Genomic DNA, 55,911 nt, shown 5'->3' with positions numbered 1-55,911 from the left:
GGCAACGCCTCGACGTCGCGCAGCTTGCGGTTCATGGCGCGCGTGCGCGTTTCCGCCGCTTCGATCGATCGCGTGACGGTTTCCAGTTGCGCTTTCGTCTTCGCCAGCACATCGCCGAATTTGCCGAATTCCGTTTTGACCGCGCCGAGCACTTGCCACACCTCACTCGAACGCTTTTCGATTGCGAGCGTGCGAAAACCCATCTGCAAGCTGTTGAGCAAAGCGGTCAAGGTAGTCGGACCTGCAATCGTCACCCGATAGTCCCGTTGCAGCAGGTCCGTCAAACCGGGCCGGCGCAGGACTTCCGCATACAGGCCTTCGGTCGGCAGGAACAGCAGCGCGAAGTCGGTGGTGTACGGCGGCGAAACGTACTTTTCGGCGATGGTGCGGGCCTCGGCTCGAATTCGCGTCTCCAGTGCGCGCGACGCGTCTTCCACCGCGACCGGATCAGCGCGCTCCTGGGCTTCGATCAAACGTTCGTAGTCTTCGCGCGGGAATTTGGCGTCGATCGGCAGCCAGACCGGCGTCGCCGGTCCACCCTGCTCGGCGCGGCCGGGCAACTTGATGGCGAACTCGACGCGCTCCGTGCTCTTCGGCACCGTCGCGATATTCTTCGCGTATTGGTCGGTAGTGAGGATCTGCTCGAGCAAAGCTTCGAGTTGCACTTCGCCCCACGTACCGCGCGTCTTCACATTGGTGAGCACTTTTTTCAGATCGCCGACGCCCGCCGCCAGCGTCTGCATCTCGCCCAGGCCTCGATGCACCTGCTCGAGCCGGTCGGAGACCAGTTTGAACGACTCTCCCAGACGTTGTTCGAGCGTAGCGTGCAGTTTTTCGTCGACGGTGCGACGCATTTCCTCGAGCTTGAGCGAGTTGTTCGCCTCGATATCCTTCAGCCGTTGCTCGATGGTCGTGCGCACCTCGGCGAAGCGGCGATCGTTCGCCTCGGTCAATTGCCCGAGTTGCAAACTCAGCGTCTCGCCAAAATGTTTGAGCGAACGGCCTTGCTCGTCGCGCGCCTGCTGGGCCTGCACCTGCAAGCTTTGACGCACGGCATCGAGTTGCTGCGCGAAACCGTCGATCTTGCCGCCCTGCACCGTCGTCATGCTGCTGAACTGTGCGGCCAGCGTCTGCTGGAAATGCGCGAAACCGCTGCTCTGCTCGCTACGCGACACGCGCGCGGTCTCGGTGATGTCGTTGCGCAATTGCCGTTCGAGCCGCTCGTAGGCATGCGCCTGCGTATCGGCCGCGGTGTCCATGCGCTCGTTGAGCAATTCGAACTGCTCGCTTTCCTCCGCGCGACTGGGGCCGCGTAGCAATAACGCCAATGCGATGACCAACGCGACCGCCAGCACCGCGACGGCCGCCTCCAGAATCATGGTCATGAACGCGCCTTGCCGATGACCTCGGGGTTGATCGGATTCGGCGGCTGTCCCGCGCGCGGACCTTCGCCGAGCGCGGCGATCAGATTGTCGGCGGCGAGATTCGCCATGGCGCGTCGCGTCGCTTCGGTCGCGCTGGCAATGTGCGGCGTCAGCACGATATTCGGCACGCTCAACAGATCGGGATTCAGATCGGGCTCGCCTTCGAACACGTCGAGGCCGGCTGCCGCGATTGTCTTCGAACGCAGTGCTTCGACGAGCGCCGCGTCGTCGACGATGCCGCCGCGCGCGATGTTGGTCAACGTGGCGGTCGGCTTCATCATGGCGAGTTCGGCCGCGCCGATCGTGTGATGATTTTCCTTCGTGTACGGCAGTACGAGCACGACATGGTCGGCGCGCCGCAACAGATCCTGCTTCGACACGTACTGCGCATTCAGGTCGGCCTCGATCTCCGGCGCGACGCGCGACCGGTTGTGATAGATCACCTGCATATTGAAGCCCTTCGCGCGACGCGCGAGCGCCTGACCGATCCGCCCCATGCCGATCACGCCGAGCGTCGAGCCGTGCAGATCGCTGCCGAGAAAGCCGTCATAAGTCCACTTCTGCCATTGGCCCGCACGCAGCCAGTGCTCGGATTCGGCGATGCGACGCGCCGCAGCCATCATCAGCGCCCAGCCGAAGTCCGCGGTCGATTCGTTGAGCACGTCCGGCGTGTTGGTGCCGAGCACGTTCGACGCGTTGAACGCGGCCATGTCGAAGTTGTTGTAGCCCACCGCCATATTCGACACCACACGCAGACGCGGCGCGGCGGCGAGCACAGCCGCGCCGATCGGATCGCCCGCGGTCAGCGCACCGTCCTTGTCCGCGATGCGACGGGTGAGTTCGTCAGCCGGCAATACGTCGCCCTGATTCCAGTCGACGTCGAAATATTGTTTGAGCCGTTCGATCACATCGGGAAAGATCGGACGGGCGACGAGGATCTTCTGCATTGCAATTCTCCGTATAGCGCGTCGAGTTCGATTGCCTCGGCGCTCAAAAAAATCGGCGTCAGAAAAAGAGCCAGCCGGTCACGAGGAACAGCGGCAACAACACCGCGCCGGACCAGGCCATGTAGGCGAAAAAGCTCGGCATGCGAACGCCGCGTGATTCCGCGATCGCCTTCACCATGAAGTTCGGCGCATTGCCGATATACGTGTTCGCGCCCATGAACACGGCGCCGGCGGAGATCGCAGCGAGCGTGGTCGCGCCCGTGGTCATCAGGGTCTGCGCGTCGCCGCCGGCCAGATTGAAAAACACGAGGTAGGTCGGCGCGTTGTCGAGAAACGACGATAGCAAGCCCGTTGCCCAGAAATACATGATGTCGTGCGGCTGGCCCGCCGAATCGTTGACCAGATGGACGATGCCGGCGAACGCACCCGCCTGCCCGGCACGCAGAATCGTGATGACCGGCGCGATCGTGATGAAGATCCCGGCGAACAGCTTGGCGACCTCTTCGATCGGCGCCCAGTTGAAGTCGTTGCCCGCCCGCGCCGCGCGCGGCGTCAACGCCAGCGAGAGCAAGGTCACGCCGATCAGCGCAACGTCGCGCACCGCGTTCTGCAGGGCGACGTGCGTGCCGAACACGTCGAACGACACTTGTGGTTTCCACAGGCCGCTCATCAGCACCAGCGCGATGACCACGAGCAGAAGCAGAAAATTGACCTTGCCGTCGATGCCGAACGGTGCGGAGTCAGGCGTCGGATCGAGAAAGTCCGAACGCGTTTCCTCACGCCGTTGAAAGTAAAACGAGTCGAGCGCATAGAAACCGGCCAGCAGCACGCCGCAGACGAACAGCATCGGCCACGCGAGATGCGTGGTCGTCCAGAAAAAGCCCACGCCCTGCAGGAAACCGAGAAAGAGCGGCGGGTCGCCCAACGGCGACAGCGAGCCCCCGGCGTTCGCCACCAGAAAGATGAAGAACACGACCACATGCACCACGTGCTTGCGGTTGTCGTTGGCGCGCAGCAACGGACGGATCAGCAGCATGGCCGCGCCCGTCGTGCCCATGAAACTCGCGAGCAAGGTGCCGAGCGCGAGGATCGCCGTGTTCAAACGCGGCGTGCCATGCAGGTTGCCGCGCACGCAAATGCCGCCGGCCACGGTATAGAGCGCCGTCAGCAACACGATGAAGGGAATGTATTCTTCGAGCAGCGCGTGCACGAGCGTGCCGAAGGCCACGCCCGTTCCGAAGCTGAGCGCAAACGGCACGAGGAAAACACACGCCCAGGCGGCTGCAATCTTGCCGAAGTGGTGATGCCAGAAAGCCGGCGCGATCAGCGGAAACGCGGCGATCGAAAGCAGTACACCGGCGAACGGCAGGCACCACAGCGCGGATAGCGTCGCGCCGTCGAGCGTGGCGGCGGACGCCAGTTGCGGCCAGCCGGCCAATGTCAATGCGGCGGCGAGCGCCATGCCGGTCCACACGACACGTCCTTTCATAGTTCTGCGATCCTTGTTATGGCGGGCGGCGAAACGCGCCCTGAGAGGTAACCGCGACCGCGGCTCACACAAGCTCACGCACCTTGCACGACGATCACATGCACCCGATAAGGTCCATGCGCGCCCAGCACGATGGTCTGTTCGATGTCGCCGGTACGCGACGGTCCGGAAACGAAGTTAACCGCGCGCGGCAGCTCGCCGCGTTCACTGCGAATCAGCGCGAATGCTTCTTCATGACCCGAGACGATGCGCGAAGCCGGCACGATCGCGATATGCGTTTCCGGCAGCAGCCCCGCCGACGCGTACGTTTCCGGTCCCGACAGCAGCACGAGCGTGCCGGTCTCGGCGGTCGCGCAGAAACAGCCCGTCAGGCCGACTACGTCGCCGTCGAGCGGCTTGCGAAATTCAACGGAGAGGCCTGCTTCGGTCCAACGCAGATCCTGCAGGGTTTGCCATGCAATCGCCTGCAACGGCAATGCGTGTTGTGTGAGATAACGATGCGCCTCTGAAGGCACCTCACTCAGCGACTGGACCGTCTCGACGGTGGTCGACATTTTCTGCGCTTCTTCGATGAAGCGCGCGGTCAGGTCCGCCGGCATCTCCGGGCGCGGACCAGCAGGATGGCGCGCCACATAATCTGCGGCCGCCTCGCGTTCGGCTGCAGACGGCTCGGGCTCGCGCCCTTGCGCTGCGCGGATGCGAGCCAGGATATTGCGGCGAGCAATCGATGTGTCCATATGGGAAATCCTCGTGTCGAAAGCCGTGCGAAGTGACGAGGATTATACCGGCCGCCCTGTGCGCGAACACCCTGGCCGAACGGCCTATTGCCGCGCGTCGGGCAGACGGGCAAACTTGAATCGACTCAAGCCCGATGAACGAACTGCCCTACTTCGCTGGCGCTTCCTCGGGCTGTGTAATGCCGAATACCTGGCGCAGATACGCGAGATAAGCCTTGTCCTCGCACATGTTCTTGCCCGGCGAATCCGACAGCTTGGCCACCGGCTGACCGTTGCAGCGAACCATCTTGATCACGATCTGCAGCGGGTTGTAACCGAGGTCGTTGGTCAGGTTGGTGCCCACGCCGAACGCCAGTTTGCAGCGGCCGCGAAAACGTTCGTACAGCTGGAGCACTTTCGGAATGTCGAGCGCGTCGGAGAACACGAGAATCTTGGTGCGCGGATCGCAGCGGTTCGCCTCGTAGTGCTTGAGCAGGCGCTCGCCCCAGTCGAACGGATCGCCAGAATCGTGACGCGCACCGTCGAAGAGCTTGCAGAAGTACATGTCGAAGTCGCGCAGGAAAGCTTCCATGCCGTACACATCGGAGAGCGCGATGCCGAGGTCGCCGCGATATTCCTTGGCCCACATTTCGAAGCCGTAGATCTGCGAGTCGCGCAGTCGCGGGCCGAGTGCCTGGCAAGCCTGCAGGTATTCGTGCGCCATCGTGCCGAGCGGGGTGAGGCTGTGCTTCATCGCGTAGAAGACGTTGCTGGTGCCGGCGAACTGCTCGCCAAGGCCGTCTTTGAGCGTGAGGATCACCTCTTCGTGCCATTGCTTCGAGAAGCGGCGGCGGGTGCCGTAGTCGGCGATCTTGCAGTCGGCGAATTCGGGGCGCGCGCCCAGCAACTGGATCTTTTCCACGAGCCGGCCGCGCCCTTCGCTGTAGTCGGGCGTTTGCTGGGTATTGCGGAAATAGACCTCGTTGACGATCGCGAGCATCGGGATCTCGAACAGGATCGTGTGCAACCACGGTCCTTTGATCTCGATGTCGATTTCGCCATTGCCCTTCGGCGACGGTTCAATCGATATGTATTTCTCGTTCAGATGGAACAGCGCGAGAAATTCGATGAAGTCGCCCTTGATGAAGCGCATGCGACGCAGGTAGTCGAGTTCCTCGTCGGTGAAGCGCAGATCGCAGAGCTTGCGCACTTCGTCGCGAATCTCGGCGATATAAGGCACGAGATCCACATTGGGCGTCCGGCAGCGGAAGCGATATTCCACGTTCGCTGCGGGAAAGTGATGCAACACCACTTGCATCATCGTGAACTTGTACAGATCGGTGTCGAGCAGCGAAGTAATAATCATGATGGTGCGAACTGGACTGCAGTAAAACGGAAGGCCTGACACGAAAGGCCCGACTCACCCATATGCATGGCGCGCCCCGTGCGCGTCAGCTTGATGCATGTTACCCGAATGCGTCCTGCTTCAGCGTGCCGCCGGGCGCCCCTACCGCACGGCCTGACGAAAGCCCTGCCGGCCGACCTTATAAACTAATCACGAAAACATATAAAAGCCGTTGCGCGATGCTTCATACGCCTCTTGACGTTACGTTACAATAGCGCTTTTGGCGTTTTCGCCTCCCCTGATTCTGCATGCAGGAGCTGCCTGAATGACTCACGTTGTGACCGAAAGCTGCATCAAGTGCCGCTATACCGACTGTGTCGATGTGTGCCCGGTGGACTGCTTTCGCGAAGGTCCCAACTTCCTCGCGATCGACCCCGATGAATGCATCGACTGCGCTGTGTGCGTGGCCGAGTGCCCGGTAAATGCCATTTATGCCGAAGAAGACGTGCCGGGCGACCAGCAAAACTTCATCGAGCTGAATGCCGATCTGGCGAAAGCCTGGCCGAGCATCACCAAGACGAAGGCGCCGCTGCCGGAAGCCGACGAGTTCAAGGACATCAAGGAAAAGCTCGACCTGCTCGTACGCTGAGCGTCGCGGCGCCTGTCAGATGCCCCGCTTCATTCGAATGAAAACGAGATGAACAGGGTATTGACAGGGGCTTAAGCTGCTTCTACAATTTCGCTTCTCTGCTGTTTGTTGTTCTGTTCCTCGATAGCTCAGTTGGTAGAGCGCCGGACTGTTAATCCGTAGGTCCCTGGTTCGAGCCCAGGTCGAGGAGCCAAGAATTGCAAAAGCCCGTTAACCATGACGGGCTTTTTTATGTAGATCAAGTTGTACTGCTGTTCCTCGATAGCTCAGTTGGTAGAGCGCCGGACTGTTAATCCGTAGGTCCCTGGTTCGAGCCCAGGTCGAGGAGCCAAAAAATTTGAAAGGCCTGCATTCGTGCGGGCCTTTTTGTTTTTGCGGCGCTGGTTTAGCTCCGCCCAACCCACGCACAGCGTTTTACATGTCGAGTGCGACGATCCCGTGTCGGCCCTCTCATGCGCACGCCGTTATACGATGGCGGTTGCCCGGCGCGTGTCGCGCGCCCAACCCAGACGCTTATTTTCGGCCCTCCCATGAAATCCACTTCATCGCGCATCGCACTCGTCGTTGCCTCCGCCCTGCTGCTGCCGTCGGCGCACAGCGAAGAAGTCGGCAGCGTCAATACCAACTTCCGCATCACCGGTTCGGATCGCGTGGTGGTCGAGGCCTACGACGACCCGCAGGTTCAGGGCGTCACCTGTTATGTCTCGCGCGCGCGTACCGGCGGTGTCAAGGGCACGCTCGGCATCGCGGAAGATCCGACCGAGGCGTCGATCGCCTGCCGCCAGGTCGGCGAGATTCATTTCACGGGTCCGGTTAAACAGCAAGCCGATGTGTTCTCCGTGAGCATGTCGCTCATCTTCAAGTCGCTTCATGTGGTGCGGGTGGTCGACGCGAAGCGCAACACGCTGGTGTATCTGACCTACAGCGACCGGGTGGTCAGCGGCAGCGCGAAAAATAGCGTGAGCGCCGTGCCGATGCCGGCCGGCACCAAGATCCCGGTGAAATGAACACCCGCTCTTTACGGTAAAACGCACCCGTCTCAGCGGCCGGTCCATGCAGTCGCGGCAAGCACAACGCGCTACACTGATCGACCCTGCCGGACCTTCGTCATGACCGCCGTCCATCGTTTTCAGAACTCCGCCCGTTATTGGCGCACGCCGCTTTTGCCCGGCGCGGATCTGCTCACGGCCGAATATCACGACCACGAGTTCACCCCGCATTGGCACGACGCGTACACGATTCCGGTGATCGTCGCGGGGGCGGAGGGTTATCGATATCGCGGGGCCGACTACGTCGCCGAAGCCGGTGGCGTGCCGATCATCAATCCCGGTGAGCTGCATACCGGCTCGAAGGCGGTCGAGGCAGGCTGGCGTTATCGCGTGATGTACGCGCCGGTCGATTTCATCCACGAACTGGCGAGCGAGATCGCTGGCAAACCGCAGGATTTGCCGTGGTTCGCGCCGGGCGTGATCCGCGATCCCGATCTCGCCGTGCGTCTGGCACGCGCGCATCGTCTGCTCGAAGCGGGTGACGACGTGCTTGCCGCCGAAGCCGCCATGCTCGATGCGCTGTCCACCCTGCTCGTCCGTTATTCGCAAGCTCAGACCGAAGCGCCCCGTTTCGCCACGGACGACGTCCGCGTGGCCATCATGAAAGAGCGCCTGACCGCGGATCTCGTCGAGCCCGTCACGCTCGCCGACGTGGCCCAGACGGCGGGACTCTCGGCATTCCACGCGGCGCGGCTTTTCACCCAGACAACCGGCTTGCCGCCCCACGCATGGCGCAACCAGGTGCGCCTGCAACGCTCGCTCGGGCCGTTGCGAGCCGGCACCTCAGTAACCGATGTGGCCGCCGCCAGCGGCTTCACGGATCAGAGCCATTTCACGCGACACTTCCGGCGCATGTTTGGCGTGCCGCCTGGCCGCTGGCAAGGGATCTGAGGCCGCGGGGCGTTTCGCGCGGGCTCGGCTACATGGTGTGCGGTTGCCGCTCCGGGATCACCGTGCCACGGCTCGCGGCCGGTGGCTACGGGCCAGCGTCTTCCACTCGCCACTCTCCGCTCTCCGCCTTCCGCCTTCCGCCTTCCGCCTTCCGCATTCCACTTTCCACTTTCCACTTTCCACCCTCCGCCCTCCGCCCTCCGCCGCAAGAACGTACAAGCCTCCCGCACCCGCCCCCGCTATGCTCCCCGAACCAAGGAGGCAAGATTGACCCAAACCCTATCCGGCCAGCCCACTAGCTCCGGCCACTTTAAAGAATTCACCGCCGGCGCCCGCGACATCATCCCGATGATGGTCGGCGCGGTGCCATTCGGCGTCATTTTCGGCACGCTCGTCGCGTCCGGCCCGCTGCATCTATGGCATGGCCAGTTGATGTCGTTAGTCGTATTCGCCGGTTCAGCACAGTTCATCGCGCTCGGCCTGATCGCCGGACATGCGAGTTTCGCCGTGGTCTGGGCGACCACCCTCGTCGTCAATCTGCGTCACGTGCTGTATAGCGCGACCCTCGCGCCACACGTCGCGCATCTGTCGGCACGCTGGCGCTGGGCGCTCGGCGCGCTACTCACCGACGAAGTCTTCGCAGTCGCCTGGGAGCACTACCGTCATCGCGAACCTGGCACGGTCGGCCCGCACTATTTCTTCGGCGCGGGCTTGGCGATGTATCTGAACTGGCAACTCTGGACCGTCGCCGGTCTGCTGTTCGGCGCGGCTTTCCCCGGCCTGCAATCGCTCGGCCTCGATTTCGCGATGGTCGCCACCTTCATCGCCATCGTCGTGCCGCAACTGGTCGCGCTGCGCTTTCTGGCTGCCGCCGTGACCGCCGGCGCCCTGGCCTTCTTCTGGCAGGCATGGCCGTACAAGCTCGGCCTGCTCGGCGCCGTGTTCGCGGGCGTCGCGATCGGCGTGCTGCTGTCGAGCCCGCGACTCCATCGGCCAGGTACGCCGAAAACCGCGGAGGCATCGCAATGAACTATGTCGTGTTGATTCTGGGCATGGCGCTCATCACCTGGGTGATCCGCGCCGCCGTTTTCATGCTGGGCGACCGCCTCGTGTTCCCGCCGCTCGTGCGCACCGCCCTCGGTTTCGTGCCGGTGACCGTGTTGACGGCGATCATCGTGCCGATGGCGGTTTCGCCGCACGGCGTCGAGGCGGAACTGACCTGGCGCAACCCGCAACTGGTCGGCGCGCTGGCCGCCATCCTCGTGAGCGCGCTGACGCGGCGACCGCTACTGACCATTGCGGTCGGCCTGACGGTGTTTTTCGTCTGGCAATGTGTCGTGCTTAAATAAGCGTAAAGCAGCCCGACCCAGGCGACGCCTTCCTCTAAAGCGGGCGCGCTCGCCCCGCCCGCCCTTAAGTTTCCCCCGGATCCGCCGTTATGAAGTCGAGGTCCGCGCATCGGAACGCACCCCGATGGTTAGGCGGCAACAGGCAGGAAACAACCGCGCCGGCATCTGGCGTCGCGTCCTTCGGGGTCCGCGTGCGGCCGAGGGACGAGACGAAGCCGCGCGGCAGGACCAAACGGGATAACACATGGGTCAAATCACCCTCACGCTCAAAGACGAGACCATTGCGTCACTGCGCAAGGATTTCGATGCGTTTCTGCGGGTATCGCTGAAGCTCGATCCGCAGTTCGCCACGCCGTCTTTTGAAGATTTTTTGCGCGCCAAGCTGCTCGACAACATGGTGCCGCTGACCGAACACGCCGTGCAGCGAATGTTGCAGGGAGGTCAATACGCCTGGGCCAAACGCACGCTGGACAAGGAATTCCCGGATGTCGTCGCGATTCTGATGCGGCAGGCGGGCGAGTTCGGTTTCGGTTTCGCCGCGCGCTCGGAATGGACGCCGGAAGAGTTGGCCAAGCAGTGCCACGACTGGGCTGCAGCGATCGTCAAGGAAGCGGAAGGCGACGCCACGCTGGTCGATCCGCTCGCGGCGCAGATCAAGAGCGCCGCGCAGGACATCCAGGCATTGGAAGAAGTCATGCAGACGCCCGCATGGCGGCTCGTCGAATCGCTGCGCCAGCGGGTCTACGAGGCCAAAGTGGCGTGCGAAACCAGCAATGGCAGCACCGCCCGTGAAAAGCTCGGCGAACTGCGCGGCCTGCTGCGCATGGGCATTTCGCACGGCTCTTTCCAGAAGCAGGAAGCGCAGCAGATCATGGAATATCTGCGCCTGCTCAAACCGGATATTTTCGTCGAGGAACCCGACGACATGTTTTCGCGCCTCGCCTCCTGGCTGCGCAATTTCTTCGTGCCGCCGCGTCCGTTGCCGCAGCAACAGCAGCAACGTCAATCGCGCTAACTCCCGCCTGAGCGCCGCCCGCCTTCATCTGGCGCCCGGGCGCCCTGGCGCGGCATGCGCGAATCCGTGCGTCACGCACGAGGATGCCGCCCCGGCGTCCTCAATCCCACATCTTTCTCAGCTTCGCCCCGATCTCGATTCTGGCCAGCGCCGCAGCGGCGAGCCCCGCCGCCGTGGGCGCGCCCGCTATCGGCACGCGCGGCCAGGCGTAGGCGTCGAACATGGGCATCAGATGCGCGGGAATGAAGCGCGTGCGCGATGCCCACACATGACGGTCGCCCATATGCGTCTGGTTGTGCACGTAGAAACGCTGCGGCACGACGATATGCAGGTCCTCTTTCGCGCGGGTCATCGCCACGTAGAGCAGGCGGCGCTCTTCGTCGATTTCCGCTTCGCTGCCCGTGCCGAGATCCGAGGGGATGCAACCGTCGACACCGTTCAGCACGAACACGTTGCGCCACTCCTGACCCTTCGCCGAATGGATGGTGGACAGAATCAGGTAGTCCTCGTCGATCAGCGGCACGCCGGATTCGTCGCTGGTGGCGTCGGGCGGGTCGAGCGTCAGCTCGGTCAGGAAACGCTCGCGCGACGCGTACGTGCCCGCGATGCTTTCCATCTGCAAAATATCCGCATGACGGATAGCGGCGTCTTCGTGATTGCGCTCGAGATGCGGCTCGTACCAGCGCCGCACCATTTCGAATTCCGCGGGCCAAGGCGTCTGCCGCCCATAAACGCTCGACATCAGCTTGACGAACGGATGCCAGTCTTCCTGCGCGCGTGCCGGCGCGGCAAACGCGGCCAGCGCGCCGCCGGCGGTTTCGACGGGGTTCGCCGTTCCTGCGCGCGTCGCGATGTCGTCGAGGACCTTCGCGGCGGTCGCCGGGCCGACGCCCGGCAGCAATTGCACCACCCGGAAACCGGCCACGCGATCGCGCGGATTTTCCGCCCAGCGCAGCACGGCAAGCACGTCCTTCACGTGCACCGAGTCGAGAAACTTCAGACCGCCGAATTTCACGAACGGAATGTTGCGCCGGGTCAGTTCGATCTCGAGCGCGGCGCTATGATGCGCGGCGCGAAACAGGACGGCTTGCGACTTGAGCGTCATGCCCTGTTCGCGCGCCTCGAGAACCTGTTCGACGATGTAGCGGGCCTGATCGGCTTCGTCGGCGACCGTCACCAGGCGCGGGCGCTGCGCCGATGCCTTGTCGGTCCACAGGTTCTTGGTATACCGCTCGCTGGCCAGTTCGATCACCGCGTTCGACGCCGCGAGGATCGGCGCCGTCGAACGATAGTTGCGCTCGAGCGTGATCTGCTTCGCGGGCGGATCGAAATGCGCCGGGAAGTCGAGAATGTTGCGCACGGTGGCGCCACGAAACGAGTAGATCGATTGCGCGTCGTCGCCGACCACGGTCAGACCGCGGCCGTCGGGCTTCAACGCGAGCAGGATCGACGCCTGCAGGCGGTTGGTGTCCTGATACTCGTCGACCAGCACGTGATCGAAGCGCCCTGACAGGTCGGCTGCAATGGCCGGCTCGGCGGCCATATGCGACCAGTAGAGCAGGAGGTCGTCGTAGTCGAGCACACTCTGCTTCTGTTTGGCGTCGACGTACGCCGCGAACAGCATGCGCAGATCGGCCTCCCACTCCCGACACCATGGAAACGCTGTGTCCAGCACGTGACTCAGCGAAGCGCCCGTGTTCACGACGCGCGAGTAAATGGCGAAACAGGTGCCCTTGGCAGGAAAACGCCGCTCTTTCGCCGACAAGCCGAGCTCGTGGCGCACGAGGTTCATGAGGTCCGCGGAATCCTCGCGGTCGTTGATCGTGAAAGCGGGTGCCAGACCGATCAGATCGGCGTACTCGCGCAGCAAGCGGGCGCCCACGCTATGGAAGGTGCCTGCCCACGTCAGCCCTTGCGCGAGCGCGGCGCGCGTGCCGAGCGCAGCAGCCGCGATGCGGGTCACGCGGCGCGTCATTTCGAGTGCCGCGCGGCGCGAAAAGGTCAGCAGGAGAATGCGCCGAGGGTCGGCGCCCTTCACCACCAGATTGGCCACGCGATGCGCGAGCGTGTTGGTCTTGCCGGAGCCCGCACCCGCAATCACCAACAATGCGCCGGGTGCCGTATGAGGATTATCGGAGCCGTATTCGACGGCCTCACGTTGGGCGTCGTTGAGCTTCGCCAGCCAGGCGGTGCTGTCGGACGACGGGGACGGCAGCGGAGATTCGGCGACGGGGAGCACGGTCGATGGAGACGTTGGGGTCGGTTGGAGTCAGCGACGCATACTGTATATCCATACAACCCCAGCAGACAAGCGACCCTTTTTTCCGCCGCCGTTCTAGCACCGTCTCACGGCCCGGCCTACTGCTTCTTGGCGTCCTTCAGATTCGCGTCGGCGTTCGCCTTATCGGCGTCGGCCTGGACATCGGTTTTCTTCTTGTCCGCCTTGGCCTGCGCAACCGAGGCTTTCTTATCCGCCTTCGACTGCTCCTTCGAGGCCTTCTTATCGGCGTGCGTGACGGGCGCCGCAGCCGGATCGCTCGCCTGCGCGAACACCACCGACGACAGACAGCCTGCGATCAACGCGGCAAGAACCTGGTGCTTCGTGGAACGGGAGAGACTCATCTGATTACCTCCTTGAACTCATGCAGGGCGAGCGGGGCTCGAGACGCCCAGACGGACGACTCGGGCCGCCGCCGAACTTAGCTTCAGTGCTTGACGTCGGCACCGTTGCTTTGATCGCCCGTCTGGCCTTCCATGTTCATCTTCATTTCGTTATTGGCGGCCTGCTTGTCAGCCTGCTTGTTGACCTTGGCATCGCGCACCTGGTCCTTGTACTGGGACTTGGCGGCCTTCTGCTGCTGCTTCAGTTCGGACTTGGAGGCCTTCTTCGACGCGCGGTATTCCGCGTTCGCCTGAGCATTGGCGTCACGCTTCTGCACCAGCGGATCGGTCGAGCCGGGCGCCGTCAGGCGCATCGGCGGCGGTGTCACACCTTGCGCCGCCGGCGCAGCCGGTGCGGCGTCCTGCGGTTGCATGCCCGCGGCAGGCTGCGCGGTCTGCGCAACGGCGGCGGTTGCGGCAAATGCACTCAGGGCGGTACCGATCAGGAGCGTACGAATTTTGGTCATGACTAATCCTCTCTAAAGTTGTTGTGACGCGTGCGTCTTCGTCTACAAAGCTGCACTCTACGAGTGAACTTCGCAACCGGCGAGGCCTGTTACGCAAGGTTTCACTTTCTGACAATCGCATGACATTTACCTGCGAAGGCCTCGGTCAACTCCGGCGCACACCGCGCTCTTCATTCAGGGCAAGCTTGTGGCTTATGATGCGAACCCTTTGCCTGAAGGTGCAAACGCCATGCCCAACCTCGATTTCACACTGACCGGCGACTACGTCGAACTGCACAATCTCCTGAAGATAACGGGACTCGCCGACAGCGGCGGCTCGGCAAAAATGATGGTCGCGGACGGCGCGGTGACCGTCGACGGTCGGGTCGAAACGCGTAAAACCTGCAAAATCCGCGCGGGACAGGTGGTGTTGCTGGGCGACACGCGCATCGCGGTCCACGAAGCCTGACGGCGCGCCACCCCACGAAAACCTGGAGAGCCGGCGCGCACCAAAATCGTGCTTTCTCCATCGACAACACCGCGTTCAGGCAATAAGCTGTCAGTCCCAACAGTTAAACAACCGGCTGACAGCCGCCCCAACGCTCGCGCAGGCGCTCATGGAGCCGCCGTCTCACGTTAGCGCCGCCGCTTTTCGCGTGAATTCCGTGCGCCCGCGACCGGCGCCCACCGTCGCGCTGTCGCCCTTTCCGCCGCCAGGCGTTCCATGACTCAATCCGGCTTTACCCGGGTGGCCACCCGGCCGCCGACCCTGACCCGCCACGCAGCCGACACCGCCCGGCTCGCCGCGCCGCTCGCCATCTCGCAACTCGCGCAAATGGCGATGGCCGTCACCGACACGATCCTGCTCGGCTCGCTCGGCCCCGACGCGCTCGCCGCCGGCGGCCTGGGCGCGAACCTGTTCTTCGTGGTGGTCACCCTGCTGCAAGGCGTGCTGACCTCGGTCAGCGTGAGCGTGTCGCACGCGCGCGGCGCGCAGGACGAAAGCCGCGTGCCGCATATCTACTGGACCGGCTTCGTGCTGTCCGTGCTGCTGTCGATCCCGGCGTTCTTCCTGCTCTCGTTCGCGACGCCGATCATGCTCGCGTTCGGCGAGCCCGCGCTGCTCGCGCACAACGTCGGCGAATATGCAGCCGTGCTGCGCTGGGGATCGCTGGGCAGCCTGATCGGGGTCGGCCTGATGCGTTCCTTCCTGCCCGCGATCGGCGCGGCCAAGCGACTTCTGTGGGTATCGCTCGTAAGCGTCGCCGTGAACGGCTTTCTCAACTACGGGCTGATTCACGGCGCCTACGGTCTGCCGCGACTCGGCTTTCTCGGCTCGGCGGCCGCCACCTCGATCACCGTCTGGTTGAGCGCGCTCGTGCTGATGGCGCTGTTGCATCTGCGGCCGCGCTATCGCCACTTCGTCGTCGCGACAAGGCCAAACGTGCCCCTGATGGGCGAGCTATTCGGCATCGGCTGGCCAGTGGCGATCACCTACGGCGTCGAGTCGACCTTGTTCCTCGCCACCGGCGTGATGGTCGGCCTGCTCGGCGAATCGCAACTGGCCGCGCATCAGATCGCCCTGAACGTCGCCTCGGTGGCCTTCATGGTGCCGCTCGCGATCGGCCAGGCGGCCAACGTGCGAGTCGGCTTCTGGTCCGGCGCGGGCCAGCCGCTGGCCGCGCGCCATGCGGGTTTCGTCGCGCTGGCGCTCGGCGTAGCCTTCATGACGCTCTCGGGGATCGTGCTGATTGCCGCGCCGCACTGGATCGTCGGCCTGTATCTGCATCTCGACGACCCGGCCAACGCGGCCACGGTCAAGCTCGCCAGTTCGCTGCTCGGCGTGGCCGCGATCTTCCAGATCGTCGACGGCATGCAGACGGTCGGCTCCGGCTGTCTGCGCGGCCTGAAAGACACCCGCGTGCCGATGATCGCCGCGGCCTTCGGCTACTGGGTAATCGGCTTTCCGACCGGCTACACGCTGGCGTTTCACTTCGGCCTGGGCGCGCGCGGTCTCTGGTGGGGACTTGCGGCGGGACTCGCGAGCGTCGCGCTACTGATGACGCTGCGCTTTCACAAACTGAGCTTGCGCCGTGTCCCGCCTGCGTCGGACGCGCCGCCTGCCGCCTCGGCGTGAAACCGGCCCGGACGCTCGAGCCGGGCCACGTTCACCTCGTTGCAATCGCAACCATCCCGCTCATTTGCCGGATGCCGTCGAAGCCGCGCTGAAGGTAAAATGCGCGCTTCGACGCACTCGCGCTCACCCGCGCCTCTGCCCCGACATACCGCTCGCGCGCCTCACGAAGGCTAGCGCCGCCAGCAGGCTCATCAGCCGCTCGCACCCCTCGCCGCGCTTTTCGCGGCCGGCTTCAGGACGCTCGCCGCACCCATGCGACCGAACGCCCGACCGACCTTCGACCTTCGCTTCTCGCACTAAAACATAACCAGGGACCACCCGTCATGCTTGCCCGCGTCACCCGTCTTTTCCCGCTCTGGGCCGTGCTCGTTTCGATTGCTGCGTACTTCTCGCCCGCCTCGTTCGCGCCCGTCGCGCCGCACGTCACCACGCTCCTCACGATCATCATGCTGGCGATGGGCGTCACGCTCTCGGTGGCCGACTTTCAACGCGTCTTCACGCGCCCGGCGCCGGTGATCGCCGGCATCGTGCTGCATTATCTGGTGATGCCGCTCGCCGCCTGGCTCATCGCCAGGGCTTTGCGCATGCCGCCCGACCTGACCGCTGGCATGGTGCTGGTGGGCAGCGTGGCGAGCGGCACGGCCTCGAACGTGATGATCTATCTGGCGCGCGGCGACGTCGCGTTGTCGGTGACGATCAGCGCGTTGTCGACGCTGGTCGGCGTGTTCGCGACGCCGCTGCTCACGCGTCTTTATGTGGACGCCTCGATCGTCGTCGACGTACACGGCATGCTGATGAGCATCCTGCAGATCGTTGCGCTGCCGATCGTGGTCGGCCTCGTCGTCAATCATCTGTTCGGCAAGCTCGTGCGCAAGATCGAACCGGTTCTGCCGCTGATCTCGATGGTCGCGATCGTGCTGATCATCGGCGCAGTGGTGGGCGGCACACAGAAGAGCATTGCCTCGGTCGGTCTGGTGGTGATGCTGGGCGTGGTGCTGCATAACGGCATCGGCCTGCTTGGCGGCTATTGGGGCGGCCGTTTGCTCGGCTTCGACGAAGCCGTGTGCCGCACGCTCGCCATCGAAGTAGGCATGCAGAATTCCGGCCTCGCCGCGACGCTCGGCAAGCTGTACTTCACGCCGATCGCCGCCCTGCCCGGCGCGCTCTTTTCGGTTTGGCACAATCTGTCGGGGTCGTTGCTCGCAGGCTATTGGGCCGGACGTCCCGCGAAAGGCTCCACGCATGTCGACGGCCAGCCGGCATTGAAAGCCGAGCGCAGTTGACGGCGTACAACGCGCGATTCCCCTTAGAATGCACTTCTCGGCAGTACGAGCCACTTGCGCTGCCGCCACGAGAAGCCTGCAAACAAGGGGAAAAGCGTGTTGTGGCATCAAGCTAAGAACAAGAGCGCACTGCAACGCCACCGCGCGTTGAGCTTCACGAGACATTTCTTCCTGGTCTGTTGCGCAACGGCATTTCTGACTGCCTGCGCGACCAAACCACCCGCCACGGCATTCGACCGTGACGTCACGCACGCCCTACCCGCCACCGATACCAACCCGCTGCACACCGCGCTCGCGCCGCTCGAAACAGCGCATCCGAACGAGTCCGGTTTCCGCGTGCTGTCGAGCGGCACCGACGCCTTGCAGATGCGCATCGCACTCGCGCGCGCGGCGACGAAAACGCTCGACATGCAGTACTACATCGCCAACGAGGACACCACCGGCAAGCTGCTGCTCGGTGCGGCGCTCTACGCGGCCGATCATGGTGTGAGAGTTCGCATGCTGGTCGACGATCTGAACTTCAAGGATATCGATCAGGTGATGGCCGGCCTGAACGCGCACGACAACATCGAGATCCGCGTCTTCAATCCATTCGGCAGCGCGCAGGAGGGCGTATTCGAACGCACGACGAACCTGTTTACGCAGATTGGCCACTTCACACGCCGCATGCATAACAAGGCGATGATCGCGGACAATCAGTTGGCGATCGTCGGCGGCCGCAATCTCGGCGACGAGTATTTCAGCGCCAGCGAAACCCTGCAATTCCGCGATCTCGACGTGCTGGCCGCCGGCCCGATTACTGCCGACGTGTCCGCGAGTTTCGACGACTACTGGAACAGCAGCATCTCGTATCCGCTGCGCGTGTTGAACAAGCAGAAGTTCGACGCGAAGGAGCTCGATCAGACGCGCGACGATCTGCGCCAGCACTGGCGCACCAACGCCGAACCGTATAACGCGAAGCCGCTGAACGCGACCCCGCTCGCCTCGCAGATCGCCAGCGATCAGCTCGGCCTGACCTGGGCGCCGGCCGAGTTCAAGGCCGACCTGCCGGAGAAGATCGTGCATCCGTCGCCGGATTACGTGAGCCCGCCGATGCAGCGTCTGGGCGAACTGATGCGCGACGCGCAACAGGACTTCCTGATCATTTCGCCCTACTTCGTGCCGCACGAAGCGGGCGTCAAGGCGGCCGGCGAATTGACGCACCGGGGCGTGCGCATTGCCGTGCTGACCAACTCGCTCGCCGCCACCGACGCGGTCGCCGTGCAGGCGGGCTACAGTCCGTTTCGCGTGCCGCTGCTGCAACAGGGTGTGGAGTTGTACGAATTCAAACCGCAACAGAACACGCCGCGCGCCGGGATCGTAGGCTCGCGCTCACGCGCCAGCCTGCATGCCAAAACCTACGTGATCGACCACAAGATTCTGGTGATCGGTTCGATGAACCTCGATCCGCGCTCGGCCAATCTGAACACCGAACTGGCGCTGGTGATCCATAGTCCGGCGCTCGCCGATCAGGTCGCGCAAATCTTCACGCACGCCACCTCGCCGGAGGAAAGCTACCGCGTCACGCTCGCGGACGCCACGCAACAGGCCTATCTGCGCTCGATCGGCGCGCCGCCCTCGCCGCTCGTCTGGACCGACGTCGAGAACGGCCGGCGCCGCACCTATATTTTCGACCCGCAGGCGGGTTTGTACCGGAATGCGCTAACGGGTCTATTCTCCCTATTGCCTGTCAACGCAGAACTTTGAAAGCGGAGTGAAACATGACTGAAGACGTACGAATGGAGCGCGACACGTTCGGTGAAATCGGTGTGCCGAACGCTCGCCTCTGGGGCGCGCAAACGCAGCGCTCGTTGCAGAATTTCCGCATTTCGACCGAGAAGCAGTCGCCTGAACTGATCACCGCGCTGGCCGTCATCAAACGCGCCGCCGCCGAGGTCAATCAGGGTCTCGGCGTGCTCGACGAAAGCAAGGCCCGCGCGATCGTCGAGGCTGCCGACGAGATCATCGCCGGCCAGCATCCCGAGGAATTTCCGCTGGCCGTCTGGCAGACGGGTTCGGGCACGCAGACCAACATGAACCTCAACGAGGTGATCGCCAATCGTGCCAGCGAGTTGCTGGGCGGCGAGCGCGGCGAAGCACGCAAGGTGCATCCGAACGACGACGTGAATCGCGGCCAGTCGTCGAACGACGTGTTCCCGACCGCCATGCACGTGGCCGCGGCCTATGCGATCGTCAAGCATCTGTTGCCGGCGCTGAAGACGCTGCGCGACACGCTCGACGGCAAGGCGAAAGCGTTCGCCGGCATCGTCAAGATCGGTCGCACGCACTTGCAGGACGCCACGCCGCTCACGCTCGGCCAGGAATTTTCAGGCTATGTGGCGCAACTCGATCACGGCATGCATCACGTGGAATCGGCGTTGCCGCATCTGTACGAGCTCGCGCAGGGCGGCACAGCGGTCGGCACGGGTTTGAACGCGCATCCGCAATTCGCCGACAAGGTGGCGGCCGCGATCGGCAAGCAGACCGGCCTGCCGTTCGTATCGGCGCCGAATAAATTCGAAGTGATGGCCGCGGCCGATGCGCTGGTGTTCGCGCACGGCGCGCTGAAGACCGTCGCGGCGAGCCTCAACAAGATCGCCAACGACATCCGCTGGCTGGCAAGCGGCCCGCGCTGCGGTTTGGGCGAACTATCGATTCCCGAGAACGAACCGGGCAGTTCGATCATGCCGGGCAAGGTCAACCCGACTCAGTCCGAAGCGCTGACGATGCTGTGCGCCCAGGTGTTCGGCAACGATGTCGCGGTGAACATCGGCGGTGCGAGCGGCAATTTCGAACTGAACGTGTTCCGGCCGATGATCGCGCACAACGTGCTGCAATCGGTCCGCCTGCTCGCCGACGGCGCGCAGAGTTTCAACGACAACTGCGCGGTGGGGATCGAGCCGAATCGCGAGCGCATCGATACGCTGCTCAACGAATCGCTGATGCTGGTGACGGCGCTCAATCCGCACATCGGCTACGACAAGGCCGCGAAGATCGCGAAGCAGGCGCACAAGGAAGGCACCACGCTGAAGGCGTCGGCGCTCGCGCTCGGCTATGTCACCGAGGAGCAGTTCGACGAGTGGGTACGACCGAAAGATATGGTCGGCAACTCGGCGGCGTAGAACTCGGCCCGCGACTCAATCCGCGAAACAGCAGCCCGCGTGAATCGAAGCTCCGCGCGGGCTGCCTGCAGGATTGACGGCGCCCCGTTGGCGCCGTCGCTCAAACCTTGCCCTGCGCCACTTCTTCCGGCTTCAGCTCGACGATCGCGTCGAGCGCTTCTTTCACGTCCATTGCGTATTTGGCCAGACGCCGCTGTTCGTCCGTCTCCGGCACGAAGGCCGGCACCGGCACCGGGTGACCGTTTTCGTTGACGGCGACCATCACCACCAGACAATCCGTGGTTTGCAGCAATTCGCCGCCCTTCGGGTCGCCGGCATGCACCGACACGTGGATATGCATGCTGGTGCGCCCGGTCGCCACGATGCGCGCACGCAGTTCGACCAGGTTGCCCACCAGAATCGGCCGGCGAAAGCGGATGTTGCCCACGCTGACCGTCACGCAATAGCGACCCGACCAAACCGCCGAACACGCGTACGCGGTCTCGTCGATCCACTTCATCAACGCGCCGCCGTGCACTTTGCCGCCGAAGTTGACCGAGGTCGGCTCGGCAAGAAAGCGGAAGGTGGTCTCGGAACGGTCCAGCGGCGCTGCGGAAGGGGTGCTCATCTTGACTCCGGTCAATCGGATGCATTGAAAGGAGGCGATTATACGAGCGCAATATTGACCGCGTGAGGCATTGGTTGCGCTGGGCGACGGAATATTCGACCTGACCGGCGCGATATCGACGACGAGCGTGCGATCCGCCGGCGGCTCATTTGCGAACCGCGAAGGCTTATTTGCGAACCGAGATGCCTTCGTCGATCGTGCCGTACATCGAGATGCTGCCGGTGCCCGCCCCCGAACCCGAGCCGGCGCCGCCCTGCGCGCAGGCGCCGAGCAGAAGGACCAGGGTGCTGATAGCGAGAAGAGTTTTCATGACGACGTGTTCCGGCAAGGTCAGAATCCGATTCTAGCCTGGCCGCCCGGCGCAACACCGAAGCGCTTTTTGCTCCTTGCCTTGGCTGTCTCGCGGCGCACGGGCAGCGCACGGGCAGCGCCGGGTTTTCGTAGCGAGTGCATCCGACAGTTCACGTTAAGCTGAAACATCCCTTACCGCAGCCGGATAAAGTGGATTGCATGGCGCCCTGTCCGCGCCGCCAACTGGAGACGCATCATGTCCGCCTCGCTCGCAGACGAACAAAACCATTTCCCCGGTCTGAGCCGGATCGGCGCCCTGCTGGCCGACCCCGGCCGCGCCGCCATGCTGTGGGCGCTGATGGACGGCAGCGCACGTCCCGCCGGGGAACTGACGCTCATCGCCGGGCTTTCGCCGTCGGCTGCCAGCGCCCACCTCGCGCGCCTGACCGACGGTGGTCTGCTCGCGCTGGAAGTGCGCGGGCGGCATCGCTATTTCCGGATCGCGTCGCCCGACATCGCGGCGTCGATCGAAGCGCTGGCCAACGTCGCGCAAGTCAGCGCCCCGCAGCGGCCCGTCCCGCGTCCGGTGCGGACCGTGCCGCTCGACATGCGCTACGCCCGCACCTGTTACGACCACATGGCCGGCGAACTGTCGGTGCAGGTGTACGCGAGGCTGGTCGAACGCGGTTTGCTGACGCTGCATGGCACGTCGCTGGAAGCCACCACCGAGGGCGCCGCCCGCTTCACCGACTGGGGCATCGACATGTCCGCTCAGAAAAGCCGCCGGCGCCGCTTTGCCTGCACCTGTCCCGACTGGAGCGAGCGGCGTCCGCATCTGGGTGGCGCGCTCGGCGCGGCGTTGCTCGATTCGTGGTGCGGCCACGGCTGGGTCGAACGGACCGAGCGTCCCCGCATCCTGCGCGTCACGCCGGCGGGGCATCGTCATTTCGATGCGTTCCTGGCGGCCTGAAGCCATACGGATAGTCCGCATTCCGCTTACGAAAAGCCTTATCGAGACCTTTTGTTACATGCTGATGCCGGGGCCTTACAAAAGTGGGGGCCTTGAAACAAACGCCGCAGGTAGAGTGGTTTCCGGGATGCCGCACAGGCGGCTTCCGCGGAGATAAATGATGAAAACAGCGACCACACTTAAAACTACCAGACACCATACCCAACGCGCGATCGGTTACACGCTGATCGCCACCGCCGCTTTCCTCTTTGCCGCGCAAGCCGGCTTTGCACAGGAAGCCGGCGAAGCGCCGCAAGGCGCCGCCACCCAGAACACCGATCCGCCGGGACGCGTCGCGCGCCTGAACTACTCGGCGGGCTCCGTCACCACGGAACCGGCCGGCGCGACCGATTGGTCCTATGCCCAGATCAACCGTCCGCTCACCACCGGCGATCAACTGTGGAACGACCAGAACGCACGCTCGGAACTGCATATCGGTTCGACCGCGGTGCGCCTCGGCCAGTCCACCAGTCTCGATCTGCTGAACCTCGACGACAACGGCGCTCAACTGAAGGTCGCGCAAGGCACGCTGTCGGCGCGCGTGCGCGAACTCGCGCCGGGCCAAACGTATGAAATCGACACGCCGAATCTGGCGCTCGGCCTGAACGGGCCGGGCGACTATCGCGTCGACGTCGCGCCGGACGGCAGCAGCACCACGGTCACCGTGCGCAGCGGCAGCGCAACGGTTTATGGCGATGCCGGCCAGGTGCCGGTCGCCGCCGGCCAGCAGATCCGTTTCGCCGGCACCAATCTGCAACAGGCCGCGGATAACGGCGCGCCTGGCCTCGACGGGTTCGACCAATGGGCCGCTGCGCGCGATGCGGCGGAAGACCGCTCGGTGTCAGCACGCTATGTTTCGCGCGATATCCCCGGCTACCAGGATCTCGATGCCAACGGCACGTGGCGCAGCAGCCCGCAGTATGGCGAGGTGTGGGTGCCACGCGCCACGCCGGCCGGTTGGGCGCCGTACCACGACGGCCATTGGGTATGGCAGGCGCCGTGGGGCTGGACCTGGGTCGACGACGCCCCGTGGGGTTTTGCGCCCTATCACTACGGCCGCTGGGCCTATGTCGACGATTCGTGGGCATGGGTGCCGGGGCCGGTCGCGGTCAGCGCGCCGCCTGTTTATGCGCCCGCGCTGGTGGCCTTCGTCGGCGACGGCGGCGGCGGTGGCGGCGGAGTGGACTGGGGTGTGAGTCTGGCGATCGGCGGTGCGGTGGCGGCGGGCGTCGCGTGGTTCCCGCTCGGGCCGGGCGAGCCGTGGCATCCGCAGTGGGGCGGCCACGATCACTGGAGCCCCGGTTATTACAACCGCGTCAATCGGACGACGATCGTCAACAACTACAACCGCAACGTGAATGTGACCAACATTCACAACACGTACATCAACTATCGCGCGCCGGGCGGCGTGACGGCCGTGGCGGCGACTGCGTTCGTGCACGGTCAGCCGGTGGGACGCTTCGCGCAGAAGGTGGATCCGCAGCAGTGGCACAACGCGCGCTTCAATGCGGGCGGCCCGGGCATTGCGCCGGTCAGGGAGAGCTTCGGACCTGGCCTGCGCAATGCGAATTACCGGCCGCCGGCGGGTGCGATGGCGCGCCCGGTGGTTGCCACGCGCAGCCCGGCGATACCGGCGGCTTACCACGACAGCCTCGCGCAACGTTTCGCGCAGAGCGGCGGCAAGGTCCCGGGTGCGGGGCAGCCGATCGTGCGCACGTCCGTGCCGGCACATATGGGGGGCGGTCCTGGCGTTATGCCGACGCAGAACGTGCGGGTGGTGCAATCGCATATGGCGGGCCGGACGCCGGGCGCGGCACCGGGAGCGCCGGGCGTTCCCGGTCGGCCGGGCGGGCCTAACGAGCCGCAGCAGGCCGGGCAGCGGCCGGGCGAAGCGCCGGGCAACGGGCAGCCTCAGCGCGGCGCCGAGGCGCAGGCGCATCCGGGGATGCCGCAGCAAATGGCTAACGAGCGCCAGCAGCCCGGCGAGGCAGGTCGTCCGGCGAATGGCGTACCGCGTCCGCCGCAAGCCGGCGGTGGCAATCCGGGCGCGTCCGGGCAGCAGCATGGCGGTCCGCAGCAAGCCGGTCAGCAACCGGGGGCGAACGAACGCCATGAGCCGGCATGGACGCAGCCGCATGCGCCAATGGCGCAGCAGGCCCAGCAAGGTCAACCGCAGCACGGCGGCCAGCCGGAGCCGGCGCGACAGGCGGAAGCTCGCCCGCAGGCGATGCAGCCGCAAGCTCAGCGGCCGCAGGAACCTCAGCGTCAGCCGGAAGCTCAACGGCCGCAGGAACCTCAGCGTCAGCCGGAAGCGCAGCGGCCGCAGGAACCGCGTCAGCAGCCCATGCAGGTGCAGCAGCAGCCGCGCGAGGAAAACCGTCCACAGCAGGCGCAGCAGCGTCCCGAACCACGCCCCGAGCAGCGTCCGCAGCAGGTTCAGCAGCCGCGCCCGGAACAGCGTCCGCAGCAGGTCCAGCAGCCGCGCCAGGAGCAGCGTCCGCAACAGTCCCAGCAGCAGCGTCCAGAGCCGCATCCGCAACAGGCTCAGCAGCGTCCTGAGCAGCATTCGCAGCAGCAGCAGCACGCCGAGCAGCACTCGGGCGGCGGCAATCGAGACGAGCATCACAAGGGCTGAGCAACATGAAGCGCGTCCCGCACCAGGCATCTGTCAGTTGAGCGACGTGAAACAAAAAACCCCCGCGACTCACGTCGCGGGGGTTTTTCTTTAGCCTGCCGGTCGAGGGAACTTCAGACCGCCATCGGCGCCGTCAACGGCTCGTGGTGTCGATAGTCGACCAGCGAGAAATCCGACGGCTCGACCTTCTCCAGCCATTCCGGTTCATACACGCCGGTCCTGGCATAATCCGGCACGCGATCCGAAATGGCGAAAGCCGGGCTTTCGTACGGCTCGCGCTCGAGTTGCTGTTTCAGCATGTCGAGCTGATTTTCGTAGATGTGCGCGTCGCCGATAAAGTAAGTGAACCAGCGCGGCGTATAACCCGTCAGACGCCCAACCAGATGCAGCAACGCCGCACCCTCGGTCAGATTGAATGGCGTGCCGAGCCCGACATCGTTGCTGCGGATATACAGACACAGGGAAATTTCACGCCGCGCCACATTCGGCAGAAACTGATAAAGCAGATGGCAAGCCGGCAACGCAATCTGATCCAGCACTGCCGGGTTCCAGGCATGAAACAGAATGCGCCGGTCAGCGGGATTCTGCATGATCGTATCGAGACACTGACGCAACTGGTCGATCGCTTTATATAGCAGCACTTTGCCGCTGCCGTCCTCGTCGAATTCGGTCACTACTTCGAAGCCGCGTGCGGTCGCATCGGCGATCTGCGCGGTAGCGCCCGCGTCCAGCACCTTGTAGCCCGGCCACTTGCGCCACTGCACGCCGTAGACGTCACCGAGGTCGTCCGGCCCCTCCCGATAGGGATTCGCCAGCCATTGCGGATTCTGGTTGGCGTTCGCATCCCACACCTTGCAGCCGAGATCGCGGAAATCCGCGGCGCTACGCGAGGCGCGCAGAAAGCCCACCAACTCGCCCACCGCCGACTTGAACGCCAGCTTTTTCGTGGTAACGGCCGGAAAGCCCTGCTGGAGGTCGAAGCGCAACATGGCGCCCGGCATGCTGATGGTGCGGATGCCGGTGCGATTCTCCTGCCACGTGCCAGTGTCGAGAATCGTGCGGACGAGCTCGAGGTATTGTTTCATGCGGGTTCCTTCGACGCGGCGCGTGCACGCAGTCGCTGCGTTCGCCACGGAGATTGAGAGGAAAACCCGATTTTAACAAGTGCGGCCGGCCGGTGTCCGGCCCTGAACGATGCCAGACGAAAAACCGACCCGAAATATCAGCGAAGCCGGCTTAAAGATGCGGCACCGAGGCCGGCAAATCCCCGTGCGGCGCAGCCATCGGCTCGCCTTCCATATGGCGCATGCCATGCGAGCACAGCAACCGGTACAGCGTCACGCGCGAAATGCCCAACTCCTGCGCCGCGTCGCCCAGACGTCCGCGATGACGCAGCAGCGCCAGTTCGATCGCCTGCCGTTCGGCCGCCTCGCGCGCCTGCGCGAGCGACACCGGCACGATCTCGACGTACTCGGCCAGTTCCAGATCGCGCGCCGTGATCGCCCGCCCTTCCGACATCACGATCGCGCGACGCACGCGGTTGATCAACTCGCGCACGTTGCCCGGCCAGCCGTAGTTATGCAGCGCCGCGATCGCGTCCGGCGCGAAGCCGCGCAAACGGCGGCTTGCATCTTTCTTGAAACGTTCCAGCATGTGGCGTGCAAGCAGTTCGATATCCTTACCGCGCGCGCGCAGCGGCGGCTCGTCGATCTGCAGCACGCACAGGCGGTGATACAGATCGGAGCGAAAGCGTCCTTCGATCATCGCCGCGGTCATGTCCACGTGCGTGGCCGAAATGATGCGCACGTCGACGTCGATCGCGCCATGCCCGCCCAGCCGCTCCACTTTGCGTTCCTGCAGAAAGCGCAACAGGCTCGCCTGACTTTCGAGCGGCAAGTCACCGATTTCATCGAGAAACAGTGTGCCGCCATTGGCCGCCTCGACCCGGCCGATCTTGCGCTGATTGGCGCCCGTAAACGCACCGCGCTCGTAGCCGAACAATTCGGATTGCAGCAGATGCGGCGGAATCGCACCGCAGTTGATCGGCACGAACGGCGCATTGCGCCGTGCCGAGCGCTCGTGAATCGCGACCGCGGTCAATTCCTTGCCCGTGCCCGACTCGCCCGAGATAAACACCGGTGCGTCGGTCATCGCCACTTTGCGGATCGAACGGAACAGCGCGAGCATCGCGTCGCACGAGCCGACCATTTCGCCTTCGGCGCCTTGCGAGGCATCGTTCGAAGCGGGCTCGCCCAGCGAGATCATGCCGTATGCATGGCCGACCGAATCGACGATCCTGTCGCCTGAATAAGGCACCGTTACATAATCGAAACAGTAGTCGCGCACGAGCCGGCGCAGCGCTGCGTCCTGCAATTGTCCCGGCATGGTGGCCGCGACCCAGCCGACGTTCGGCATGGTCAGACAGGATTCGAAAGCAGCAATCTCGTGTGGCTGAAAATCACTAGACAAATCCAGCAAGCCGCCCGCCGCCATTCCGGCGCGAACCGCCCGACGCACGTCGCGCGCCGACCCCACCACTTCGACATGCCAGCCGCGTTGATGAAAGCGGGTATTCAGTTCCGCGCTCGGATCGCGTGAAACGTAAATCAGTTGCCGCGTTGCGGGTTCCATTATTCAGATCCTCTCGTCAACGAACGTTAAGGATGACGCACGCACCTGAACCAAAATTCAGACACGCTGACTCGTTCGGGATTCGCGAAATAGCAAAAACCGAACGGCCATTCCATTCCGTGCGGACAGCTGATCCCCAAGAAAGCGGCGTGTGTGTTTGAGACGGCCCGTTAGCGGGCTTTTTTAAATCTGAAGCTCTTTTTCGAGAGCTTACTATACGCGCGCCGCTTGGAAAACAAATATGCGAATTTAATCGGGGATTCCTTATCCAGAAAGGCATAGCGGCCGATAAATAATTATTCAGCGGAGGAATAAAACATTTGTGGAAGCGCTTTTCCTGGCGTTCACCCGAAGGTAGTTCGTTCCGGCGCGATTAACAAATTCCAGGTATTTTCTGCCTGCCGTTTCAGCGCTGAAACATTTCTGTCCGATTTTGCCGATCTTCTGCCCGAGGTAATGGGCCGCATCCAGAACCATCAACGGATTGCGAGCGGTGGCACACGTTTCGCTAAATGCTGTGCACCAAGGAGACACATCATGCGACTCGCTTTCCGCATCGACCTGAGCAGCATCGCAAATCGCGCCGCCTGTTGCGCCGCCATCGCTCTGATCGTGCTGCCCGCTGGCGCCCAGGCACAGGTCGCCGCACCGGCCCTGTCCGCCACGCTGGCGGAAAACGCCGATACCGGACCCGCCAGATTCAGCAATGCCGTGTTCACCGTGCCGGCCGCTTCGGACACCGTGATCGGCGTTGCCGGCCAGATCCGTCTGCTGGCCAGCACGATGCGCAACCTCCCGGCCGATAGTGCACAAGTGAACGATTTTTCGCTCGACGACCAGGCGCTCTCGCGGCAACGCGGCGGCGCGGTCGGCATGTTGATGGTCGCCGCCACGCCGCAGCTGATGCGCGGCAACGGCGCTGGCAACAACGTGACCTTGTGGGACGAGATTGCCCCGCCGTCCTCACCGCTGCCGATTCCAGTCGACGCGGCGCGCTCGGCGCAAGGCAACGTCGCCAGCTACCAAAGAAAGTAGCCGAACAAATTAACAAAGCAAACAGATGGCTGTGGCGGACCGCACACACCACGCGCTAACGAGACAAGAGCAGGGACCGACGACATGACTACTTCCATCCAGACGCCGCGCGCCATCAGGTTGCCGGCGGCGTTATCGCCCTGGTTGCTCACGGCAAGCGCCGCCGTCGCCGCCGTCCTCACCGCCTGTTTTGCCGCCGACGCCGTCGCCCAGCAAGCCGTCAATCCGGGCGACATCATCGTCGAACGCACGGTCACGCCGCGCGACGCCTTCATCCCGGTGCCGAAAAGTCAGGACCCGGTCGCGGTGCGCGCCACCACCTTCCCGGCGAATACGTTCAATCCGGCGATTGCCCAGCTCGTGGGCGACACCGATCTGACGAATGCGCACGGGTCGAGCGGCGTGGTCGAAGGCGGTGTGCTGGGCGGCTCCGGCATGCAGGCGGTCACGCAGATCCTGAGCGGCAAGGCGACCGGCAACAACATCGCGCTCAACTCCGGCGGCATCGGCCTGCCGGCGCCGGGCATCGGCGGCACCATCACCTCCTCGGTGACGGGCGCGCTGGCTCCGCTGACCAATGCGCTGGGCGGCGCACTCGGGGGCATGAAATGAACGCGCGCCCGATTCGTCCGCTGCATGCGGCCCTGTGCGTCCTCGTGAGCGGCGCGGCCTTCGTAGCGAGCCATGCACACGCGCAAGCGGTGCCGGTCGTCGGCGCCACCGCGACCATCGGCAACGGCGCCGCGGCCGGTGTGACGGGCGCGCTGGTGGTCAACGAAACAGCCGGCCTGAACAACGTCCAGGCCAATCAGATCACGTTATCGAACGGCGCGCTGGTCGGCAACGACAACGCCAGCGTGCAGAGCGCGACGGCGGCGGCGAAGCTGACCAATGCACGTGCCTCGATCGAAGCCAACGCATTTTCGAATACATCCGGCGCGGTACTGGTGAACCAGTCCGCCGGAGCAGGGAATCTGCAGCGCAACAGCACCCAGATCGGGACTGCGGCGCTCGGAGTCGAGACCGTCTCGGATGGGGAGCTATCCGCGACGGCCCCGAAAAACGGAAGTCTGGGTCAATCCATCGGGGTTCATAGCGTACGCGAGGCAAACATCTCCAGCGATGCCTTCAAGAACGTCAGCGGGATCGTGCAGATCAACCAGGCAGCCGGCGCCGGTAACACCACGGCAAACAGTTTTGTGCTCCGTCCCCCGGCGGGCACTTTTTTTAACTGACCACACTTAAAGTATCGGAGCGAATCATGAAGCGCACTCTTATTGCCGCAGCCGTACTCGTCGCCGCCTCCAGCAGCGCATTTGCCGCACCGCAAAAGGCCTACCTGTTCAATGCCACGCTGATCGGCGAAGAAGTCGGCGTCGAAGGTCTGGTCGGACTGTATGGTTGCGTGCACGTATCGAGCACGGCCGGTGCAGTGGTGAACAACAGCCAGTCGGTGAACGTCAACGCGACGCTCAACCCGCAAGCTCAAAGCTACACGAGCGGCCGCGTGACGACCACGGTCAACAACAACACGTCGACGGCCGTCGGCGGCGGCACCGCGGGCATCGCGTTCAGCCAGAGCCATACGTCGAAGTCGTCGGACTCGCAGGGCTACCAGGCGTCGGCAGGCTACGCCTACGGCAACCAGAGCAGCTCGGTAACGGGTGGCGGCTATCAGTACAGCCAGCAGGCAGCCGGCACCGAAGGCGGCTTCAGCCACACCAGCCAGAACTCCGGCGGCCACATTGCAGCGGGCGGCTCGATCGGCGGCAGCGTGAACGTCGGCCCGAATTCGATCCATGCGAGCGGCGGCCTGCATGCCGGCTACAACGAATCGAGCTACGCCAACACCTCGGGTGTCGCCGGCGGCTTCGAAGCCACGGAAGGCTCGGGCCAAGGCAAGGCATGGAGCTACAACGCCAATCAGGGTTCGGGCTACGCGGCAGTCGGCGAGCAATCGTCCGGCTACACCAAGAGCTCGTCGTCCTCCACGGACGCCTACGGCGTAGCGTTCAGCATCGACGCGGGCCTCGCGACGACCGACGTGACGACCACCGGTTCGGTGACGCAGCACACCAACACGCAAACGGCCGGCACGCTGACCGCCACGACTGGCACGAACGCCGCCAACGGCGTGTCGGGCAACCTCGGCATCAACATCACCGAAGGTATCAGCAACGCCCAGAGCAACGACGTGTCGCTCGCCTCGGTGGATACCGGCAACGTGTTCGGCAACGCGCAGATCTTCAGCTCGCAGGCATCGGCCGGCACCGCCAGGATCAACAACTTCAATCTGAATGCGTCGATCGGTGATGGTTCGCTGTCGGGTGTGACGGGCAATGTCGGGGTGAACGTCGCCTCGGGTATCGGCAACGTGCAGAACAACAGCCTCGCCGGTTCCGTCACGACGACCAACCCGGGCAATGCGCTGACCACGGCCATGGTCGCCACGGATGACAACTCGCAAAACGCCAACATGAAGGTGACGGGTCAATTCCAGGGCACCGCGATGCTGGGCGCCAACTCGCTGGCCGGCGCGTCGGGCAACATCGGCGTGAACATCGCCGGCGGTGCGGGCAACCTGCAGCACAACGGTCTGGCGATCGCTGCGCTGAACAGCGGCAAGTAAGCTGACGGCAGGCACCGGAAGCCATAAAAGAAGGGAGGACGCGCCGGCAGCCGTAGAGCGGCCGGCGCGTACATAAGCGGGAGACCAGCATGTCCGGGTTCAAGGGGTTCCCGGCGCTACGTTTCATCGTGGCGCTGGCAGGTTGCACGCTGTGCGCGGACCAGACCTACGCGCAGTCGAGCATCGACACGTCCACTTTCGCCGGCGTGCCGTTGACCAAGACGGTTCGTTCGATGAAGGACATCCGTTACAACCACATCGTCAATCAGCAGTTCGATTACAGCTGTGGCGCGGCAGCGCTCGCAACGCTCCTCAAATACGGCTATGGCATCGATATTCCGGAGACCGAACTGATTCGCCGGATGATGGTGTTCTCCACGCCCGAAGTGGTCGTCAAAAATGGCTTCTCCATGCTCGACATGAAGAAATTCGTCGAGACCATCGGTTTGCGCGGCCGCGGCTTTCGCGTCACCGCCGACGCACTCCAGCACTTGCAGATACCCGTGATGGTTCTGATGAACATCGACGGGTACGAGCACTTCGTGATCGTCAAGCACGCCCAGGATGGCCGCGTTTTCATCGCGGACCCGGCGCTCGGCAATCGCATCGTGCTCGAAGAGGACTTCGCGAAGACCTGGAACGGTCTCGTGTTCGCGGTCCTCGGCAAACCCTTCAGGGAGGATTCACCGCTCTTGCAGGACAACGAGTCGCTCGCGCTCAAGCTGCGCGCCAACGCACTGGCTAACGGCACGGCGGCGACTCCCTTTGTCGAGTACGGCTTGATCAAGGCAGACCTGTTCTGACCCAACCATGAAGCAACAACTCACACGACTCGGGCTCGCAATCTGCACGGTGATGTGCGGCCTGAGCAGCAACGTCCATGCAGCATCGGCTACCGGCTCGCCCCCGCTGCCCGAGTTTCTCGCCGCTCACGACGCGGGCACCGCCGCACTCAAGGTCCAGATGGTCGACGACGACGTGCTGGCCACCCAGACCGGCCGCGGCGTTGGCGGCATGATGATTTCCGGCTTCGTTCTGAACGTGCTGTCGCAATGGCAACTGCCCAACGGCGTGACCGCCCTCGCCCAAGGCACGCTCTCCGCGGTTCAGAACACGGTCGGCCAGGTCGTCACATCCGTCAATACGCTCGCGAGCGTCACGGGCGGCACCGGCAGTTCCGCCAACTCCGGGGCCAATCCGAACGCGCAGACGAACGGCGGGCAAAGTATTTCGGTCAACGGCGTGTCGCAAGTCACGCAGGTAGCGGGCGACCGGAACAGCGGCAGCAACTCCGCACTCATCGATTTCAACAGCAACACCTTGAACGTCGCGGGCACCGCCAATGCCCCGTCGGCCTCGGCCAGCAATTCGACCGGCTCGGTAAAAGCCGGCATCTCGTTCGGCAGCAACGGCATCAGCGTCGCGCTGCAGACACCGGCTGGGCTCGCTACCCAGACCATTGCACCAGGGAACGGGCAAATCGCCCAGTTGCTTCAGATTGCAGGCAATAACCAGCAAGTCGCCAACGCATTGCAGTTGCATTTGCAGACGCAGCAAATGTCAGCTTCGATGGTCCGTCAGCTAGGCGTACTACAAGCTCTGCAAAACCGGAGATAACGATGCGGGCCGCCACCCGCCACTGAAGGACCAGCAGCACAGATACGGTCGCACGCCGTCAGCCGTTCGCGGAGCGCAGCCGGAACACCGGGGGAATACAAAATGAAGAATTTTTCAACGACCAGGGCGCCTCGCGTGGCACTCGCGGCCATTCCGGCCGCCGTCATGCTCTTCGCCTTTTCACACAGTGCGAACGCGCAGGCGCTCGCGGGACAATCCGTCGAAGACCGTCTGACTACCCTGATGCGCGTCGTCGACGAGCAGCAGCGGCAGATTCATTCGCTCGAGCGGCAAGTCACCAATCTCGAGATGTCGCAACGCGGCCGCGGCATGCCGGGCTACGGCGCGCCCGCCGGCAGCGAAGCGGTGGCCGAGCAACCCGGCGCGGACGGCCTGCCCGTACCGTTGCCGCCGCTCGCCCAGGTGAATCCCGGCGCGCCCGCGCCGGGCGGCACCACGGGCACCGCGACCGGTGTGCCGGTCAATCCGCCGCCGCCCGAGGGCAACAGCGCCGGCGGCCTGCCCGCCGCGACCGACGGCAGCGGCGCGATCGGGCAGACCCAGAAGGCTTCCGAACCGGTGCGCACGCAAGCCGAAGAAGCGGTCGTGCAGCGCGAACACGCGCCGCTGTTCGACCACAAGCTGACGATGGACTGGGGCATCAGCGACACGTACTACGATCGCCGCCAGTTGCAGTTGTCCGGCTTCCTCGCACTCGACGCGATTTTCCTCGGCAACATCAACCTCGGCGAGACCAAGTCGCACCAGGTAATGGCCGATCTCGACACCCGTTACGGCCTGACCGACCGGATCAGCGTCGATGTCGACGTGCCGTACATCTACCGGCATAGCAACTTCATCGTCGGCGGCGCGGGCGGTGCGGCGAGCACGCTGTCGGATGCGTCGGTGAACGGCAGCGCCATCGGCGACGTCAACTTCGGGATCTACTACCAGTTCCTGAAAGAGACCAACAGCCTGCCCGACGTGGTCGGCAGTCTGCGCTTCAAGGCCCCGACCGGCACCTCGCCGTTCGGCGAAAAGCTCGTGCAGGTGGACGACAACAACACCAACCTGGTGGCGCCGAACAAGCTGCCCACCGGCACCGGCTTCTGGAACGTCACGGCAGGCGTCTCGCTGCTGAAGACCTACGACCCGGTCGTGCTGTTCGGCAGCCTGTCGTACACCTACAACATCGCCCGTTCGTTTGCGGATATCTCGTCGGTACAAGGCCAGACCCAGCCGGCGACGGTCAAGCTCGGCGACATCGTGCAATTCGGCGGCGGCGTCGCGCTCGCGTTCTCCGACAAGGACTCGGCCAGCATCTCCTACACCATGGCGCTCGAGCCGGAATCGAAGACGCGCGCGCCGGGCGGCTCATACGAAAAAGTGCCGGGCAGCGAAACCACCGCCGCCGCGCTGAATTTCGGTCTGAACCACGTCGTGAACAAGCATCTGACCATCAACGGCTCGGTGTCCGTCGGCTTGACGCCCGACGCGCCGAACTTCGTGGTCGGCGTGCGGTTCCCTTATACCTTCTGACGTGACAACGATACGAGGTCGAACGTGCGTGAATCACCTCATCTGACCAGTGTGACTCCGGTAGCCGGAGCGGGCTCGCATCTCGCGCTGGCGCTGCCGCCGGAGAAGGCGGTGGCCCGGCCCGCCGAGGCGCCGACCGGGCGGCCAGCGGCCCGGGCCGCGGCCGTCGTGTCGCCAATGGGCGGCGCGACGCCTCTCAATCGTGCGCAAGCCGATCGGCTGCTGCTATACGTGGCGCGCACGCCGGACGAGACGCTGATCGCGCATCTGAAAAGTCGCGGCTGGCAGGTCGCGGCGGCGCGCTCGGCGCATGAACTCGGGCGAATCGTGAAACCCGACCTGACCTGCGCCGGCATCGTCGATCTGGCAAGCTTTCCGCCGCGCGATCTGGCCGGACTCGAAGCGAGTCTGCGGCAGCAGCAGGTCGGCTGGATCGCGCTCGCCACCAGCGAACGGCTCAACGATCCGCTGGTGCGGCGGCTCGTGCGCCACTACTGCTTCGACTTCGTGAAGATGCCGGTGGCACATGCGAGCGTCGACTATCTGGTCGGCCATGCGTTCGGCATGGTTACGCTGTGCGAACCCGAACTCACGCCGCCTACCAGCGATTCCGGCGACGAGGAAATGGTCGGCACCTGCGAAGCGATGCAGCAACTCTTTCGTACCATCCGCAAGGTGGCGAACACCGATGCCAGCGTGTTCATCTCCGGCGAGTCGGGCACCGGCAAGGAACTCACCGCGTTAGCGATCCACGAACGCTCGCCGCGTCGTAAAGCGCCGTTCGTCGCGATCAATTGCGGCGCGATTCCGCATCACCTGCTGCAATCCGAACTGTTCGGCTACGAGCGCGGTGCCTTCACCGGTGCGAATCAGCGCAAGATCGGCCGCGTGGAAGCAGCCGACGGCGGCACGCTCCTGCTCGACGAAATCGGCGACCTGCCGCTGGAAAGCCAGGCGAGCCTGCTGCGCTTCCTGCAGGAAGGCAAGATCGAGCGCCTGGGCGGCCGCGAATCGATTCCGGTGGACGTGCGGATCATGTCGGCGACTCACGTCGATCTGGAAGACGCGATGCGCGACGGGCGCTTTCGCGCCGACCTGTTTCACCGGCTGTGCGTGCTGCGCGTGGACGAACCGCCATTGCGCGCGCGTGGCAGAGACATCGAAATTCTCGCGCATCACATTCTCGGCAAGTTCAAGACCGATAGCGCGCGCAAGATTCGCGGCTTCACGCCGTCGGCGATCGAGGCGCTCTACAACTACAACTGGCCGGGCAACGTGCGCGAGTTGATCAACCGCGTGCGCCGCGCCATCGTGATGGCGGAGAACAAACTGATTTCCGCCGACGACCTCGACCTCGCCCACTTCACCGCGCAGCAGAGCGTGACGCTCTCGCAAGCGCGCGAGGCCGCCGAGAAGCGGGCCATCGAAGCGGCGTTGCTGCGACATCGTCATCGGCTGAACGAGGCGGCGGTCGATCTGAACATTTCGCGCGTCACGCTGTACCGGCTGATGGGTCAGCACGGCCTGCGCGAACTGAGCGCGGCCGACGAGAAGCTGGCACTGGCGGGAGACGATCCGGTGACCGGCTAACGGTGGGGTTGGCGGCCCCACTCCGCGCCTCAGGTAGAATCGATCCGGTTACGTTCCCCTTTCCACTCGATGACGACGCTCACCCTGATCGTCGCTCGCGCCAACAATGGCGTGATCGGCCGCGACAACCAGTTGCCCTGGCGACTTCCGGAAGACCTCGCGTTCTTCAAGCGGACCACGATGGGCGCGCCCATCATCATGGGCCGCAAGACGCATGAATCGATCGGCCGGCCGTTGCCGGGTCGCCGCAACATCGTCGTGACGCGCGACGCCACGCGGCGCTTCCAGGGCTGCGACATGGCCACCACGCTGGAAGGCGCGCTCGAACTGGCCGCTCAGGATCAGGCGCCGGAGGCGTTTCTGATCGGCGGCGCGCAGTTGTACGCGGAAGGTTTGCGCCAGGCCGACAAGCTCATCGTCACCGAGATTTCCGCCGATTTCGAAGGCGACGCCACCTTCCCCGAACTCGACGAAAACGAGTGGGAAGAAGTCGCGCACGAAACGCATCGCGCGGATGCGCCGAACGACTTCGACTACGCGTTCGTGACGTATACGCGCAAGGGCAGCGCTTGAGGTTGAGGTCAACGCCCGGCGCGCACGGATAAAAAAAGCCACGCAATGATCTGCGTGGCTTTTTTGTTTTCAGCTGCCGCTTACTGCCCGGCGATCGTCATCCGTTCGATCAGCACCGAGCCGGTTTGCTTGGTGCCGCGCGTGATCGTATCCGCGCCGATCGCGACGATGTGGTGGAACATCTCCTGCAGCGTGCTCGCCACCGTGATTTCCTCCACCGGATACTGGATCTTGCCGTTCTCGACCCAGAAGCCCGACGCGCCGCGCGAATAGTCGCCCGTCACGTAGTTCACGCCCTGCCCCATCAGTTCGGTCAGCAACAGGCCCGTGCCGAGCTTGCGCAGCATTTCCTCGAAGTCGTCTTCCGGACGCGTCAGCGAACTTTTGAACGACAGGTTGTGCGAGCCGCCCGCGTTGCCGGTGGTCTGCATGCCGAGCTTGCGCGCCGAATAGGTGGAGAGGAAATAGCCTTCCACCACGCCGTCTTTCACCACCGAGCGCTGTTTGGTACGCACGCCTTCTTCGTCGAACGGCGCGCTGCCCATGGCGCGTGCGACATGCGGGTCTTCGACCACCTGGATATGCGGCGCGAACACCGGCTTGCCGAGGCTATCCACCAGGAACGACGTCTTGCGATACAGCGCGCCGCCGCTCGTAGCCTGCACGAACGCACCGAGGATGCCGGCGGCGAGCGGTGCTTCGAACAGCACCGGCACCTTGCGGGTGTCGAGGCTGCGCGCGCCGATGCGCGACAGCGCGCGTTGTGCGGCGTAACGGCCTACCGCTTCCGGATCGGCCAGGTCGCCGGCGCTGCGCGTCGACGTGTACCAGTCGTCGCGCTGCATGTTGCGGCCGCTGCCCGCGATCGGTGCGCACGCGACGTAGTGGCGCGAATACGGATAGCCTGCGAGGAAGCCGCGCGAAGTGGCCAGCACGAACTGCGAGTGCTGCGCCGAGACGCTCGCGCCTTCCGAGTTCTTGATCTGCGGATCGGTGGCGAACGCCGCGTCTTCCGAGCGGCGGGCAATTTCGACCGCCTCATCCGCCGACAGATTCCACGGGTGATACAGATCGAGATCGCGCGGATGGTTTTCGAGCAGGTCCGCTTCGGCGAGGCCCGCGCAATCGTCTTCGGCCGTGAAGCGCGCGATGTTGTAGGCCGCCGCAACCGTGTCCTTCAAGGCTTGCGACGAAAAGTCCGAGGTGCTCGCGTTGCCGCGCTTGTTGCCGATGAACACCGTCACGCCGACCATCTTGTCGCGGTTGTGTTCGATCGTCTCGACTTCGCCGCGCCGCACGGAGACGGACAGCCCGTCGCCTTCGGAAATCTCGGTTGCCGCGTCGGTACCGCCGAGCGACTTCGCGTGACGAAGGATGTCCGAGGCGATTTCCTTCAGTTCATCCTGGGTATGCGGAAAAAAGCGCTGCTTGACGTCCATGTCTGCTGCCATTGTCGTTGCCGTCCTGTTCGGGGCCGAGCGGCCCTGGGTGTTCGCACCGGTCACGCACGTGGGCGCGTGCCGGTGCTCTCATGGTCGTGCTCGAGTGCGTGCTCGTGTGCCTCGTCACGCATCCCGCGATCATAGCAAGGTACGCGCGAGCCTACCTGGCAATCGCCGCGCGCGGGCTGCTGCACAGCAGCGCGGGCGGTGCGGCGGGCGCGGCACGCTACAATATCGGTATGACACGCAAAACCCGCATTCAACCTATCGAATCCGCCGAGCCGGAAATCGACGAGAACGGTTACGACCGCCCCAGCAAGTCCCAGCTCAAGCGCGACATGCACGAGTTGCAGGAACTGGGCACGGCGCTGATCGCGCTCCCGAAAGACGCGCTCAAGCGCATGCCGATGCCCGAAAAGCTCGACGACGCCGTGCGCGAAGCGCGCCGCATCACCGACCATGAAGGCAAGCGCCGCCAGGTGCAGTACGTCGGCCGCGTGATGCGCTCGCTGCTGGACGAGGAAACCGCCGCGCTGCGCACCGCGCTCGACACCTATAACGGCGTCAACAAGGCGGAAACGGCCAAGCTGCACTGGATCGAGCGCACCCGCGAAAAACTGCTCGCCGACGACGCCGCGCTGACCGAATTCATCCGTCAGCACCCGAACGCCGATCCGCAGCAAGGCCGCACGCTGATCCGCAACGCCCGCAAGGAAGCGCAGCAGAGCAAGCCGCCGCGCTATTTCCGCGAACTGTTCCAGTGGATCAAGAACGCCGACGGCCCGTCTGCCGAGACCGATTCCGACGCCGACGCCACCCCGGACGACGACGATGACGACCGCGACGACTGACCAGCCGGCCCAGTCACCCCGGCAACCTCGCGGGCATCCCGACGAAATCGTGATCGGCCTCGTGTCGATCAGCGACCGCGCGTCGACCGGCGTGTACGAAGACAAAGGCATCCCGGCCTTGCAGGAATGGCTGGGCGCGGCGTTGGCCTCGCCGTGGCTGGTCGTCACCCGTCTGATTCAGGACGACGCATCGACTATTTCCGCGACCTTGGTCGAACTGGTCGACGAAGTGGGCTGCGATCTGGTGCTGACCACGGGCGGCACCGGGCCGTCGCGCCGCGACGTGACGCCGGAAGCGACCCTGGCGGTCGCCACGAAGGAAATGCCGGGTTTCGGCGAGCAGATGCGGCAGATCAGCCTGAATTTCGTGCCGACCGCGATTCTGTCGCGTCAGGTGGCGGTGATCCGGGAAACGGCAGAACACGCGGCGCTCATCATCAATCTGCCGGGTCAGCCGAAGTCGATCAAGGAAACGCTCGAAGGTCTGCGCGACGCCGAAGCAGGCGGCGCGGTGACGGTGCCGGGCATTTTCGCCGCGGTGCCGTATTGCATCGACCTGATCGGCGGGCCGTATGTGGAAACCAACGCCGACATGGTGAAGGCGTTCCGGCCGAAGAGCGCGGTGCGCGCGCCCCGGCAGGCTTAGGCTTGGGCGTCGACTCGGGCGCGCGGGCTCAGCCCGGCGCGCCCTTGTTTTTATTGCGCGCCGGCTTCGGCATCCGGCGCCGACGGAATCAGGAAGTGCTCGCGGTAGTACTTCAGTTCGTCGATCGACTCGTGGATGTCGGCCAGCGCGGTGTGCATCGCGCGCTTCTGAAAACCCTTGTAGATAGCCGGCTGCCAGCGGCGGCACAGCTCCTTCAGCGTGCTGACGTCGAGATTGCGGTAATGGAAGAAGCGTTCCAGATCCGGCATCCAGCGCGCCATGAAGCGGCGGTCCTGGCAGATCGAATTGCCGCACATCGGCGATTTGCCGGGCGGCACGTATTGACCGAGAAAGTCGCGAATCTGCTCGGTGGCATCGGCTTCGCTGACCGTGGAGGCTTTCACCCGGTCGATCAGGCCCGAGCGACCGTGCGTATTCTGATTCCACTGATCCATCCCGGCGAGCGTCTCGTCGCTTTGATGAATGGCCAGCACCGGACCTTCGACCAGCCGATCGAGCGTCGAATTCGTCAACACCACCGCGATTTCGATGATGCGGTCGGAATCCGGTTCGAGCCCGGTCATTTCCATGTCCAGCCAGACGAGATTCATGTCGCTGCGCACGAGCGGCGGCTGTTCGGTGGATGCGAGGATGTCAGTCATGAAGGCAACCCTGGTGGCCGCGCGGAAGGCTTCGCGGGAAGCCCGCCCGACGCGGCGAATGTTCGTATGAGATCGGTTTGAGCGCGTTTGAACGCATGCCCCGCTGCAAAGCGGGAAGAAACATATAATTCTCGCATAGATACCACGGAATCCCCGGATGCCCACCCTGTACTTCACTGTTCTGTTCGTCGTCGCCGTCGTGGCGATGGTCGGCACCAAACTGTGGCTCGCGTCGCGGCAAATCCGCTTCGTCGCCGGCCATCGCGAGCAGGTGCCGAGCCAGTTTGCCGGCACCATCGCGCTGAGCGCGCACCAGCGCGCCGCCGACTACACCGTCGAGCGCACCCGCCTCACCATGATCGAGATCGTCGTCAGCGCGGCCGTGCTGATCGGCCTGACGCTGCTGGGCGGCGTGCAGGCGCTGGACCTCGGCCTCTCCGACTGGCTCGGCCGCGGCTATCTCGGTCAGATCGCACTGGTCGCGGCCGTGATCGCGATCACCAGCGTGATCGATCTGCCATTCGATTACTACCGCCAGTTCGTGGTCGAACAGCGCTTCGGCTTCAACCGGATGAGCAAGGGCATCTTCTTTATCGACCGTATCAAGGGCGTGGTGCTCGGCGCCGCGTTCGGCCTGCCGCTGCTGTTCGTCGTGCTGTGGCTGATGAACCAGGCGGGCAGCTTCTGGTGGCTGTGGACGTGGATCGTCTGGGTCGCGTTCCAGATGCTCGTGCTGGTGCTGTATCCGTCGTTCATCGCGCCGCTCTTCAACAAGTTCGAACCGCTCAAGGACGAAGCGCTCAAAAGCCGCATCGAGGCGCTGATGAAGCGCTGCGGCTTCGCCGCCAAGGGCCTGTTCGTGATGGACGGCAGCCGTCGTTCGGCGCACGGCAATGCGTATTTCACCGGCTTTGGCGCGGCCAAGCGGATCGTGTTCTTCGACACGCTGCTCGCGCGTCTGTCGGGTAATGAAATCGAAGCCGTGCTCGCGCACGAACTCGGCCACTTCAAACGCCGTCACGTGATCAAGCGCATGCTCGTCACCTTCGCGATCAGCCTCGCGATGCTCGCCCTGCTCGGCTGGCTCACGCAGTGCGTGTGGTTCTACGAAGGCCTGGGCGTGCGGCCGTCGCTGATCGGCGGCAATAGCGGTCTCGCGCTGGTGCTGTTCTTCCTCGCGCTGCCGGTGTTCCTGTTCTTCGTCACGCCGCTCGGCAGTCTGAGCTCGCGCAAGCACGAGTTCGAAGCCGACGCCTTCGCCGCGACCCAGACCGACAAGCAGGACCTCGTCAACGCGCTCGTCAAGCTGTATGAGGACAACGCGTCGACCTTGACGCCCGATCCGCTTTACACCGCGTTCTACTACTCGCATCCGCCGGCATCACAGCGGATCGACCGTTTGCTGCGGCACGCATGAGCCGCGCCCCGAAAGCGCCGCGCGCGCCGTCCAGCACGCGCGTAGGCGGCATCGTCGTGGCTGCGCACGGTCGCCACTATCTGGTCGCGCCGGAAGACGGCAGCCCCATGCTTCAGTGCTTCCCGCGCGGCAAACGCAGCGAAGTGGCCGTGGGCGATCGCGTGATGTACGAGCCGACTTCCGCGGATCAAGGCGTGATCGTCGAAATCGGCGAGCGGCGCAATCTGCTGTATCGCTCGGACCAGTACAAGTCGAAGCTGTTTGCCGCGAATCTCGATCAACTGTTGATCGTGCTCGCGACCGAGCCGCACTTCAGCGGAGATCTGCTCGGGCGCGCGCTGGTCGCAGCCGAAGCGAACGAGTTGACGCCCTTGATCGTGCTGAACAAGACCGATGTGACCGGCGAACTGGAGGGCGCGCGCAAGCGGCTGGAGCCGTATCGCGCGCTCGGCTATACGGTGCTGGAAGTCTCGATCCGAACGCAGCCCGATGAAGCTCGCGTTGTCTTGACCGAACATCTGCAAGGTCATTCGACCTTGCTGCTCGGCCAATCCGGGATGGGCAAATCGACGCTCGTCAATCTGCTGATTCCCAACGCCGACATTGCCACGCGCGAAATCTCGACCGCGCTGAACAGTGGACGGCATACCACCACGTTCACGCGGCTTTATCCGTTACCCGATGCAGACGGTAAAGGCAAAGACGGCGCGTTGATCGACTCGCCGGGCTTCCAGGAATTCGGTTTGCATCATCTGACCGAGGGCAAGCTGGAACGCGCGTTCGTGGAGTTCCGGCCGCTGCTGCCGAACTGCCGCTTCTACAACTGCCATCATTTGCACGAGCCCGGCTGCGCGATTCTCGAAGCCGTGGCCGATGGACGCATTCGTCGCGAACGGCATGCGCTTTACGCGCAACTCGTGCATGAAGCCAGTCAGATCGTGCGCTGACATGAAGCTCATGCGCGCGCCGAATCTGATCATCGGACAGCATTGGGTCAATGTGCTGGCGACCGCCGGCATCGCCTGCGAATTGCATAACCGGTATCTGAACGGCGCGCTCGGCGATATTCCGGCGGATCAATGTGCGCCGGAACTGTGGCTCGTCGATGAGCGCGATGAAGCGATGGCGCGGAGGTTGATCTTGACGGCCTCGGAGGGGCCGGCGGCGGGTTCGCCTGGCTGGTTGTGCGCTGAGTGCGGCGAGGCGTTGGAGGCCCAGTTCACGGTGTGCTGGCAATGTGGGACGGCGCGCAACCCACTCGATGGCTGAAGCGTGTCGGCGCCGGCATAGGTAAGGCCGGACGCGGCCCGAATGTTGGAATCGAGCGAGCGGACGCCGGTTCGAACGCGGTGCTGCAACCGGAATCTCGACGGCCTGCCAGGGCACCAGAAGAAAAGCCGCTCTGTCGAGCGGCTTTTCTTTGTCAGGAGGCATATAGCGCAGCTGCGTTAAGCGAGCCACACGGCGATGGTCAGCATCAGTAGCAGGATCATCCACAGCACCACGGCGCGCCACACCAGACCCACCGCCGATTGCAGCGTGCGCGGCGTGCAGTCGTCACCGACCTGCATCGGACCGCCGTCGCCAGTGGCAAGTGCGTCGAGGCTCGACGGCTCGGCCAGCGGGCCGCTCAGACGCGCGCCCAACGCCCCGCTGCCTGCTGCGAGCAGCACACCGTCGTTCGCATCCGGCCACTGACGCGCATGGTTGCGCCATGCATAAATCGCGTCTTCGAAATTGCCGACGATCGCAAAGCCCAGCGAGGTCAAGCGCGCAGGAATCCAGTCGATCACGAAGAACGCACGCTGCGCGAAGCTCGAAAACGCGACCGTCCGGTCGTCCACCGGCCGCGCCCACGCGCGCGCCAGATATTCGGCGATGCGATACAACACCGCACCGGCCGGGCCGACCGGAATCAGGAACCAGAAGAACACGCCGAACACATGGCGATGCGACGCGACCACCGCGTGAATCAGCGTATGACGCACGATCTCGCTGACGGGCATATCGATCGTATCGAGCCCGGTCCATTCGTTGAGGATTTCGCGCGCACGCGGCACGTCGTCGTTGTTCAACGCGAGGTGGATGTCGGTGAAGTAATGGCTGAACTGCCGGAAGCCGAGCGTGAAGTACAACACGGCGACGTTCCAGAGAAAGGCCAACGCGAAGTGGATGTGATACAGCACGTAGTAGACGAGCGCGACGGCCAGCGTCCACGGCACGACCACCACGAGCCAGGCGAGCAAGCCATGCCTGGGCTTGCCGGCATCGAATCCGTGCGCCGCCGACTCCGCATGGTACTGAAGCAACGCGGACACCGGATTACCCGGCGACAGTGCGCGTACCTGTTCAATGATCAGTGCCAGCAATACGGAGAAAAAAGTCATGCGATGCGCCGTGCTTTTTGAGTTTTTACGATTGTTTTATAACGATAGCACAGGGTCGGATGCCACTGAACGTGGACGCTGACAAACACCCGACAAGTGCACACCCTAGCCTGCTTCATGCCGCGAGGAAACGATAGAAGTTGCGCAGCATCGCGGCCGTGGCGCCCCAGATGAAATGATGGCCGCCGAGCCCGTTTCTTTCGCCCGGCGCATCCCCTTCCGCCGATGCCGCGCGCGGGTACGGCATCGCGAAGAACCGGCGCTCGCCGCCTTCGTAACGGAACACGCGTTCTTCGTGATTGGCGGGGTCCATCAGAAAGGCGAGCGGCACTTCGAAGACTTCGGCGACTTCGAGCGCGTCCGCTTTGAGCGAAAACGGCGGATGGACAAGGCCAATCACCGGCGACACACGAAAGCCGGTGCCCGTCAGATAGTCAGGCAGCGCGCCGAGAATTTCGACGCGCGACGGATCGAGACCAACCTCTTCCTGCGCTTCGCGCAGCGCGGTCGCGTTGGCGTCGGCATCGAAGGGTTCGTGTCGTCCGCCAGGGAAGCTCACCTGGCCGGCGTGATCGTTCAGATGGTCGGCTCGCTGGGTCAACAGGACGGTCAGGCCTTGTTCACGGACGACCAGCGGCACCAGCACTGCAGCGACGCGCGGATCGACGTGCGTATCGCGCCAGGGCGCTTCGATGATCGGCTCGGGGGTCCAGGACAGATGCTGTTTGAATCGCACACGCAGGCCATCGGGCGTGAGACGACCGCCGGCCACCGGCGGCAGATTGGCGCCCGTCGCTTCGACAGGCAGGGTTTCAGGCTCAAAGACGGGGCGGATCAACGGGTCTCTCGAATAGGCGGATGGGAACGTGCCGCTATTTTGACCTGGCAAACAAAAAAGCACCCGCGAGGGTGCTTTTTCTTACAGCATTTACGCTTGGGAAGCAGCGCGGTCTTTCGAGACCAGCTTTTCCTTGATTCGAGCCGACTTGCCCGAACGGTCGCGCAGGTAGTACAGCTTGGCACGACGCACATCGCCACGACGCTTCACGACGATGCTTGCCAGCAGCGGCGAGTACGTCTGGAACGTACGCTCGACGCCTTCGCCCGACGAAATCTTGCGGACGATGAACGACGAATTCAGACCACGGTTACGCTTGGCGATCACGACGCCTTCGTAAGCCTGAACACGCTTACGCGTACCTTCAACCACGTTCACGCTGACGATCACCGTATCGCCGGGGGCGAATGCGGGAATGGTCTTTTCGCCGAGGGCGCGCGCAATTTCTTCCTGCTCGAGTTTTGCGATCAGATTCATTACTAACTCCTGGATCCATCTTGTCGGCGTTCGTACCTGCCTTGCAAAAATGCTCGGCTACGGCCCCGATAGAGGATGGGTTCACATCTGGCGCCGTACACGCATGTGCGGCGCCGCCTGGTGTCCGCTCGAAAGTCCCAAGGCGCTAGGCCTTCGACTCTTCCTTTGCGAGACTCGTCAGCCATGCCTCGTCGACACGGCTCAACATCTTGTTCTTTCTGGCCTTCACGATCAGATCGGGCCGTTTGTGCCACGTGTTGCGCAAAGCTTCACGCCGACGCCACGCTTCGATTTCCGCGTGATTGCCGCCGAGCAGCACGTCGGGCACACGCACGCCGTCGTATTCCTCCGGACGCGTGTAATGCGGACAATCAAGCAGCACATCGACAAAGCTATCCTGCACCGCCGACTGCGAGTCGTTGAGCACGCCGGGCAACTGACGCACCACGGCATCCATCAACGCCATGGCGGGCAATTCGCCGCCCGACAGCACGAAGTCGCCAAGACTGACTTCTTCGTCGACAACACGGTCGAGCAAACGCTGATCGATCGCTTCGTAACGGCCGCACAACAGAATCAGACCGGGTTCGGCGGCGAATTGCATGACGCGGTCGTGATTCAGTGTGGCGCCTTGCGGCGACATCATCACGACGCGCGACGCGCCGATGCCCTGCTCTGCCTGTGCCGCTTTCGCGGCGCCGATCGCGTCTTCCAGCGGCTTGGCCAGCATCACCATGCCGGGACCGCCGCCGTACGGGCGATGGTCGATCGTGCGGTAGTTGTCGGTCGTAAAATCGCGGGGATTCCACGTACGCAACCCGTAGCGCTCCTGCTTCATCGCCCGGCTGGTGATGCCCCAGTCGGTCAATGCGCGGAACATGTCAGGAAAGAGCGTGACGACATCGAACTGCATCGCTCTCTCCATTCAGCGAATCATTTAGTAGTCGGCTTCCCAGTCGACGGTGATCTGCTTCGCCGCCTGGTCCACTGTTTTGACAAAAACGCCGACGAACGGGATCAAGCGCTCGCCGGTGACCGGCTTGCCGCTCTTGTCGGTAGCCGGGTATTCGATGCGCAACACCGAGTGCGCACCGTTGTCGATCAATTCTGCAACCTTGCCGAGGTGGACACCGGCAACGTTCACCACATCCAGGCCAAGCAGGTCGACCCAGTAGAACTCGTCGGCTTCGAGAGCCGGGAATTCGCTGCGGCTGATATAGATGCGCGTGCCGCGCAGTGCGTGCGCCACATCGCGGTCAGTGACGCCGCCCAACTGGGCAACCACACTGTCACTATGTGTTTTCGCCTGCAATGCGGGCGTCGACTTACGCTCATGGCCTTGCATCAGCCACCAGCGTTTCGCGCTCAACAACGCGTCGCCGCCATGTCCGGCATCCGCGTGAGCGGCTACCTTGACCCAGCCTTTGAGGCCGTAAGCGTCGACGATTTTGCCGACCTCGACCGCGTCGGCCGGCCAGCTTTCCACCGTCTCCGCGCGCATTTCTGCAGCACCGGAACCAGCGGTCGTTACTTCGGCTTTCGCCTTGCCTTCGGCTTTTTCGACCGGTTTGCGGACGAATGCACCGAACGGCGCCTGATCAGACGTCTTCGCGCGCGGGGTTGCCGCTTTTGCCTTCACGCCACCTGAACTGCCGGAATCACGTTCAGACATAAGAGAACCTCACTGCCAGCTTCGACGCCTGCTTCAGCATTACATCTCGCGCATCGGACTGCTCACGCAAGCTGCGCGAGCCGCCGGCCGAACCGACGACGATACGCATGCGAGCTACCATTAAGCAGCCGGCTGCGCCTTTGCAGCTTCCTTCACGAGACGCTCGACGGTCGGCGACAGTTGTGCGCCAACGCCTTGCCAGTACGTCAGGCGATCCTGAGCGATACGCAGGGATTCACCCTTCGTAGCGACCGGGTTGTAGAAACCAACGCGTTCGATAAAGCGGCCGTCACGACGGTTACGCGAATCGGTTGCGACGATGTTGTAGAACGGGCGCTTCTTGGAGCCGCCACGAGCCAAGCGGATGATGACCATACTAGAATCCTTGAAAACCGGGGTTCGGAACGACTGAAACACGCGATTATAGCGGGAAACCGACGCCATAACAAACACTTACCCGGATAAACTGAGTAACGAAGCTGCGCCGGCCATCCGGACGCAACGCTCGGACCGCGTCGAAACGCCCGAATTACCTGACGGAGCGCCCGTGAGACTTACGCTAAAAGGTGCGATTGCGCCCGCTTTTTTTGCTGCCTTCGCCCGGATTACTGGCCCGAGGCGTCCCACGGGAAATCGGACCTTGCGCGTTGCAGCCGCGCTGTGGATTGCTGGCACCGCGCTACCTGCGCTGGCCGCGCTACCGGTCGAACGCATCAAGCTTCCGCCGGGCTTCCATATCGAAGTTCTCTCCGACGCCGTGCCGGGCGCACGGGCAATGGCGTTGTCGCCGCAAGGCATCCTCTATATAGGTAGTCTTGACGGGCGCGTATACGCGCTCGAACTACGAAACGGCCACGTGAGCGGCCGCCATGTCATCGCCTCCGGTCTGGAGACGCCCGCGGGCGTGGCCTGGCGGGATGGCGCTTTGTATGTGTCAGCAGTGTCGAAGATCCTGCGGTTCGACGCGATCGACACCCACCTGAACGAGCCCCCCAAGCCGGCGGTCGTGATCGACACGCTGCCGGCTGAAACACACCACGGCTGGAAATTCATCGCGTTCGGTCCGGACGGCAAGCTGTACGTGCCGCAGGGCGCGCCTTGCAACGTGTGCCTGAAAGACCGCAACAAATTCGGGCTGATCGGCCGCATGGACCCGGACGGCAGCCACTATGAAGTGGTTGCACGTGGCATCCGCAATTCGGTCGGCTTCGCGTGGCACCCGGCAACGCACGAACTATGGTTCACGGACAACGGCCGCGACCTGCTCGGCGACGACATCCCGGACGACAAGCTCAACCGGGCGCCGCGCGTCGGCATGGACTTCGGCTTTCCGTACTGCCACGGCGGCGACACGCCCGACCCCGAATTCGGCAAGGATCATCCTTGCAGCACATTTGCGCCGCCCGTACTGAAACTGGGCGCGCACGTCGCCGCGCTCGGCATGCGCTTTTACAGCGGCTCGATGTTCCCAGCCGCTTATCGGGACAATATCTTCATCGCCGAACATGGTTCGTGGAATCGCAGCAAGAAGGTCGGCTACCGCGTAGTGCGCGTGATTACAGCACCGGACGGCAGCAATGCGCACCAGGAAGTGTTCGCCGAAGGCTGGTTGCAGTCGGGTGAAACAGTGTGGGGCCGTCCCGCCGACGTCCTGCCCTTGCCCGACGGCTCGCTGCTGATCAGCGACGACTACGCTGGCGCGGTGTATCGCGTGACGTATTCGGGGCCGGCTTCCTGACGCCGCTGCATACGCGCTCCTCCCCGCCAGATGACCGTCACCACAGCGGGAGCGTAGAATGCGCGTCGGTCCGCGCCCAACCGCGCGCCGCTCCTTTCGACCGCTTGCTACCTGACCTCGCCTACATGTCCACGCTTGCCTCGGTTTCTCCGCGCTTCAGATCCAAGACGATGACCGCCGCGTTGGCGTTCTTCTTCGGCAGCCTCGGCGCACACCGCTTCTATCTTTACGGCACGCGCGACATCTACGGCTGGGCCCATCTGATCGGCACGCTGCTCGGCATTCCCGGCGCGATGCTGTTAGTGGCAAGCGATCGCGCTTCGATGCTGGGCTGGGCGCTGGCGTTGCCCGGCGCCGTGTCCCTGCTCGCCGCCTTCCTCGCCGCGATCGTTTATGGACTGCGGCCGGACGAAAAATGGGACGCGCAGTTCAACGCCCAGACACAGCGCAAAAGCGGCTCAGGCTGGACCGTGATTTTCATCGTGATCTTTTCGCTGCTGATCGGCGCCTTCGTGCTGATGACCGGTCTTGCCATTTCGTTCCAAACCTATTTCGAAGGCCAAGTCGCAGCGGCTAAAGCACTGTCGCAATAATCGGCTGCATGCGAACCAAAGCGAATAAATGCAGGCGCTAAAAGAGATCCAGTTGCCGATCGTTGCGCGCCGACGTTGCAGCGATTGGCGGCTCGATCCGCCGGAAGTGCGACATGTCCAGAATGCCGCGGTCGCGCCGATTCAGCCCCAAACGGCGCACGGCATTATGGAAGCGCTGCTTGAGCAGATCGGCCCACAGTCCCTCGCCTTTCATGCGCGACGCGAAGTCTGAGTCGTAGTCTTTTCCGCCGCGCATATCGCGCACGCGACCCATCACGCGTTCGGCGCGATCCGGAAAATGCGCCGCGAGCCAACCCTTGAAGAGCGGCGCGACTTCCCACGGCAGGCGCAACACGATGTAGCTCGCATTGCTCGCACCGGCCTCCGCGCAAGCCTCCAGCACCCGTTCCATATCCGGCTCGGTCACGAAAGGAATGACCGGCGCGATGCTCACACCAACCGGAATACCCGCCTCGCTCAAGGTTCGAATCGTGCGCAGCCTGCGTGACGGTGTGGCCGCACGCGGCTCGAGCGTGCGTGCGATCTCCGCGTCGAGCGTGGTAATGGTGATGGCAGCCATGCACTGCCCGCGCGCGGCCATTGGCGCAAGCAGATCGAGATCGCGCTCGATTAGCGATGACTTGGTGATCGCGGCGAATGGATGGTTGCGCTCGCTGAGTACCTCGATCACCCGCCTCGTGAGTTGCAGATCGCGCTCGGCCGGCTGCCATGCGTCGGTATTCACGCCGAGCGCTATGGGCTCCGGAACGTACGACTTCCTGGACAGTTCCCGCTCGAGCAACTCCGGCGCGTTGACCTTGGCGTAGATCCGGCTTTCGAAGTCGAGCCCCGGCGAGAGCCCCAAATAACTATGCGTAGGCCGCGCAAAACAATAGATACAGCCGTGCTCGCACCCGCGATAAGGGTTCAATGACACGCCAAAGGGAATATCCGGCGAGGCGTTGCGCGTGAGGATCGTCTTGGCGCGTTCTTCGAACACCTGTGTGCGCAAAATCTTGGGGTCGCCGTCGTCTTCCGAAACCACGACCGACAGCCAGCCGTCGTCCACTGCCTCGCGCTGATCGCGCTCGTAGCGGCCTTGCAGGTTCGTCACCGCGCCACGGCCCTTGCGGGGCGTGGGCGGAGCGATCGGATATTCAGGAACGGGGTCGATGTCGGGATCAGTCACGGCTCAGACGTTTCAAAACAAAACGGCGCAAAACACCTGTATGAATATACAGTGTTTACGCCGTTTGTCGAGCCCGCCTATCCGATCGGCCCAGGCCTCAATCTCCCACCGCGATCGTCAGCGTTTCCTTGATTTCTTCCATCACCACGTAGCTCTTCGACTGCACAGCGCCGGGAAGCTGCAACAGGATATCGCCCAGCAATTTCCGGTAATCGGCCATCTCGCCGATGCGCGCCTTGATCAGATAGTCGAAATCGCCCGAGACAAGGTGGCATTCCAGCACTTCGGGAATCTTCTGCACCTCGCGCCGGAACTGATCGAACATATTGCCGCTCTTGTGATCCAGCGTGATCTCGACGAACACCAGCAGCGCCGCCCCCAACTCCGCCGGGTTCACGCGCGCGTGATAGCCCGTGATCACGCCGTCGCGCTCCATGCGCTTGACGCGCTCGATACACGGCGTCACGGACAGGCCGACCTGCTCGGACAGATCCTTCATGGCCATCCGGCCGTCCTGCTGAAGCAACCGAAGGATCTTGTGGTCGAGTTTGTCGAGAGCCCGGACCGGCTGGCGCTGTGTACGCATGGTGTATTTGCTGAAAATCTTGAAAATACAATAACAAAACCTACCTGACTGTTAATAGTATAGCGGTTAACACTGGGCAAGCCGCGTTACACCTCGTGAATCGAACGAACTCAACGAATCGACGAGCGCGCCGCCCTTAAACCACCTTGAATATTCCGGAGCAGCTATGCGAGTCGTCGTTTTGGGCAGTGGCGTCGTCGGGGTGACGAGCGCGTACTATCTGGCGCGCGCGGGTCACGAAGTGATGGTGATCGATCGCGAGGCCGGCCCGGCGCTCGAAACCAGTTTCGCCAATGCCGGCCAGATTTCGCCGGGCTACGCGTCGCCGTGGGCCGCGCCTGGCGTGCCGCTGAAAGCCGTCAAGTGGATGTTCGAGAAGCATGCGCCGCTCGCGATCCGTCTGGACGGCACGCAGTTCCAGTTGCAATGGATGTGGCAGATGCTGCAGAACTGCACGTCATCGCGTTATGCGGTGAACAAGGGCCGCATGGTGCGCCTCGCCGAATACAGCCGCGACTGCCTGCAAGCGCTGCGCGCGGAGACCGGCATTCAGTACGAAGGGCGTACCGGTGGCACGTTGCAGGTGTTTCGCACGCAACAACAATTCGACGGCGCCGCAAAAGACATCGCCGTGCTGAAAGAAGCCAACGTGCCGTTCGAACTGCTCTCGCCGGCTGAACTCGCGCAAGCCGAGCCGGCACTCGCGGCGGTGTCGCACAAGCTGACCGGCGGCCTGCGACTGCCGGGCGATGAAACCGGCGACTGCCAGATGTTCACCACGCGCCTTGCCGCGCTGGCCGAAGAACTGGGCGTCAAGTTCCGCTACAACACGCCGATCGACGCCCTCGCCATGGCGGGCGACCGTATCGCCGGCGTTCAATGCGGCAGCGAACTGGTGCGAGCGGATTCGTTCGTGGTCGCGCTGGGTTCGTACTCGACCAGATTCCTTTCCGGTCTCGTGAAGATTCCGGTTTATCCGCTCAAGGGTTATTCGATCACCGCGCCGATCGTCGACGCAGCGGCGGCTCCGGTTTCCACCGTGCTCGACGAGACCTACAAGATCGCGATCACGCGTTTCGACGACCGGATTCGCGTCGGCGGCATGGCGGAGATCGTCGGCTTTGACAAGTCATTGCGCCAGGCGCGTCGCGAAACGCTGGAGCTGTGCGTGAACGATCTGTTCCCGGGCGGCGGCGATACGTCGAAGGCTTCGTTCTGGACCGGCTTGCGTCCGATGACGCCGGACGGCACGCCGATCGTCGGCCGTACGCCGGTTCCGAACCTGTTCCTGAACACGGGTCACGGCACGTTGGGCTGGACCATGTCGTGCGGCTCGGGCCAGTTGCTGGCCGATGTGATGTCGGGCAAGCAACCGGTCATCAAGGCAGACGATCTGTCGGTGCATCGCTATCTCGGCGAGACTGGCGGTGCGCATCGCCCGGCATACGCTTAACGCTTCGAAGAGGTTTCAAAAAAAACGGCGCCCACGAGGCGCCGTTTTTTCATGCCGAAGCGTTAGTCAAGCCAGCTCTGATCAGAACTGATCTTCCGACAAAGCCAGCACGCTCTCGCTACCCTTCGCGCTGACAATCGACGCCTCGAACGCCGACGCGAGCGGCAACACATGCTCCGCGTAAAACTGCGCAGTCGCGATCTTGGCGCCGTAGAACGACGGATCTTCGTCACGCTTCTGAGCTGCGACGAGCATCGCACGCGCCATCTGCCAGCCGCCCAGCACGACGCCCGCCAGCTTCAGATAAGGCACGCTGCCGGCGAACACCGCGTTCGGATCGCCCTTCGTATTCGCGACGACGAAATCGATCACCGTGCTCAACGCGTCATGGCCTTGCGCCAGATATTTTTTCATCGAAGCGAACGCCGGACCCGGCCGCTTGCCGAGCGCTTCAACCGTTTCCGCGACGCCTGCGAGCAACGACTTCGCGACCTTGCCGCCGTCGCGCAAGGTTTTACGGCCGATCAGGTCGTTCGCCTGAATCGCGGTCGTGCCTTCGTAGATCGGCAGAATGCGCGCATCGCGGTAGTACTGCGCCGCGCCGGTTTCTTCGATGAAGCCCATGCCGCCGTGCACCTGCACGCCGAGGCTCGTTACGTCGATCGAAAGCTCGGTGCTCCAACCCTTCACGATCGGCACGAGGAATTCGTAGATCGCCTGATGTTCGGCGCGCTTTGCTTCGTCCGGATGAGCATGCGCGATGTCGCAATGTGCTGCCGCGACGTAAGCGAGCGCGCGCGAAGCTTCGGTGAGACCGCGCATCGTCGCGAGCATGCGGCGCACGTCCGGATGCTGGATGATCGCCACCGACTGCTTCGCGGAGCCATCCACGGGACGGCTTTGGACGCGATCTTTCGCATACGCGACCGCGTGTTGATACGCGCGATCCGACACGCCCACGCCCTGCATGCCCACCGCGAAACGCGCGGCGTTCATCATGATGAACATGTATTCGAGGCCGCGATTTTCTTCGCCGATCAGATGACCGATCGCGCCGCCGTGATCGCCGAATTGCAGCACCGCGGTCGGGCTCGCCTTGATGCCGAGCTTGTGTTCGATCGACACGCAATGCACGTCGTTGCGCTCGCCAAGCGAGCCGTCTTCGTTGACGAGAAACTTCGGCACGATGAAAAGCGAAATGCCCTTCACGCCTTCGGGCGCATTCGGCGTGCGAGCCAGCACGAGATGGGCGATGTTCTTCGCCATATCGTGCTCGCCCCACGTAATGAAAATCTTCGTGCCGAACAGCTTGAACGAACCGTCGCCCTGCGGCTCGGCGCGCGTGCGCACCAGCGCGAGATCGGAGCCGGCTTGCGGCTCCGTGAGATTCATCGTGCCGGTCCATTCGCCTGAGATCAGCTTGGGCACGTAGGTCTGTTTTTGTGCTTCGGTGCCGGCCGTGAGCAACGCTTCGATCGCGCCGTCGGTCAACAGCGGGCACAGCGCGAACGACAGATTCGACGCGTTGAGCATTTCAACGCATGGCGTACCGATCAATTTCGGCAGGCCCTGGCCTTCATAGTCGAGCGGATGCTGCACGCCTTGCCAGCCGCCTTCGGCGAACTGGCGAAACGCTTCCTTGAAACCGGGGGTAGCGGTGACCACGCCGTCTTTCCAGCTGCTCGGATTGCGATCGCCTTCGACGTTCAGCGGTGCCAGCACGCCACCGCACAGTTTCGCCGATTCTTCGAGCACGGCTTGCGCCGTATCGAAGTTCGCGTCTTCGAAGCCCGGCAGTGCCGCGATGTCTTCGAGACCGGCCAGTTCTTTCATCACGAACAGCATGTCCTTGATGGGCGCCGTATAGCTCATTTCAGTTCTCCTCCCGCCTTCGATAAAAAAAAGGCGCTGGACTTGATCGGTCCCGCGCCCTTCATGCTGTGCCAGACGCCTGTAATCGGCGCTACGGCGCTTAGCCGAGTTCGCTAACGAGTTCCGGCACGACCGTGAACAGATCTCCCACCAGACCATAATCGGCGACGCTGAAAATCGGCGCTTCCGGGTCCTTGTTGATCGCGACGATGACTTTCGAGTCCTTCATCCCGGCCAGATGCTGGATCGCACCCGAGATGCCGACCGCCACATACAGTTGCGGCGCGACGATCTTGCCGGTCTGGCCGACCTGATAGTCGTTGGGGACGAAGCCCGCATCGACGGCGGCTCGCGAGGCGCCGAGCGCTGCGTTCAGCTTGTCGGCCAGCGGTTCGAGCACCTTGGTGTAGTTCTCGCCATTGCCCAGACCACGGCCACCCGAAACGATGATCTTCGCCGACGTCAGTTCCGGACGATCCAGCTTCGTCACTTCACGGCTGACGAACTGCGCGATGCCTGCATCGGCGGCGGCTTCGATCTTCTCGACCGCTGCGCTGCCGCCCTCGGCTGCAACCGGGTCGAAGCCGGTCGAGCGAACCGTGATGACCTTGATCGGGTCCTGCGACTGAACTGTTGCGATCGCATTGCCCGCATAGATCGGACGCTCGAACGTGTCGGCGGAATCCACCGCGGTGATATCGCTGATCTGCGCGACGTCGAGTTTTGCGGCGATACGCGGGGCGATGTTCTTGCCGTAGGCGGTCGCCGGCGCGAGGATGTGCGTGTAGTTCTTCGCGATGTTCAGCACCGTCGCCTCGACATTTTCCGCGAGGCCGGCTTCGAGTTGCGGTGCGTCGGCGAGCAGCACTTTGCTGACGCCCGCGATCTTCGCTGCCGCATCCGCCGCAGCCTGTGCGTTGTGACCCGCGACCAGCACATGAATGTCACCACCGATCTTCTGCGCCGCTGCAATCGTGTTCAGCGTCGCGGCCTTGATCGACTGATTGTCGTGTTCTGCAATTACCAGATTCGTCATTTGTCCGTCTCCCTCACAGCACCTTGGCTTCGGTCTTCAGCTTCTCGACCAGCGTCTTCACATCCGGCACCTTCACACCGGCGGCGCGCTTGGGCGGCTCGACGACTTTCAGCGTCTTCAGGCGCGGTGTGACGTCAACGCCGAGGTCTTCCGGCTTGATCGTTTCCATCGGCTTCTTCTTCGCCTTCATGATGTTCGGCAGCGTCACATAGCGCGGCTCGTTCAGGCGCAGATCGGTCGTCACCACAGCGGGCAGCGTCAGCGACAGCGTTTCAGCGCCGCCATCCACTTCGCGCGACACCGTCGCCTTACCGTCGGCCACCACGACTTTCGA

At 63.6% G+C, this 55,911-nt stretch carries 55 protein-coding genes and 2 tRNA genes (1 of these 57 only partly in view); 32 read left to right on the top strand and 25 right to left on the bottom strand.

All coding sequences use genetic code 11. The features are described from left to right. The 5 genes from FQ705_RS02280 to pncB all read right to left on the bottom strand — a co-directional run. Positions 1-1,385 carry the 5' portion of a DNA recombination protein RmuC gene (locus FQ705_RS02280; RefSeq protein WP_144137843.1) on the bottom strand. The gene continues 64 nt to the left of window position 1, outside the view, so only the first 1,385 of its 1,449 coding nucleotides appear in the window; its start codon is at positions 1,383-1,385; its stop codon lies off the left edge, out of view. After that, complete coding sequence (locus FQ705_RS02275) at positions 1,382-2,371, bottom strand: 2-hydroxyacid dehydrogenase (protein ID WP_144137842.1); 990 nt, start codon at positions 2,369-2,371, stop codon at positions 1,382-1,384. The genes FQ705_RS02280 and FQ705_RS02275 overlap by 4 nt, the downstream gene beginning before the upstream one ends. Before the next feature lie 58 nt (positions 2,372-2,429). After that, positions 2,430-3,860, bottom strand: a complete 1,431-nt coding sequence (locus FQ705_RS02270; protein ID WP_144137841.1) for a sodium:proton antiporter — start codon at positions 3,858-3,860, stop codon at positions 2,430-2,432. Positions 3,861-3,934: 74 nt separating this feature from the next. After that, positions 3,935-4,597 (bottom strand): lactate utilization protein C, encoded by a 663-nt coding sequence (locus tag FQ705_RS02265; RefSeq protein WP_144137840.1) that lies wholly within the window; start codon positions 4,595-4,597, stop codon positions 3,935-3,937. Between the two features lie 148 nt (positions 4,598-4,745). After that, positions 4,746-5,942, bottom strand: a complete 1,197-nt coding sequence (pncB, locus tag FQ705_RS02260; RefSeq protein WP_144137839.1) for a nicotinate phosphoribosyltransferase — start codon at positions 5,940-5,942, stop codon at positions 4,746-4,748. A 304-nt stretch (positions 5,943-6,246) separates the two neighbouring features. On the opposite strand from pncB, the gene fdxA reads away from it, so the two are divergent. From fdxA to FQ705_RS02215, 8 genes are all read left to right on the top strand, one after another. Further along, entirely contained in the window at positions 6,247-6,570 is a 324-nt protein-coding gene (gene fdxA / locus FQ705_RS02250; RefSeq protein WP_144137838.1) for a ferredoxin FdxA, read from the top strand. 117 nt (positions 6,571-6,687) lie between these two features. After that, a tRNA-Asn gene (locus FQ705_RS02245) sits at positions 6,688-6,763 on the top strand. A gap of 62 nt (positions 6,764-6,825) precedes the next feature. Next, a tRNA-Asn gene (locus tag FQ705_RS02240) sits at positions 6,826-6,901 on the top strand. A gap of 199 nt (positions 6,902-7,100) precedes the next feature. Further along, entirely contained in the window at positions 7,101-7,577 is a 477-nt protein-coding gene (locus FQ705_RS02235; protein WP_144137837.1) for a CreA family protein, read from the top strand. A 102-nt stretch (positions 7,578-7,679) separates the two neighbouring features. Beyond that, positions 7,680-8,510, top strand: coding sequence for a helix-turn-helix transcriptional regulator (locus tag FQ705_RS02230; protein WP_144137836.1), 831 nt, complete (start codon positions 7,680-7,682; stop codon positions 8,508-8,510). A gap of 348 nt (positions 8,511-8,858) precedes the next feature. Continuing rightward, positions 8,859-9,539 carry an AzlC family ABC transporter permease gene (locus tag FQ705_RS02225; protein ID WP_409934674.1) on the top strand — a complete coding sequence of 227 codons (681 nt, stop codon included), beginning with the start codon at positions 8,859-8,861 and terminating at the stop codon, positions 9,537-9,539. After that, complete coding sequence (locus FQ705_RS02220) at positions 9,536-9,859, top strand: AzlD domain-containing protein (RefSeq protein ID WP_144137834.1); 324 nt, start codon at positions 9,536-9,538, stop codon at positions 9,857-9,859. Before FQ705_RS02225 ends, FQ705_RS02220 begins: the two co-directional genes overlap by 4 nt. Before the next feature lie 244 nt (positions 9,860-10,103). Next, positions 10,104-10,874 (top strand): DUF4088 domain-containing protein, encoded by a 771-nt coding sequence (locus FQ705_RS02215; RefSeq protein WP_144137833.1) that lies wholly within the window; start codon positions 10,104-10,106, stop codon positions 10,872-10,874. A gap of 100 nt (positions 10,875-10,974) precedes the next feature. Here FQ705_RS02215 and FQ705_RS02210 read toward each other — a convergent pair whose 3' ends face one another. The 3 genes from FQ705_RS02210 to FQ705_RS02200 all read right to left on the bottom strand — a co-directional run bounded on the left by FQ705_RS02210 (position 10,975) and on the right by FQ705_RS02200 (position 14,002). Beyond that, positions 10,975-13,113 carry an ATP-dependent helicase gene (locus tag FQ705_RS02210; protein ID WP_144137832.1) on the bottom strand — a complete coding sequence of 713 codons (2,139 nt, stop codon included), beginning with the start codon at positions 13,111-13,113 and terminating at the stop codon, positions 10,975-10,977. 119 nt (positions 13,114-13,232) lie between these two features. Further along, positions 13,233-13,496: a hypothetical protein gene (locus FQ705_RS02205; protein ID WP_144137831.1), complete on the bottom strand. Its 264-nt coding sequence runs from the start codon at positions 13,494-13,496 to the stop codon at positions 13,233-13,235. 83 nt (positions 13,497-13,579) lie between these two features. Continuing rightward, positions 13,580-14,002: a hypothetical protein gene (locus FQ705_RS02200; protein ID WP_144137830.1), complete on the bottom strand. Its 423-nt coding sequence runs from the start codon at positions 14,000-14,002 to the stop codon at positions 13,580-13,582. 229 nt (positions 14,003-14,231) lie between these two features. On the opposite strand from FQ705_RS02200, the gene FQ705_RS02195 reads away from it, so the two are divergent. The 5 genes from FQ705_RS02195 to fumC all read left to right on the top strand — a co-directional run bounded on the left by FQ705_RS02195 (position 14,232) and on the right by fumC (position 20,562). Beyond that, on the top strand, positions 14,232-14,450 hold the full coding sequence (locus FQ705_RS02195; protein WP_011489423.1) for an RNA-binding S4 domain-containing protein: 219 nt from the start codon (positions 14,232-14,234) through the stop codon (positions 14,448-14,450). Positions 14,451-14,705: 255 nt separating this feature from the next. After that, complete coding sequence (locus tag FQ705_RS02190) at positions 14,706-16,118, top strand: MATE family efflux transporter (RefSeq protein WP_144137829.1); 1,413 nt, start codon at positions 14,706-14,708, stop codon at positions 16,116-16,118. Positions 16,119-16,441: 323 nt separating this feature from the next. Continuing rightward, positions 16,442-17,401 carry a bile acid:sodium symporter family protein gene (locus FQ705_RS02185; RefSeq protein WP_144137828.1) on the top strand — a complete coding sequence of 320 codons (960 nt, stop codon included), beginning with the start codon at positions 16,442-16,444 and terminating at the stop codon, positions 17,399-17,401. A 147-nt stretch (positions 17,402-17,548) separates the two neighbouring features. Further along, a complete protein-coding gene (locus FQ705_RS02180) occupies positions 17,549-19,147 on the top strand; it encodes a phospholipase D family protein (protein WP_144137944.1) in 1,599 nt (532 codons plus the stop codon). 14 nt (positions 19,148-19,161) lie between these two features. Beyond that, a complete protein-coding gene (gene fumC, locus FQ705_RS02175; protein WP_144137827.1) occupies positions 19,162-20,562 on the top strand; it encodes a class II fumarate hydratase in 1,401 nt (466 codons plus the stop codon). A 100-nt stretch (positions 20,563-20,662) separates the two neighbouring features. On the opposite strand, the gene FQ705_RS02170 is transcribed toward fumC, so the two are convergent. Both FQ705_RS02170 and FQ705_RS33915 read right to left on the bottom strand, forming a co-directional pair. Further along, positions 20,663-21,169, bottom strand: coding sequence for an acyl-CoA thioesterase (locus FQ705_RS02170; RefSeq protein WP_144137826.1), 507 nt, complete (start codon positions 21,167-21,169; stop codon positions 20,663-20,665). Positions 21,170-21,335: 166 nt separating this feature from the next. Continuing rightward, entirely contained in the window at positions 21,336-21,479 is a 144-nt protein-coding gene (locus FQ705_RS33915) for a hypothetical protein (protein ID WP_186307764.1), read from the bottom strand. Positions 21,480-21,716: 237 nt separating this feature from the next. Between FQ705_RS33915 and FQ705_RS02165 the strand changes: the two genes are divergently transcribed. Both FQ705_RS02165 and FQ705_RS02160 read left to right on the top strand, forming a co-directional pair. Then, positions 21,717-22,430 (top strand): ArsR/SmtB family transcription factor, encoded by a 714-nt coding sequence (locus FQ705_RS02165; protein ID WP_144137825.1) that lies wholly within the window; start codon positions 21,717-21,719, stop codon positions 22,428-22,430. A 160-nt stretch (positions 22,431-22,590) separates the two neighbouring features. Next, positions 22,591-25,104 (top strand): DUF6600 domain-containing protein, encoded by a 2,514-nt coding sequence (locus tag FQ705_RS02160; RefSeq protein WP_144137943.1) that lies wholly within the window; start codon positions 22,591-22,593, stop codon positions 25,102-25,104. 113 nt (positions 25,105-25,217) lie between these two features. Here FQ705_RS02160 and FQ705_RS02155 read toward each other — a convergent pair whose 3' ends face one another. Together FQ705_RS02155 and FQ705_RS02150 are read right to left on the bottom strand one after the other, a co-directional pair. Beyond that, positions 25,218-26,189: a thymidylate synthase gene (locus tag FQ705_RS02155; RefSeq protein ID WP_144137824.1), complete on the bottom strand. Its 972-nt coding sequence runs from the start codon at positions 26,187-26,189 to the stop codon at positions 25,218-25,220. A 151-nt stretch (positions 26,190-26,340) separates the two neighbouring features. Further along, complete coding sequence (locus FQ705_RS02150) at positions 26,341-27,735, bottom strand: sigma-54 dependent transcriptional regulator (protein ID WP_144137823.1); 1,395 nt, start codon at positions 27,733-27,735, stop codon at positions 26,341-26,343. A gap of 537 nt (positions 27,736-28,272) precedes the next feature. On the opposite strand from FQ705_RS02150, the gene FQ705_RS02145 reads away from it, so the two are divergent. The 9 genes from FQ705_RS02145 to FQ705_RS02105 all read left to right on the top strand — a co-directional run bounded on the left by FQ705_RS02145 (position 28,273) and on the right by FQ705_RS02105 (position 36,718). Further along, positions 28,273-28,770: a hypothetical protein gene (locus FQ705_RS02145; RefSeq protein ID WP_144137822.1), complete on the top strand. Its 498-nt coding sequence runs from the start codon at positions 28,273-28,275 to the stop codon at positions 28,768-28,770. Between the two features lie 84 nt (positions 28,771-28,854). Beyond that, the gene (locus FQ705_RS02140; RefSeq protein WP_144137821.1) at positions 28,855-29,382 is read left to right on the top strand and encodes a hypothetical protein; all 528 of its coding nucleotides are present in this window, start codon (positions 28,855-28,857) and stop codon (positions 29,380-29,382) included. Next, positions 29,379-30,005: a hypothetical protein gene (locus FQ705_RS02135; RefSeq protein ID WP_144137820.1), complete on the top strand. Its 627-nt coding sequence runs from the start codon at positions 29,379-29,381 to the stop codon at positions 30,003-30,005. The genes FQ705_RS02140 and FQ705_RS02135 overlap by 4 nt, the downstream gene beginning before the upstream one ends. Before the next feature lie 26 nt (positions 30,006-30,031). Further along, positions 30,032-31,399, top strand: a complete 1,368-nt coding sequence (locus tag FQ705_RS02130; RefSeq protein ID WP_144137819.1) for a hypothetical protein — start codon at positions 30,032-30,034, stop codon at positions 31,397-31,399. An 89-nt stretch (positions 31,400-31,488) separates the two neighbouring features. Beyond that, positions 31,489-32,202, top strand: coding sequence for a C39 family peptidase (locus FQ705_RS02125; protein WP_144137818.1), 714 nt, complete (start codon positions 31,489-31,491; stop codon positions 32,200-32,202). 7 nt (positions 32,203-32,209) lie between these two features. After that, entirely contained in the window at positions 32,210-33,016 is an 807-nt protein-coding gene (locus tag FQ705_RS02120; protein WP_144137817.1) for a peptidase C39, read from the top strand. Between the two features lie 102 nt (positions 33,017-33,118). After that, the gene (locus FQ705_RS02115; protein WP_144137816.1) at positions 33,119-34,555 is read left to right on the top strand and encodes a hypothetical protein; all 1,437 of its coding nucleotides are present in this window, start codon (positions 33,119-33,121) and stop codon (positions 34,553-34,555) included. 24 nt (positions 34,556-34,579) lie between these two features. Next, positions 34,580-36,145, top strand: coding sequence for a sigma-54 dependent transcriptional regulator (locus tag FQ705_RS02110; RefSeq protein ID WP_144137815.1), 1,566 nt, complete (start codon positions 34,580-34,582; stop codon positions 36,143-36,145). 69 nt (positions 36,146-36,214) lie between these two features. Next, positions 36,215-36,718, top strand: coding sequence for a dihydrofolate reductase (locus FQ705_RS02105; RefSeq protein WP_144137814.1), 504 nt, complete (start codon positions 36,215-36,217; stop codon positions 36,716-36,718). A gap of 80 nt (positions 36,719-36,798) precedes the next feature. Here the strand turns inward: FQ705_RS02105 and pmbA are convergent, their stop codons facing one another. Continuing rightward, positions 36,799-38,169 carry a metalloprotease PmbA gene (gene pmbA / locus FQ705_RS02100; protein WP_144137813.1) on the bottom strand — a complete coding sequence of 457 codons (1,371 nt, stop codon included), beginning with the start codon at positions 38,167-38,169 and terminating at the stop codon, positions 36,799-36,801. 230 nt (positions 38,170-38,399) lie between these two features. Between pmbA and yjgA the strand changes: the two genes are divergently transcribed. After that, positions 38,400-39,011, top strand: a complete 612-nt coding sequence (yjgA, locus tag FQ705_RS02095) for a ribosome biogenesis factor YjgA (protein ID WP_144137942.1) — start codon at positions 38,400-38,402, stop codon at positions 39,009-39,011. After that, on the top strand, positions 38,992-39,657 hold the full coding sequence (gene mog, locus FQ705_RS02090) for a molybdopterin adenylyltransferase (RefSeq protein WP_144137812.1): 666 nt from the start codon (positions 38,992-38,994) through the stop codon (positions 39,655-39,657). The genes yjgA and mog overlap by 20 nt, the downstream gene beginning before the upstream one ends. 50 nt (positions 39,658-39,707) lie before the next feature. Here mog and orn read toward each other — a convergent pair whose 3' ends face one another. Then, the gene (gene orn, locus FQ705_RS02085) at positions 39,708-40,319 is read right to left on the bottom strand and encodes an oligoribonuclease (RefSeq protein WP_144137811.1); all 612 of its coding nucleotides are present in this window, start codon (positions 40,317-40,319) and stop codon (positions 39,708-39,710) included. A 157-nt stretch (positions 40,320-40,476) separates the two neighbouring features. Here orn and FQ705_RS02080 point away from each other — a divergent pair, with 157 nt between their 5' ends. From FQ705_RS02080 to FQ705_RS02070, 3 genes are read left to right on the top strand one after another with little or no spacing between them, the layout of a single operon-like run. Then, entirely contained in the window at positions 40,477-41,736 is a 1,260-nt protein-coding gene (locus FQ705_RS02080; protein ID WP_144137810.1) for a M48 family metallopeptidase, read from the top strand. Next, the gene (gene rsgA, locus FQ705_RS02075) at positions 41,733-42,683 is read left to right on the top strand and encodes a ribosome small subunit-dependent GTPase A (protein WP_144137809.1); all 951 of its coding nucleotides are present in this window, start codon (positions 41,733-41,735) and stop codon (positions 42,681-42,683) included. The genes FQ705_RS02080 and rsgA overlap by 4 nt, the downstream gene beginning before the upstream one ends. A gap of 1 nt (position 42,684) precedes the next feature. Beyond that, positions 42,685-43,005 (top strand): putative signal transducing protein, encoded by a 321-nt coding sequence (locus FQ705_RS02070; protein ID WP_144137808.1) that lies wholly within the window; start codon positions 42,685-42,687, stop codon positions 43,003-43,005. 179 nt (positions 43,006-43,184) lie between these two features. On the opposite strand, the gene FQ705_RS02065 is transcribed toward FQ705_RS02070, so the two are convergent. The 6 genes from FQ705_RS02065 to rpsP all read right to left on the bottom strand — a co-directional run bounded on the left by FQ705_RS02065 (position 43,185) and on the right by rpsP (position 47,485). Further along, positions 43,185-44,123: a CobD/CbiB family protein gene (locus tag FQ705_RS02065; RefSeq protein WP_144137807.1), complete on the bottom strand. Its 939-nt coding sequence runs from the start codon at positions 44,121-44,123 to the stop codon at positions 43,185-43,187. A gap of 115 nt (positions 44,124-44,238) precedes the next feature. Then, positions 44,239-44,961, bottom strand: coding sequence for a CoA pyrophosphatase (locus FQ705_RS02060; protein WP_144137806.1), 723 nt, complete (start codon positions 44,959-44,961; stop codon positions 44,239-44,241). 90 nt (positions 44,962-45,051) lie between these two features. Next, positions 45,052-45,438 carry a 50S ribosomal protein L19 gene (gene rplS / locus FQ705_RS02055; RefSeq protein ID WP_144137805.1) on the bottom strand — a complete coding sequence of 129 codons (387 nt, stop codon included), beginning with the start codon at positions 45,436-45,438 and terminating at the stop codon, positions 45,052-45,054. A 145-nt stretch (positions 45,439-45,583) separates the two neighbouring features. Next, positions 45,584-46,351: a tRNA (guanosine(37)-N1)-methyltransferase TrmD gene (trmD, locus tag FQ705_RS02050; protein ID WP_144137804.1), complete on the bottom strand. Its 768-nt coding sequence runs from the start codon at positions 46,349-46,351 to the stop codon at positions 45,584-45,586. A 24-nt stretch (positions 46,352-46,375) separates the two neighbouring features. Next, a complete protein-coding gene (gene rimM / locus FQ705_RS02045) occupies positions 46,376-47,110 on the bottom strand; it encodes a ribosome maturation factor RimM (RefSeq protein ID WP_144137803.1) in 735 nt (244 codons plus the stop codon). A 120-nt stretch (positions 47,111-47,230) separates the two neighbouring features. Then, on the bottom strand, positions 47,231-47,485 hold the full coding sequence (rpsP, locus tag FQ705_RS02040) for a 30S ribosomal protein S16 (RefSeq protein WP_007180912.1): 255 nt from the start codon (positions 47,483-47,485) through the stop codon (positions 47,231-47,233). 229 nt (positions 47,486-47,714) lie between these two features. Here rpsP and FQ705_RS02035 point away from each other — a divergent pair, with 229 nt between their 5' ends. Both FQ705_RS02035 and FQ705_RS02030 read left to right on the top strand, forming a co-directional pair. Next, a complete protein-coding gene (locus tag FQ705_RS02035) occupies positions 47,715-48,848 on the top strand; it encodes a PQQ-dependent sugar dehydrogenase (protein WP_409934673.1) in 1,134 nt (377 codons plus the stop codon). A 125-nt stretch (positions 48,849-48,973) separates the two neighbouring features. Beyond that, on the top strand, positions 48,974-49,441 hold the full coding sequence (locus FQ705_RS02030) for an NINE protein (protein ID WP_144137802.1): 468 nt from the start codon (positions 48,974-48,976) through the stop codon (positions 49,439-49,441). A gap of 37 nt (positions 49,442-49,478) precedes the next feature. On the opposite strand, the gene FQ705_RS02025 is transcribed toward FQ705_RS02030, so the two are convergent. After that, a complete protein-coding gene (locus FQ705_RS02025; RefSeq protein ID WP_144137801.1) occupies positions 49,479-50,630 on the bottom strand; it encodes a PA0069 family radical SAM protein in 1,152 nt (383 codons plus the stop codon). Between the two features lie 97 nt (positions 50,631-50,727). After that, positions 50,728-51,216 (bottom strand): Lrp/AsnC ligand binding domain-containing protein, encoded by a 489-nt coding sequence (locus tag FQ705_RS02020; protein WP_144137800.1) that lies wholly within the window; start codon positions 51,214-51,216, stop codon positions 50,728-50,730. Positions 51,217-51,382: 166 nt separating this feature from the next. Between FQ705_RS02020 and FQ705_RS02015 the strand changes: the two genes are divergently transcribed. Next, complete coding sequence (locus tag FQ705_RS02015; RefSeq protein ID WP_144137799.1) at positions 51,383-52,669, top strand: D-amino acid dehydrogenase; 1,287 nt, start codon at positions 51,383-51,385, stop codon at positions 52,667-52,669. A gap of 81 nt (positions 52,670-52,750) precedes the next feature. On the opposite strand, the gene FQ705_RS02010 is transcribed toward FQ705_RS02015, so the two are convergent. From FQ705_RS02010 to FQ705_RS02000, 3 genes are all read right to left on the bottom strand, one after another. Continuing rightward, entirely contained in the window at positions 52,751-54,541 is a 1,791-nt protein-coding gene (locus FQ705_RS02010) for an acyl-CoA dehydrogenase (RefSeq protein ID WP_144137798.1), read from the bottom strand. Between the two features lie 100 nt (positions 54,542-54,641). Continuing rightward, positions 54,642-55,577 (bottom strand): electron transfer flavoprotein subunit alpha/FixB family protein, encoded by a 936-nt coding sequence (locus tag FQ705_RS02005; RefSeq protein ID WP_144137797.1) that lies wholly within the window; start codon positions 55,575-55,577, stop codon positions 54,642-54,644. Positions 55,578-55,590: 13 nt separating this feature from the next. Then, the coding region (locus FQ705_RS02000) for an electron transfer flavoprotein subunit beta/FixA family protein (RefSeq protein WP_409934669.1) at positions 55,591-55,911 on the bottom strand (321 nt) is incomplete at its 5' end.

Source organism: Paraburkholderia sp. BCC1884, assembly GCF_900996225.1.
Classification (GTDB): Bacteria; Pseudomonadota; Gammaproteobacteria; order Burkholderiales; family Burkholderiaceae; genus Paraburkholderia.
Note: the sequence above shows the minus strand (reverse complement) of the source record. Positions and strands in the feature narration are given on the sequence as shown.

Bases quoted from the DNA above. Each gene is read 5' to 3' on its own strand.
- FQ705_RS02265 (WP_144137840.1), bottom strand. From the start codon at position 4,597: ATGGACACATCGATTGCTCGCCGCAATATCCTGGCTCGCATCCGCGCA.
- trmD (WP_144137804.1), bottom strand. From the start codon at position 46,351: ATGCAGTTCGATGTCGTCACGCTCTTTCCTGACATGTTCCGCGCATTG.
- orn (WP_144137811.1), bottom strand. From the start codon at position 40,319: ATGACTGACATCCTCGCATCCACCGAACAGCCGCCGCTCGTGCGCAGC.
- FQ705_RS02150 (WP_144137823.1), bottom strand. From the start codon at position 27,735: ATGGAACCCGCAACGCGGCAACTGATTTACGTTTCACGCGATCCGAGC.
- FQ705_RS02230 (WP_144137836.1), top strand. From the start codon at position 7,680: ATGACCGCCGTCCATCGTTTTCAGAACTCCGCCCGTTATTGGCGCACG.
- FQ705_RS02185 (WP_144137828.1), top strand. From the start codon at position 16,442: ATGCTTGCCCGCGTCACCCGTCTTTTCCCGCTCTGGGCCGTGCTCGTT.
- FQ705_RS02160 (WP_144137943.1), top strand. From the start codon at position 22,591: ATGAAAACAGCGACCACACTTAAAACTACCAGACACCATACCCAACGC.
- mog (WP_144137812.1), top strand. From the start codon at position 38,992: ATGACGACCGCGACGACTGACCAGCCGGCCCAGTCACCCCGGCAACCT.
- FQ705_RS02080 (WP_144137810.1), top strand. From the start codon at position 40,477: ATGCCCACCCTGTACTTCACTGTTCTGTTCGTCGTCGCCGTCGTGGCG.
- pmbA (WP_144137813.1), bottom strand. From the start codon at position 38,169: ATGGCAGCAGACATGGACGTCAAGCAGCGCTTTTTTCCGCATACCCAG.
- FQ705_RS02130 (WP_144137819.1), top strand. From the start codon at position 30,032: ATGAAGCGCACTCTTATTGCCGCAGCCGTACTCGTCGCCGCCTCCAGC.
- FQ705_RS02190 (WP_144137829.1), top strand. From the start codon at position 14,706: ATGACTCAATCCGGCTTTACCCGGGTGGCCACCCGGCCGCCGACCCTG.
- FQ705_RS02010 (WP_144137798.1), bottom strand. From the start codon at position 54,541: ATGAGCTATACGGCGCCCATCAAGGACATGCTGTTCGTGATGAAAGAA.
- FQ705_RS02105 (WP_144137814.1), top strand. From the start codon at position 36,215: ATGACGACGCTCACCCTGATCGTCGCTCGCGCCAACAATGGCGTGATC.
- FQ705_RS33915 (WP_186307764.1), bottom strand. From the start codon at position 21,479: ATGAAAACTCTTCTCGCTATCAGCACCCTGGTCCTTCTGCTCGGCGCC.
- FQ705_RS02115 (WP_144137816.1), top strand. From the start codon at position 33,119: ATGAAGAATTTTTCAACGACCAGGGCGCCTCGCGTGGCACTCGCGGCC.
- fdxA (WP_144137838.1), top strand. From the start codon at position 6,247: ATGACTCACGTTGTGACCGAAAGCTGCATCAAGTGCCGCTATACCGAC.
- rplS (WP_144137805.1), bottom strand. From the start codon at position 45,438: ATGAATCTGATCGCAAAACTCGAGCAGGAAGAAATTGCGCGCGCCCTC.
- FQ705_RS02225 (WP_409934674.1), top strand. From the start codon at position 8,859: ATGATGGTCGGCGCGGTGCCATTCGGCGTCATTTTCGGCACGCTCGTC.
- FQ705_RS02120 (WP_144137817.1), top strand. From the start codon at position 32,210: ATGAAGCAACAACTCACACGACTCGGGCTCGCAATCTGCACGGTGATG.
- FQ705_RS02030 (WP_144137802.1), top strand. From the start codon at position 48,974: ATGTCCACGCTTGCCTCGGTTTCTCCGCGCTTCAGATCCAAGACGATG.
- FQ705_RS02145 (WP_144137822.1), top strand. From the start codon at position 28,273: ATGCGACTCGCTTTCCGCATCGACCTGAGCAGCATCGCAAATCGCGCC.
- FQ705_RS02140 (WP_144137821.1), top strand. From the start codon at position 28,855: ATGACTACTTCCATCCAGACGCCGCGCGCCATCAGGTTGCCGGCGGCG.
- FQ705_RS02270 (WP_144137841.1), bottom strand. From the start codon at position 3,860: ATGAAAGGACGTGTCGTGTGGACCGGCATGGCGCTCGCCGCCGCATTG.
- FQ705_RS02195 (WP_011489423.1), top strand. From the start codon at position 14,232: ATGCCCAACCTCGATTTCACACTGACCGGCGACTACGTCGAACTGCAC.
- FQ705_RS02215 (WP_144137833.1), top strand. From the start codon at position 10,104: ATGGGTCAAATCACCCTCACGCTCAAAGACGAGACCATTGCGTCACTG.
- FQ705_RS02170 (WP_144137826.1), bottom strand. From the start codon at position 21,169: ATGAGCACCCCTTCCGCAGCGCCGCTGGACCGTTCCGAGACCACCTTC.
- rimM (WP_144137803.1), bottom strand. From the start codon at position 47,110: ATGTCTGAACGTGATTCCGGCAGTTCAGGTGGCGTGAAGGCAAAAGCG.
- FQ705_RS02065 (WP_144137807.1), bottom strand. From the start codon at position 44,123: ATGACTTTTTTCTCCGTATTGCTGGCACTGATCATTGAACAGGTACGC.
- yjgA (WP_144137942.1), top strand. From the start codon at position 38,400: ATGACACGCAAAACCCGCATTCAACCTATCGAATCCGCCGAGCCGGAA.
- rsgA (WP_144137809.1), top strand. From the start codon at position 41,733: ATGAGCCGCGCCCCGAAAGCGCCGCGCGCGCCGTCCAGCACGCGCGTA.
- fumC (WP_144137827.1), top strand. From the start codon at position 19,162: ATGACTGAAGACGTACGAATGGAGCGCGACACGTTCGGTGAAATCGGT.
- FQ705_RS02235 (WP_144137837.1), top strand. From the start codon at position 7,101: ATGAAATCCACTTCATCGCGCATCGCACTCGTCGTTGCCTCCGCCCTG.
- FQ705_RS02125 (WP_144137818.1), top strand. From the start codon at position 31,489: ATGTCCGGGTTCAAGGGGTTCCCGGCGCTACGTTTCATCGTGGCGCTG.
- FQ705_RS02135 (WP_144137820.1), top strand. From the start codon at position 29,379: ATGAACGCGCGCCCGATTCGTCCGCTGCATGCGGCCCTGTGCGTCCTC.
- FQ705_RS02200 (WP_144137830.1), bottom strand. From the start codon at position 14,002: ATGACCAAAATTCGTACGCTCCTGATCGGTACCGCCCTGAGTGCATTT.
- FQ705_RS02015 (WP_144137799.1), top strand. From the start codon at position 51,383: ATGCGAGTCGTCGTTTTGGGCAGTGGCGTCGTCGGGGTGACGAGCGCG.
- pncB (WP_144137839.1), bottom strand. From the start codon at position 5,942: ATGATTATTACTTCGCTGCTCGACACCGATCTGTACAAGTTCACGATG.
- FQ705_RS02020 (WP_144137800.1), bottom strand. From the start codon at position 51,216: ATGCGTACACAGCGCCAGCCGGTCCGGGCTCTCGACAAACTCGACCAC.
- FQ705_RS02275 (WP_144137842.1), bottom strand. From the start codon at position 2,371: ATGCAGAAGATCCTCGTCGCCCGTCCGATCTTTCCCGATGTGATCGAA.
- rpsP (WP_007180912.1), bottom strand. From the start codon at position 47,485: ATGGTCATCATCCGCTTGGCTCGTGGCGGCTCCAAGAAGCGCCCGTTC.
- FQ705_RS02205 (WP_144137831.1), bottom strand. From the start codon at position 13,496: ATGAGTCTCTCCCGTTCCACGAAGCACCAGGTTCTTGCCGCGTTGATC.
- FQ705_RS02165 (WP_144137825.1), top strand. From the start codon at position 21,717: ATGTCCGCCTCGCTCGCAGACGAACAAAACCATTTCCCCGGTCTGAGC.
- FQ705_RS02155 (WP_144137824.1), bottom strand. From the start codon at position 26,189: ATGAAACAATACCTCGAGCTCGTCCGCACGATTCTCGACACTGGCACG.
- FQ705_RS02220 (WP_144137834.1), top strand. From the start codon at position 9,536: ATGAACTATGTCGTGTTGATTCTGGGCATGGCGCTCATCACCTGGGTG.
- FQ705_RS02005 (WP_144137797.1), bottom strand. From the start codon at position 55,577: ATGACGAATCTGGTAATTGCAGAACACGACAATCAGTCGATCAAGGCC.
- FQ705_RS02070 (WP_144137808.1), top strand. From the start codon at position 42,685: ATGAAGCTCATGCGCGCGCCGAATCTGATCATCGGACAGCATTGGGTC.